This is a genomic window from Amycolatopsis sp. NPDC059027 (assembly GCF_042739735.1).
Classification (GTDB): Bacteria; Actinomycetota; Actinomycetes; order Mycobacteriales; family Pseudonocardiaceae; genus Amycolatopsis.
The window spans coordinates 22,798-72,166 of sequence record NZ_JBHYIK010000046.1 but is presented as its reverse complement, the minus strand read 5'-3'; the positions used below and the strand labels follow the sequence as shown (position 1 = coordinate 72,166).

49 protein-coding genes, 1 tRNA gene and 1 pseudogene are annotated in these 49,369 nt (G+C 62.5%); 20 read left to right on the top strand and 31 right to left on the bottom strand.

Going from position 1 to position 49,369, the window contains the following annotated elements; translation table 11 throughout:
• Window positions 1–117: 117 nt before the first annotated feature.
• Genes ACFWY9_RS28840 through ACFWY9_RS28820 form a run of 5 tightly spaced genes read right to left on the bottom strand, consistent with a single transcriptional unit; the run spans window position 118 to window position 3,737 of the window.
• Entirely contained in the window at window positions 118–624 is a 507-nt protein-coding gene (locus ACFWY9_RS28840; RefSeq protein WP_378322704.1) for a GNAT family N-acetyltransferase, read from the bottom strand.
• Window positions 625–670: 46 nt separating this feature from the next.
• Window positions 671–1,402, bottom strand: a complete 732-nt coding sequence (locus ACFWY9_RS28835) for an ESX secretion-associated protein EspG (RefSeq protein WP_378322750.1) — start codon at window positions 1,400–1,402, stop codon at window positions 671–673.
• Between the two features lie 25 nt (window positions 1,403–1,427).
• On the bottom strand, window positions 1,428–2,708 hold the full coding sequence (locus tag ACFWY9_RS28830; RefSeq protein WP_378340380.1) for a hypothetical protein: 1,281 nt from the start codon (window positions 2,706–2,708) through the stop codon (window positions 1,428–1,430).
• A gap of 1 nt (window position 2,709) precedes the next feature.
• Window positions 2,710–3,336 carry a DUF3558 domain-containing protein gene (locus tag ACFWY9_RS28825; RefSeq protein WP_378322701.1) on the bottom strand — a complete coding sequence of 209 codons (627 nt, stop codon included), beginning with the start codon at window positions 3,334–3,336 and terminating at the stop codon, window positions 2,710–2,712.
• Window positions 3,333–3,737 carry a hypothetical protein gene (locus ACFWY9_RS28820; RefSeq protein WP_378322700.1) on the bottom strand — a complete coding sequence of 135 codons (405 nt, stop codon included), beginning with the start codon at window positions 3,735–3,737 and terminating at the stop codon, window positions 3,333–3,335. Before ACFWY9_RS28820 ends, ACFWY9_RS28825 begins: the two co-directional genes overlap by 4 nt.
• Before the next feature lie 218 nt (window positions 3,738–3,955).
• On the opposite strand from ACFWY9_RS28820, the gene ACFWY9_RS28815 reads away from it, so the two are divergent.
• From ACFWY9_RS28815 to ACFWY9_RS28790, 6 genes and pseudogenes are all read left to right on the top strand, one after another.
• Window positions 3,956–4,552, top strand: coding sequence for a TetR/AcrR family transcriptional regulator (locus ACFWY9_RS28815; RefSeq protein WP_378322699.1), 597 nt, complete (start codon window positions 3,956–3,958; stop codon window positions 4,550–4,552).
• A gap of 48 nt (window positions 4,553–4,600) precedes the next feature.
• Window positions 4,601–5,167: a TIGR03086 family metal-binding protein gene (locus tag ACFWY9_RS28810; protein ID WP_378322697.1), complete on the top strand. Its 567-nt coding sequence runs from the start codon at window positions 4,601–4,603 to the stop codon at window positions 5,165–5,167.
• Between the two features lie 207 nt (window positions 5,168–5,374).
• Entirely contained in the window at window positions 5,375–6,727 is a 1,353-nt protein-coding gene (locus ACFWY9_RS28805) for a hemolysin family protein (RefSeq protein ID WP_378322696.1), read from the top strand.
• A gap of 76 nt (window positions 6,728–6,803) precedes the next feature.
• On the top strand, window positions 6,804–7,847 hold the full coding sequence (locus ACFWY9_RS28800) for a hemolysin family protein (RefSeq protein ID WP_378322694.1): 1,044 nt from the start codon (window positions 6,804–6,806) through the stop codon (window positions 7,845–7,847).
• Window positions 7,844–8,464 (top strand): annotated as a pseudogene (locus ACFWY9_RS28795) (3-methyladenine DNA glycosylase); the annotation flags it as partial. The gene ACFWY9_RS28800 and the pseudogene ACFWY9_RS28795, both read left to right, overlap by 4 nt.
• A 38-nt stretch (window positions 8,465–8,502) precedes the next feature.
• Entirely contained in the window at window positions 8,503–9,927 is a 1,425-nt protein-coding gene (locus ACFWY9_RS28790) for a recombinase family protein (protein ID WP_378340379.1), read from the top strand.
• Window positions 9,928–10,134: 207 nt separating this feature from the next.
• Here the strand turns inward: ACFWY9_RS28790 and ACFWY9_RS28785 are convergent, their stop codons facing one another.
• From ACFWY9_RS28785 to ACFWY9_RS28660, 26 genes are all read right to left on the bottom strand, one after another.
• Complete coding sequence (locus ACFWY9_RS28785) at window positions 10,135–11,289, bottom strand: helix-turn-helix domain-containing protein (RefSeq protein WP_378340378.1); 1,155 nt, start codon at window positions 11,287–11,289, stop codon at window positions 10,135–10,137.
• A 1,317-nt stretch (window positions 11,290–12,606) separates the two neighbouring features.
• Entirely contained in the window at window positions 12,607–12,951 is a 345-nt protein-coding gene (locus tag ACFWY9_RS28780) for a nucleoside triphosphate pyrophosphohydrolase family protein (RefSeq protein ID WP_378340377.1), read from the bottom strand.
• 384 nt (window positions 12,952–13,335) lie between these two features.
• The gene (locus tag ACFWY9_RS28775) at window positions 13,336–13,743 is read right to left on the bottom strand and encodes a hypothetical protein (protein WP_378340376.1); all 408 of its coding nucleotides are present in this window, start codon (window positions 13,741–13,743) and stop codon (window positions 13,336–13,338) included.
• Window positions 13,744–13,836: 93 nt separating this feature from the next.
• Window positions 13,837–14,088 carry a hypothetical protein gene (locus ACFWY9_RS28770; protein WP_378340375.1) on the bottom strand — a complete coding sequence of 84 codons (252 nt, stop codon included), beginning with the start codon at window positions 14,086–14,088 and terminating at the stop codon, window positions 13,837–13,839.
• A complete protein-coding gene (locus ACFWY9_RS28765; protein ID WP_378340374.1) occupies window positions 14,085–14,213 on the bottom strand; it encodes a hypothetical protein in 129 nt (42 codons plus the stop codon). Before ACFWY9_RS28765 ends, ACFWY9_RS28770 begins: the two co-directional genes overlap by 4 nt.
• Window positions 14,210–14,509: a DUF4406 domain-containing protein gene (locus tag ACFWY9_RS28760; RefSeq protein ID WP_378340381.1), complete on the bottom strand. Its 300-nt coding sequence runs from the start codon at window positions 14,507–14,509 to the stop codon at window positions 14,210–14,212. Before ACFWY9_RS28760 ends, ACFWY9_RS28765 begins: the two co-directional genes overlap by 4 nt.
• Complete coding sequence (locus tag ACFWY9_RS28755; RefSeq protein ID WP_378340373.1) at window positions 14,506–15,348, bottom strand: dATP/dGTP diphosphohydrolase domain-containing protein; 843 nt, start codon at window positions 15,346–15,348, stop codon at window positions 14,506–14,508. Before ACFWY9_RS28755 ends, ACFWY9_RS28760 begins: the two co-directional genes overlap by 4 nt.
• Window positions 15,348–15,524, bottom strand: coding sequence for a hypothetical protein (locus ACFWY9_RS28750; RefSeq protein WP_378340372.1), 177 nt, complete (start codon window positions 15,522–15,524; stop codon window positions 15,348–15,350). The genes ACFWY9_RS28755 and ACFWY9_RS28750 overlap by 1 nt, the downstream gene beginning before the upstream one ends.
• On the bottom strand, window positions 15,524–15,772 hold the full coding sequence (locus tag ACFWY9_RS28745; protein ID WP_378340371.1) for a hypothetical protein: 249 nt from the start codon (window positions 15,770–15,772) through the stop codon (window positions 15,524–15,526). The genes ACFWY9_RS28750 and ACFWY9_RS28745 overlap by 1 nt, the downstream gene beginning before the upstream one ends.
• Window positions 15,773–15,784: 12 nt before the next feature.
• On the bottom strand, window positions 15,785–17,809 hold the full coding sequence (locus tag ACFWY9_RS28740; protein ID WP_378340370.1) for a DNA polymerase: 2,025 nt from the start codon (window positions 17,807–17,809) through the stop codon (window positions 15,785–15,787).
• Between the two features lie 472 nt (window positions 17,810–18,281).
• The gene (locus ACFWY9_RS28735; protein ID WP_378340369.1) at window positions 18,282–18,761 is read right to left on the bottom strand and encodes a DNA cytosine methyltransferase; all 480 of its coding nucleotides are present in this window, start codon (window positions 18,759–18,761) and stop codon (window positions 18,282–18,284) included.
• A 56-nt stretch (window positions 18,762–18,817) separates the two neighbouring features.
• Window positions 18,818–19,144, bottom strand: coding sequence for a hypothetical protein (locus ACFWY9_RS28730; protein ID WP_378340368.1), 327 nt, complete (start codon window positions 19,142–19,144; stop codon window positions 18,818–18,820).
• A gap of 229 nt (window positions 19,145–19,373) precedes the next feature.
• Window positions 19,374–19,658, bottom strand: coding sequence for a hypothetical protein (locus tag ACFWY9_RS28725; protein WP_378340367.1), 285 nt, complete (start codon window positions 19,656–19,658; stop codon window positions 19,374–19,376).
• Window positions 19,658–20,227 carry a hypothetical protein gene (locus ACFWY9_RS28720; protein WP_378340366.1) on the bottom strand — a complete coding sequence of 190 codons (570 nt, stop codon included), beginning with the start codon at window positions 20,225–20,227 and terminating at the stop codon, window positions 19,658–19,660. The genes ACFWY9_RS28725 and ACFWY9_RS28720 overlap by 1 nt, the downstream gene beginning before the upstream one ends.
• Window positions 20,224–20,862 carry a ribonuclease H-like domain-containing protein gene (locus ACFWY9_RS28715; protein ID WP_378340365.1) on the bottom strand — a complete coding sequence of 213 codons (639 nt, stop codon included), beginning with the start codon at window positions 20,860–20,862 and terminating at the stop codon, window positions 20,224–20,226. The genes ACFWY9_RS28720 and ACFWY9_RS28715 overlap by 4 nt, the downstream gene beginning before the upstream one ends.
• Before the next feature lie 100 nt (window positions 20,863–20,962).
• Window positions 20,963–22,666, bottom strand: coding sequence for an AAA family ATPase (locus ACFWY9_RS28710; protein WP_378340364.1), 1,704 nt, complete (start codon window positions 22,664–22,666; stop codon window positions 20,963–20,965).
• 42 nt (window positions 22,667–22,708) lie between these two features.
• Window positions 22,709–23,071, bottom strand: coding sequence for a hypothetical protein (locus tag ACFWY9_RS28705; RefSeq protein WP_378340363.1), 363 nt, complete (start codon window positions 23,069–23,071; stop codon window positions 22,709–22,711).
• Window positions 23,068–23,511: a hypothetical protein gene (locus ACFWY9_RS28700; RefSeq protein WP_378340362.1), complete on the bottom strand. Its 444-nt coding sequence runs from the start codon at window positions 23,509–23,511 to the stop codon at window positions 23,068–23,070. Before ACFWY9_RS28700 ends, ACFWY9_RS28705 begins: the two co-directional genes overlap by 4 nt.
• 295 nt (window positions 23,512–23,806) lie before the next feature.
• Entirely contained in the window at window positions 23,807–24,229 is a 423-nt protein-coding gene (locus tag ACFWY9_RS28695; RefSeq protein ID WP_378340361.1) for an endonuclease VII domain-containing protein, read from the bottom strand.
• Window positions 24,226–24,618, bottom strand: a complete 393-nt coding sequence (locus ACFWY9_RS28690; protein WP_378340360.1) for a hypothetical protein — start codon at window positions 24,616–24,618, stop codon at window positions 24,226–24,228. The genes ACFWY9_RS28695 and ACFWY9_RS28690 overlap by 4 nt, the downstream gene beginning before the upstream one ends.
• Window positions 24,619–24,747: 129 nt before the next feature.
• Window positions 24,748–24,948 carry a hypothetical protein gene (locus tag ACFWY9_RS28685; RefSeq protein ID WP_378340359.1) on the bottom strand — a complete coding sequence of 67 codons (201 nt, stop codon included), beginning with the start codon at window positions 24,946–24,948 and terminating at the stop codon, window positions 24,748–24,750.
• A 439-nt stretch (window positions 24,949–25,387) separates the two neighbouring features.
• Window positions 25,388–25,720 (bottom strand): hypothetical protein, encoded by a 333-nt coding sequence (locus tag ACFWY9_RS28680; RefSeq protein ID WP_378340358.1) that lies wholly within the window; start codon window positions 25,718–25,720, stop codon window positions 25,388–25,390.
• A 31-nt stretch (window positions 25,721–25,751) separates the two neighbouring features.
• On the bottom strand, window positions 25,752–25,973 hold the full coding sequence (locus tag ACFWY9_RS28675) for a hypothetical protein (RefSeq protein ID WP_378340357.1): 222 nt from the start codon (window positions 25,971–25,973) through the stop codon (window positions 25,752–25,754).
• Window positions 25,974–26,008: 35 nt separating this feature from the next.
• Complete coding sequence (locus ACFWY9_RS28670) at window positions 26,009–26,911, bottom strand: RecB family exonuclease (RefSeq protein WP_378340356.1); 903 nt, start codon at window positions 26,909–26,911, stop codon at window positions 26,009–26,011.
• A 330-nt stretch (window positions 26,912–27,241) separates the two neighbouring features.
• Window positions 27,242–27,745, bottom strand: a complete 504-nt coding sequence (locus tag ACFWY9_RS28665) for a helix-turn-helix domain-containing protein (protein WP_378340355.1) — start codon at window positions 27,743–27,745, stop codon at window positions 27,242–27,244.
• A gap of 1,001 nt (window positions 27,746–28,746) precedes the next feature.
• Window positions 28,747–28,980 carry a hypothetical protein gene (locus tag ACFWY9_RS28660; protein ID WP_378340354.1) on the bottom strand — a complete coding sequence of 78 codons (234 nt, stop codon included), beginning with the start codon at window positions 28,978–28,980 and terminating at the stop codon, window positions 28,747–28,749.
• Between the two features lie 1,389 nt (window positions 28,981–30,369).
• On the opposite strand from ACFWY9_RS28660, the gene ACFWY9_RS28655 reads away from it, so the two are divergent.
• From ACFWY9_RS28655 to ACFWY9_RS28590, 14 genes are all read left to right on the top strand, one after another.
• Window positions 30,370–30,437: transfer RNA gene (locus tag ACFWY9_RS28655), tRNA-OTHER, on the top strand.
• Between the two features lie 340 nt (window positions 30,438–30,777).
• Complete coding sequence (locus ACFWY9_RS28650) at window positions 30,778–31,341, top strand: hypothetical protein (RefSeq protein WP_378340353.1); 564 nt, start codon at window positions 30,778–30,780, stop codon at window positions 31,339–31,341.
• Between the two features lie 114 nt (window positions 31,342–31,455).
• Window positions 31,456–31,746: an HNH endonuclease gene (locus tag ACFWY9_RS28645; RefSeq protein WP_378340352.1), complete on the top strand. Its 291-nt coding sequence runs from the start codon at window positions 31,456–31,458 to the stop codon at window positions 31,744–31,746.
• A 1,475-nt stretch (window positions 31,747–33,221) separates the two neighbouring features.
• Window positions 33,222–34,931, top strand: a complete 1,710-nt coding sequence (locus ACFWY9_RS28640; protein WP_378340351.1) for a hypothetical protein — start codon at window positions 33,222–33,224, stop codon at window positions 34,929–34,931.
• Window positions 34,932–34,964: 33 nt separating this feature from the next.
• Window positions 34,965–36,341, top strand: coding sequence for a phage portal protein (locus tag ACFWY9_RS28635; RefSeq protein WP_378340350.1), 1,377 nt, complete (start codon window positions 34,965–34,967; stop codon window positions 36,339–36,341).
• Window positions 36,331–37,074, top strand: a complete 744-nt coding sequence (locus tag ACFWY9_RS28630; RefSeq protein ID WP_378340349.1) for a hypothetical protein — start codon at window positions 36,331–36,333, stop codon at window positions 37,072–37,074. Before ACFWY9_RS28635 ends, ACFWY9_RS28630 begins: the two co-directional genes overlap by 11 nt.
• 1,307 nt (window positions 37,075–38,381) lie before the next feature.
• The gene (locus ACFWY9_RS28625) at window positions 38,382–39,125 is read left to right on the top strand and encodes a LamG-like jellyroll fold domain-containing protein (protein WP_378340348.1); all 744 of its coding nucleotides are present in this window, start codon (window positions 38,382–38,384) and stop codon (window positions 39,123–39,125) included.
• Window positions 39,126–39,176: 51 nt separating this feature from the next.
• Entirely contained in the window at window positions 39,177–39,674 is a 498-nt protein-coding gene (locus ACFWY9_RS28620) for a hypothetical protein (protein ID WP_378340347.1), read from the top strand.
• 47 nt (window positions 39,675–39,721) lie between these two features.
• Window positions 39,722–40,666 carry a P22 phage major capsid protein family protein gene (locus ACFWY9_RS28615; RefSeq protein ID WP_378340346.1) on the top strand — a complete coding sequence of 315 codons (945 nt, stop codon included), beginning with the start codon at window positions 39,722–39,724 and terminating at the stop codon, window positions 40,664–40,666.
• Window positions 40,667–42,164: 1,498 nt separating this feature from the next.
• Entirely contained in the window at window positions 42,165–42,815 is a 651-nt protein-coding gene (locus ACFWY9_RS28610) for a hypothetical protein (RefSeq protein ID WP_378340345.1), read from the top strand.
• A gap of 70 nt (window positions 42,816–42,885) precedes the next feature.
• Window positions 42,886–43,074 carry a hypothetical protein gene (locus ACFWY9_RS28605; RefSeq protein WP_378340344.1) on the top strand — a complete coding sequence of 63 codons (189 nt, stop codon included), beginning with the start codon at window positions 42,886–42,888 and terminating at the stop codon, window positions 43,072–43,074.
• A 24-nt stretch (window positions 43,075–43,098) separates the two neighbouring features.
• Window positions 43,099–43,383 (top strand): hypothetical protein, encoded by a 285-nt coding sequence (locus tag ACFWY9_RS28600; protein WP_378340343.1) that lies wholly within the window; start codon window positions 43,099–43,101, stop codon window positions 43,381–43,383.
• Window positions 43,384–43,582: 199 nt separating this feature from the next.
• Window positions 43,583–43,852 carry a hypothetical protein gene (locus tag ACFWY9_RS28595; protein WP_378340342.1) on the top strand — a complete coding sequence of 90 codons (270 nt, stop codon included), beginning with the start codon at window positions 43,583–43,585 and terminating at the stop codon, window positions 43,850–43,852.
• 327 nt (window positions 43,853–44,179) lie between these two features.
• The gene (locus ACFWY9_RS28590; protein ID WP_378340341.1) at window positions 44,180–49,312 is read left to right on the top strand and encodes a transglycosylase SLT domain-containing protein; all 5,133 of its coding nucleotides are present in this window, start codon (window positions 44,180–44,182) and stop codon (window positions 49,310–49,312) included.
• Window positions 49,313–49,369: the final 57 nt, after the last annotated feature.

Genomic DNA, 49,369 nt, shown 5'->3' with positions numbered 1-49,369 from the left:
GCATACGCTGGGGGGGTGCCGGGGGGGCCCCCCCCGGGCCTGGTGGCCCCACGCGCGGGCCCCCCCGCCCCGTCCCCCCCGGGGGCGCGGGCGGTACCCCCCGCCCCCCGCAGCTCGTCACCCGAGGTCCTTGACCAGGAACCGGGCGGGATCGGCGACGTCGTGCGAGGAGCCGTCGGCGTCCACGTACGAGTACCGATCGAGGTAGCGGCAGCCGGTTTCGCGGTAGCCGAGCCGGAGGTAGAGCGCCGCCGCGCGCGGGTTGTCGTCGTCGACGCCGAGTCCTATGTGGTGATAGCCGCGATTCCGAGCACAGGTCTCGGCAGTGGCCAGCAACGCGGTCCCGATCCCCCGCGAACGCCGGTCCTCCGCGACGTCGAGACCGTTGATCTCCGGGCAGCCGGGAAAACTCGCCCGGACCTCGGGCGCGGCGCAGCCGTTCCAGCGGATCTCGCCGACCGCGACCGGCCGGTCGCCGTCCCAGGCGACGAGGAAGGTGCTCGTGTTTTCCGCCTGCCGCCGGTACCGGGCCTCGTGATAGCGGTTCGCGCCGGGCGACGGCAGATGGGTTTCGAGCAGGGGCACGTCGTCGGCGCGGCATTCCCGGATGTCCACGTCGGTCATCCTGGCAAGCGGGTGCTCACCGCGCCGCCGATTTTCCGAGCCGTGGTCAGCCCGGCAGCGTCCCGGCGAGTTCACGGAGTGTTTCGGCGAGTTCACGGGTGCCGGCGGGTCCGATGTGGATCACGGCGTCGTCGCCGTCGCCCGTGGTGTAACTGAGGTAGCGGCCCCAGTCGGTGTCGGCGTAGTGCAGGGGCTGGTCGAGGCAGGTGTACCGCCCGACCTCGTCCCGCAGCCCGGCGTACAGCTCACCGCTGCCCGCGACGGGCCGCTGCACCAGCTTCACGACGTCGGCGATCGCGGGCTCGAGCGGATACGCGTCCTCCCCGCGCCGGGCGGCCTCGTGCAGGTCGAAAACCCTTACGGAGCGCGGATTCCCACCGCCAGGGCCGAGTGGCGGGAGCTGCTCGACAAGGGACTCGGCCAACCTGCGCCGGTCGATCTCCTGGACGCCGACCCATTCGCCGTCGGACACCGCGAGCACGGCCTGCAGTCCCCGCGTCGCCGCCAGCACGCCATAGGTCCGCTCGCCGGTGCCGATCCAGCCGTAGAACTCCCGGGCTGGCTTCACCAGCAGCGGCAGCCAGTCGAGGAAGTCGACGAGCGTGCGGCCGTGCGTGTCGACCAGCCCCGCCTCGGCAAGCGCGGCATCGACGCGCTTGCCGGCCTCCGCCCGCGCCTCGTCGGAGAGCCAGATCGGTTCCGGCCGCAACGTCAGGTGCAGCCGGCCGATCTGCTCCCGTTCGGCCAGCGCTGCCAGCGCTTCGACCGGCACGTCCACCCGGCCCGTCGCCACGACTCGCCTCCTACTCGCCGATGACCGGCGGACTCGTCTTCTCGTCGGTCCCGAACAGCGAGTCCGGATCCGGCTCGATCAGGAAGTCGGGACGCTGGTGCTCCTCGTCCTCCTCGCGCTCGCCACGCCCGTGCGGCCCCATCGGCCCCATCGGGCCGCTGCCCCGGCCACCGGCCGCCCTGGCCGCGGCGGCCTCCGAAGCCGCCGCGTTGCCGAGACCGCCGACACCCGAACCACGTCCCCCGCCAAGCCCTCGCGCGTTCTCGCCGACACCGCCACGGCCGTCACCGCCGAGCAGACGGCTCCCCGCGTTGTTGCTGCCGCGACCGCCTCCCGTACCCGGCTCCTCGACACCGTTCCCGAATCCGGTGGTGTTCGGGCCTTGCGTGTTGAGGAGCCCGGTCAGCGTCGACTCGGGCCGTTCCGTGTCACCCACGGGTTTCCGCCCGGCAACGCCCGTCGGTGGCAGGACCCCCGTCCGGCCCGGCCTGGATCCTGTCGGCGTCGTCGTCTCGTCCGTGCCACCGGGACGCCCGGTACCGCCGGTTCCCCCGGTGCCGCCCGTGCCGCCGGTGTCCCCCGGCCGGTCCGTGCCGGACAGCGTGGTCGGCTTGCCCCCGGTCTGGTCCCCCGAAGTCTGCCCTGGCACGTGACTGCTCAACGTCGTCTGTTCGTTCCCGCCGCGCTTCGTGGTCCGTGTCGTCTTGCCGGGCAACGGCTCGACGTGTCCGGGCGGCGTCGGCTCCTTCACCGAGATCGAGGCGCCGTCGGACTGCAGGAGGCCGTAGTCCGTCGGGAGCGCCGACTTCGTGCTCGACGTGACGTTGCTGTACTGGTCCATCACGCGGACGTTGTTCTCGTTGGCAGCGTTGTACTTCTGCATGCTCTTCTGGTACGAGGTGACGTCGTTCATCGCCATCGACGGCCCCGCGATCGGGATCGCCGCCTTGAGGCCGGTGGTCCAGGGATTCGGCTTGTCCGGCTTCGGCGGGACCTCCACCACCGCGTGCCCGGACGCGTCGAAACTGCTCGCCTGCGCGTCCACCGATGCCGTCGTCGTGTCCAGAGGACCGGCGGTGTCGAAGAACGCCTGCTCGAGCGGTCCCGCCCCCGCGTTCGCGGCGTCCGCGGCGTCACCCGTCCACGCCTTCCGCATCCGGCCCTGCAACGCCTTGATGCTCTCCGCCCGGTCCTTGTACGCCGCCTGAAGCTCGGCGACGCCCCGCGCGGCGGTTCTCAGCCCGTCGGTGTTGCCCTTCGTGAAGTTCTCGTAGATCGCCTTGCCGTCCACGTCAGGCCCCCTTGAGTGTCTTGATGACCGCGGCGGCGACGGTCTGGGCGACCTGGCAGGAATCCTGCTGGCCCTTGTACCCCTGCGGCGCCACGGAAAAAACCAGGTCGTCGGCGATGCCGACGTCGAGATTGCAGTTGCCGCCGGCACGCCGGTCCCGCTTGTCCGCGTAAACCGCCGGATATCCTTCGACGGAGGGCGCGGGCTCGAGGAAGCCCAGCTGCCCGGACCGCTTGCCGGTGTAGAGCCCGGCGAGTCCGCCGAGGCCACGATCACGGTTACCCGTCTCCACGAAGACCTGCAAGCTCAGGCCCTCCGCGCCGATCATCCAGCCGCAATACGGTCCTGCCTGCGTATCGGCCTGATGGGGGTCGGTGTGGGCTGTTCCCGGCTCCGTGTACCGGAGCGGGGTCAGTACCGACTGCGGTACGAGCTTGCACGGGTCCGCCACATAAGCCGACGCATCCAGTGGCCGGGAAACCTTCGGCACATTCGGGTCGGCGGCGGAGGACGCGGTCCCCGCCGCGGTCGGTGACGGCTGCGCGGTGCCGCCCGTGGTGCTCGAACAGGCGGCGAGGCAGAGGACAGCACTCGAGGCGGCCATGATCCGCAGGAGCTTCACGGTCACGTCGCCTGGGTGAGGGGGCCGGCGAGAGCATGGTCGGTCTTCACCGTCTTGCTCTGCGCCTCACGAAGCCTCTCCAGATACCCCTGGACGTACGCCTTCATCGAGTCGTTCTGCGCCTGCAGGGCGGCGATCGAATCGCCTCCCGTGGACACGTAGCTCCCGCTCGCGTCGTCGTGGCCCGGCGGCCGCAGCGCGTCGGCGATACCCCGGATCTTCTGGCCGTCTTCGGTGATCTTCTTGAGCTGGTCCTCCCAGAGGCCGATGACGGCCTTGAGCTCGGCGGGGTCCATCTCGAACTTGCCGCCCCCGCCGGAACCACCACCGCCGTACACCTTGCCGTTCTGGCCCGGCTCGATGCCCCAGACGGCTTGGGCGGCCCGCCCGGCCTCACCGATGATCAACGCCCCCACCTTCCTCACAGGTCACGCACCGTGGTGTCCGGCCACGATGGGCAAAGACTAGCCAAACGGCCGACATCGTGTCAGCAGGACACCGGACGAACACTCCGACGTGGGTGAGGGCGGGCGGGTTCCCCCGAACGCGCAAAGACGCCAGGACCGGCATCACAAGACGTACGTACGGATTGCGATCTCCCCATCCCCAGTGTCAAGATTTCAGAATGCCACGGGTAAGCCAGGATCACCTCGACGCGAGACGGCGCCAGATCCTCGACGGTTCCCGTGTGTGCTTCGCACGGTACGGGTACGAAGGTGCCACGGTCCGGCGCCTGGAGGAAGCCACCGGGCTCTCCCGCGGCGCCATCTTCCACCATTTCCGCGACAAGGAATCGCTTTTCCTCGCGCTGGCCGAGGACGACGCCGTGCGCATGGCCGACGTGGTCGCCGAGCAGGGGCTCGTCCAGGTCATGCGCGATCTGCTGGCCGGGGACACCGAACATCCGGCCGACTGGCTCGGCACCCGGCTGGAGGTCTCGCGGCGGCTGCGGACCGACCCGGAGTTCCGGGCCCGCTGGGCCGAGCGCTCCGAGCAGCTGACCACCGCGACCCGGCAGCGGCTCCAGCGGCAGCGCGACGCCGGCAATCTGCGCGACGACGTGGACGTCCAGGTGCTGACCGCCTTCCTCGAACTGGTGCTGGAGGGTCTGGTCTCCCACCTGGCGATGGGCCTGCCGGGTGACGACCTCGGCCCCGTGCTCGACCTCGTCGAGGAGACCGTGCGGCGGCACCGGACCGGGATCGCGGACCACTCCTCCTGACCTCACCCGCCCGGGATTCCGCTCCGCTGTCGTGGTCAAATGGGGGCCGTGGATCTCCTCGACGCGCACGAGCAGGCCCGGCGGGTGTTCGACGACGCCGTCCACGCCGTCGGCGACCAGGACTGGGACGAGCCGACCCCGTGCACCGAGTGGTCGGTACGCGATCTGGTCAACCATCTGGTGAACGAGCAGCTCTGGGCACCGCCCCTGCTCGACGGCGCGACGCTGGACGAAGTCGGCGACCGGTTCGACGGCGACGTGCTCGGGGACGACCCGGTCGGCGCGTGGGAGTCCTCCTCGGCCGCCGCTCGCGAGGCGTGGACGCGGCCGGGGACACTGCGCCGGACGGTGCATGTCTCCAGCGGGCTGATCCCGGCCGAGGAGTACGGCTGGCAGATGACCATCGACCTGGCAGTGCACGGCTGGGACCTGGCCACCGCGCTCGGCCTGCCGAACCCGGTCCCGGCACCGCTCGCCGAGCGGCTGCTCGACATCCTGCGCCCGATGGTCGACACCTGGCAGGGCATCGGGATCTTCGATCCGCCGGTCCCGGTCGGCCGCGCCGCGGGCGCGCCGACCCGGCTCATCGCCCTGCTCGGCCGCGATCCGCGCTGACCGGAGACCACCGCCACGCGGCACAAGCACCCGATCGGCGCCAAGGACACGTTAAGATGGGGGTCATCGCCGCAGTACAACCCTGATTCATGGCTAGGAGTGACCACTCAAGGTGCGCGACGCACAGTCACCCGGTGACAGTACCGAGCCGGGTGACCGGCCCGGCTGTTCCATAGCGCTTTCCCCCGCCGTTCCGGCTGGTGCGGAATGATCCAGATCCTGCTCGCCGTTCTCGGCGTCCTCCTCTTCGTCCTGCTGACCATCGGCACCGGCCTCGCCGTGGCCGCGGAGTTCTCGCTGACCGCGCTCGAACGCAGCACGGTCGAGGCGAACGTCCGCCAGGTCGGCGACAAGCGCTCGCACATCGTGCAGAAGGCGCACCGCTCGCTGTCCTTCCAGCTTTCCGGTGCCCAGGTCGCGATCACCCTGACCACCCTGGTCACCGGGTATCTCGCCGAACCGCTCATCGGCCAGCTGCTGGAGCCGCTGTTCCGCGCCTTCGGCCTGTCCTCCGGCGTGGCGGGCGGCGTCTCGCTCGCCGTCTCGCTGGTCCTCGCGACCTCGCTGTCGATGATTCTCGGCGAAATGGTGCCGAAGAACCTCGCGATCGCGCGGCCACTGCAGACCGCCCGCGCGGTCGCCGGGTACCACTCGCGGTTCTCGTCGCTGTTCCGCTGGCTCATCACGCTCCTCAACAACAGCGCCAACTTCGTCGTGCGCAAGTTCGGCGTCGAGCCGCAGGAAGAGCTGCGGTCCGCGCGCTCGCCGCAGGAACTCGGCTCGATCGTGCGCTCCAGCGCCGAAAGCGGCACGCTCGACACGGCGACCGCGGAGCTGCTCGGCAAGTCGCTCCGCTTCGGCGAGCGGACCGCCGAGGAGCTGATGACCCCGCGCGTGCAGGCCGAATCGCTGACCGTCGACGACACGATCAGCGATCTCATCGACATCTCGCGGCGCACCGGATTCTCGCGTTTCCCGGTCTACACCGAGGATCTCGACGACGTGCAGGGCGCGGTCCACGTCAAGCAGGCGTTCACCGTGCCCGCCGACGGACGCGGCAACGTGCGGATCGGCGACGTGATGCAGGACGTGCCGACGGTGCCGGAATCCTTGTCCGGCGACGCGCTCCTGACGAAACTGCGCGACTCCCGTTTCCAGCTCGCGATCGTCGTCGACGAGTACGGCGGCACCGCCGGACTGGTCACGCTGGAGGACGTCGTCGAGGAGATCATCGGCGACGTCCGCGACGAACACGACGAGCGGGAGGCACCCGCCGCGCAGCAGCTGGGCACCGACAGCTGGATGGTGTCCGGGCAGCTGCGCGCGGACGAGGTCACCGACGTCACCGGGTTCCACATGCCCGACGGCGACTACGAGACGATCGCCGGCCTGATCCTCGAACGGCTCGGCCGGATCCCGGCGCCCGGCGACACCGTCGAGGTCGACGGCTGGCGGCTCACCGTCACGACCATGGACCGCCACCGCATCGCCGAGGTCGAGGTGCGGCCCGCCGAAATGACCGCTCCCGCCGAAGCGGAGCGCGAGGTGATGGCGCGATGAGCGAAGCTTGCGAGCGAATCATGGATGTCATGCGCCATAAGGAGTTAGACGCTGTCTCGCGAAGCGAGTCGATCGCATGAACGACTGGCTCAACATCGCTCTTGTCGTAGTTTTGCTGCTGGCCAACGCTTTCTTCGTCGGCGCCGAGTTCACGCTGATCTCCTCGCGCCGCGACCGGCTGGAAGCCCTGCTCGAACAGGGCAAGACGCGGGCGCGGACCGTGATCAACGCCAGCCGCAACGTCTCGCAGATGCTCGCGGGCGCGCAGCTCGGGATCACGATCTGCTCGCTGCTGCTCGGGCGGCTCGGCGAACCCGCCGTCGCGCACCGGCTGTCCGGGTTCTTCGACCTCATCGGGCTGCCGATGGCGCTGCTGCACCCGATCTCGTTCGCGATCGCGCTCGCGTTCATCACCGTGCTGCACGTGATGATCGGCGAGATGGTGCCGAAGAACCTCGCCATCGCCGAGCCCGAACGGCTGGCCCTGTGGCTGGTGCCGGTGCACGTCGCGTGGGTCAAGATCGCGAACCCGTTCATCTGGCTGCTGAACCACGTCTCCAACGCCCTCCTGCGGCTGGTGCGGGTCGAGCCGAAGGATGAACTCGAGACGGCGTACACCTCCGACGAGCTGGCCGAGCTGCTGAGCGAATCGCGGCGCGAGGGCCTGCTGGAGCAGTCCGAGCACCAGCGGCTTTCGCAGACGTTGTCCTCGGTGCAGAAGACCGTCGCCGACGTCCTGGTGCCGACCGCGCAGCTCACCACGCTGCCCTGTGCGCCTACCCTCGGGGACGTGGAACGCGCGGTGTCCTCGACCGGGTTCTCCCGGTTCCCCGTCTGCGCCGACGACGGCTCGCTCACGCGGTACCTCCACGTCAAGGACGTGCTGGACCTGCTCGGAGACGACCCGTCGAGCGAGGTGCCCTCGGCCAAGACGCGGCCGCTCACCGAACTGCGTGCCGACGCGCGGCTCGACGTCGCGCTCTCGGCGATGCGCGCGGAAGGCAGCCATCTCGCCCGTGCGCTCGACGCGAACGGCGTCGCGGTCGGCGTCGTCGCGCTTGAAGACCTCGTCGAGGAATATGTGGGGACCGTCCGCGACGGCACCCACGTGGGCGTATGACGCTCGTGCTCCCCGAGGCCGACTGGCTGGCGCGGGAGCGTGACCACGTCGAGCGCATGCGGGCCTGGACTGTCCCGCACCAGGAGCGCCGGGCCCGCGGCGAAAAGCACCCGGTGCTGGACTTCCTGTTCAGCTACTACTCCCATCGCCCGACCCACCTCGAACGCTGGCAGCCGGGGCCCGGTGTCGTACTTGCCGGAGACGCGGCACGGCGGTTCCTCGACCGCAAGGGCTACGTCGAGACCGCCGACGGCGTGCGTCTCGATCCGTGCGGTTTCACCGAGTCCAAGGCGCGGACGGCGGAGTTCGTCCGGCGGCTGCTCACCGCCACCGCGTCCCGCGCGCCGCGGCTCAGCTGTTTCGGGCTGCACGAATGGGCGATGGTCTACCGCGAGCCCGCCGAGCAGGTCCGGCATGCCCAGCTGCCGTTGCGGCTCGGCTCGCCGGGGACCGACGCGGTCGTCGAGTCCCTCGACATCCGGTGCGGGCACTTCGACGCGTTCCGCTTCTTCACCGGGCCCGCGCGCCCCCGCAACCAGCTCACGCCGACCCGCGAGACCCAGGTCGAGCTCGAACAGCCCGGGTGTCTGCACGCCAACATGGATCTGTCCAGCTGGGGTTAACATACATACCACGCAGGTGTAGCCTACGGCCCATGAACGCCCCCAGGCTGCGGATACTAGCGGCTATCCGCCTCTCGCGGCTCACCGACAGTTCGACGTCCCCGGAGCGTCAACGGGAGGTCGTCCAGAGGTGGGCCCAGGTGCACGAGGGGGACATCGTAGATGAAGCCGTGGACCTCGGAGTCAGTGGCTCCGTGGATCCGTTCGAGCGCGAGGGGCTGGGTCCGTGGCTGACGGACCGTCCCCCAGAAGAGTGGGATGTCCTCGTGGCCTGGCGGCTTGATCGGATCAGCAGGTCGGCCAAAGACACCGTGCTCCTGCTGGAGTGGCTCCAACAGCGCGGTAAGCGCCTGGTAACCATTGACGACGGACTAGACAGCAAGTCTAGCATGGGCCGCGCCTTCGTCCAGCTAGCCGGTGTGTTTGCCGAGCTTGAGCGGAACACAATCCAGGAACGCGTGATGGACGGACGGGCCGCCCTGAAGGCGGCCGGACGTTGGGGCGGACAATCGGTTCCCTACGGCTACAGGCCGGTTGAATTAGAGGACGGGGGTTGGAAACTTGAAGTTGATCCCGAAACCTCCAAAAGAGTTCAGGACATGTACAACTGGGTGGTTGAGGGTCAAACCGTTGCGGAGATCTGTCGAGGGTTAAACGACTCGGGGATCGACACCCCGAGGGATCACCTTCGGAAATTGCGTAAGAAACGACCTCGTGCCGGTAAATGGAACGACCAATCGATCCAACAAATTCTCACCTCTCGAACCTATATCGGCCTGGGTGGATCGGATGTCAAAGGAATCATAGACTTTGTCACCTTCAACCGAGTCCAGGCAGAGCTACGCCGGAGACGTAGGTCTAAAACACGGAATCCGCGCAGCAATTCCGCCCCCTTATCGGGAGTGGTTTTGTGCGGGGAATGTCTTAACCCTTTGTGGTACCGGGCTCAGCATGTTCGAGCTGGACAGGGAAGGCAAAAAACGGAGACCACGTACCGATACTACTACTGCAAAACCAAGGGACACACGAAGCAGATCCGGGCCGAACTTTTAGAGGAATCCGCACTGGCCACGTTCCAATTAGAGCACGGCAGTGAACCAGTGGTGGATGAGATCGAAATTCCCGATGAGAGTGCTTTCCAGCTAGCCGCGGTTCGTGCCGAGCTGGATGGGGTTACCGAAGCCTTGAAAGATGCAGACGTTAAGGATCGAGGCGCGCTGAGAGCGCGCCGGACTGAGCTGGAGAATCAACAAGATGGGATCGAAAACCGTCCTCGGAAGGGTCCTCAGGTAAAACGGATCGACACCGGACGAACATGGGGGGATTGGATTTTCGATCTGGATCCCGACGGACGGCGTCGGGCGTGGCTTGACCACAGTTTCCGATTCTGCGTACGGGCACGGACAGGGTCCTCCGATATAGATCTTTGGTCTATCGATTTCAAGAAGACTGGCTAGTCGGGGTATCCTCTTCGACATGAGCCAGAACATCGTAGAGGGAACACAAGCTGAGCTGTTGGTTAAGCTCAGCCGGATCTGGGACGACTGCCAGGGACCGGGAGACGAGAAGCGAGCCCACGAAGTGGGCCGGGCGGTTCTGGATTTACAGACCGGGAGCACTTCGGTCCGGGTCGGGGAGACGAGATACGTCGTAAAGCCCTCTTCCTAGGCCCTCTGAGCCAGGCCCGAACGTAGCTCGGATACGAAGGTCCGGAGCCGGCGGGACTGCACCTCCGCGGACCGGGCTTCTGCTTGGCTGGTCAAGTCGTGAGCCGCTCCGAGGTCACCAAGGTCCATCTCCAACCGCGCAAGCTTGACGAGAAGCAAAGCCTTGGCCCGGCCCCGGTCCGGGCCGAACGTGTTGAACGCGGATGTGAGTCGTGCGACTGCCTCTCCGAACACGGGCTTGGCTTGTCGGGGATCCATCTCCTGACCGATCCGCATCAGCACGCCTCCGGTGACGGAGTCCCAGTGTCCGGGAGTACGGATGAACCCCACCGACGCTGGCGCGTCGGTGGCCGGGTCCTTGCTCAGGATCTTTTCTCCTGCCCGGAAGCAATCCAGAGCCTCGTGAGGCCGCTTGTCGTTCGCGAGCATCCGCGCCGCGGCGAAGTGGACGTTTGCCCGCTCTTGAGAGTAGATCTTCTTATCGTTGAACGAAGGTCGAAGAATACTGACCCCCTCCCGGGGCGAGGACCTGGCGGTGAAGGATGCGATATCGATCAGGACATGAGTGCGTAGCGTCGGATCATCACCTTCACTTGACGCACGGACCGCTAGCGTGGCGATCTTCAGGGCCTGGCTCCGCTGCTCCGAATCATGAAGCGAATATGCGACACGATCCGCCAGGGCCCCCACCGCCGAGGATAGGGCCCTTCGGGTGTCTGGAGTCATGGACCCGTCCAAGAGCTTCACGGACCACGTCAGGGACCCGGAACCGATCCTCACGGCATGCTCCCCGCCGAACTGGAAATCCATGGCCGCGGCGAAGCCAGTAGCCTGGCGAACAGCCTCGACCTCAGACATGCCGACCCTTGCAGTCGACTGAGCAGGTACAACCAGCTCGTCAACGAGGCGTAGCAGAGGCTCAGTAGCCGCCAAACCGGCGGCTGCCTTCAGCAGCTCTCGCCTGTTCATGTCCTCGTCCCGAAGCGTCGTGCCTAGAGCCTTTTCGTACGCCTGTACTACCTCGGTAGTGATTCTACGCTCGCCCGTCTCGTAGTGACCGAGCGTAGACTTGTGGAAGCTCGTAAGCTCAGCCATTCGGGCCAGACTCACCCCCGCGCGCTTACGTACGTCACGGAGCGTGGTGCCGTCCATTTGTAGACCCTCTGTAGACCCCTAAACCCTTCCGAACCGCACCATCATTGTTGAACGATGGTCCCTGGGCAAGATCAGGAGCTGTCTTTCATACACCCCCTGATCAAGCTCGGTGGTAGGAACCCTGGCGCAGCGACACAAGGGTGGCCGTGCTGGGTCTCGCCATCGGCGGCACTGGGATCCATGAGAAAGGTGGTGAAGCCCCCCGCAACACGCCTTTCCCCAGTGCCGCCACTCCCAAGCAGCCGGACGGGCGGGCCCCGACGATCAACCCATCCCCGCCCGTCCGGTGTACCAGCAAGGCCCGGTGAGAGTGAACGAAGACAACGAAGCCCCGGAAGAGGCGACGGCACATGACGACGATGACCGGTTGGTTCCAGGCGGAGCAACCCCAGACCGCTACCCCTCCCTTGCCGAGAGCTACGCCCGAACGTTACTCGACTTCAGCCCCGAGTCCTGGTGACATGCATCCCGGACAACTCGTCTGGCGTATCGACGTACGGCAGGACTGTCGGTTCCACCTTTTCCGGAAGATGGAGCTGGCGGACCCGGATCGGGAAAGCGTTTCCCCCGAGTGCTGCCCTGGGTTGACCTTCCGTCGGACCGATCTTCTGTACACCCTGTCCACAGATCCGTCCTTGGTACACGTCCGATGCGTCAAGGCTCTCCGGCTGGATCTCGAACAGCGGACCGGGTGCGCGAACCCCGAAGAGCCACGTTGGCCTACGGACTGACGCCCCGCCAAAAGCGGGGCGGGCCATGGTAATCTACATACCCCCATACACCCGGGAGTAATGATGTACCGACTATTTACAGCAGTCCTTTCGTTCTTGGGCTTCGATCACGAATGCACGTGCGTCCTGAAGAACGGGCGGCGCACCGTTTGCCGAACGTGCGGGTCTGCGTGTCACTGTGACTAGTAAGCGACGCAAGGAAGAGGACAAGCAAGGCGGGTGGGGTCTCGCTATTGGCCTACTCGTGTTCTTTCTATTGCTCTTCGGACTGGCAATTGCGGTGGCTTTCATCCACAACCCCTCGGAGGGCTGGGATCGACTGCTGAATGCTGGTCTGTCCGTAGGAACCTTCGTACTCACTGTCGGCCCCGTCCTTGTCTATTACATGAAGAATAAGCCGTACGATTGATACAGAGAGAGGGGTCGTGTCGGACAACTACTACGGGGGCGCCGCCTGGGGAGAAGAGGTCGGGCGCACCGACAAGGAAATCGAGGACGAGAAACAGAAGGACAAGAACGAAGGCAAGTGAAACGCCAAAAGACCCCCTCCCAGCCCGAAGGCCAAGAGGGGGTCTTGGTGTGTTCATCGATCATCACCCGAGCCGCCGAGCACGCCGCGGGTCTTCCGGTCCCGGAGCTTACGTTCGTTCAGGCCCACCACGGCCCCGAGGCTCAAATTCAGTTCATCCGCGACCCGAGCTAGGTACCACTGGACGTCCCCAAGTTCCTTGGAGAGAGCGGCTCGGTCCAAGGCATCGACCACACCGCCCTTGTCCCGATAGATCTTCTTGACCTTATCCGCGACCTCCCCGGTTTCGCCAGCGAGACCTAGGGCCGTATACATCAGCGCAGACATGTCCCCGGTCCCCGCATCCGGGTACACGGCCGTGAACCTGGTCCCACGCTGGTATTCGTCGAAGTCGCTCACTCGACCTCCTTCACGAGGATGTCCCGGGCACGACCGGCGGCCCGTGCCTTTAGGACGATCTCCTCCATCGCGGCTCGATCCGGGGCGTACCGGATAGCCTTGATCCCAGCCGAATAGACCAGGGTGACCAAGTAGCCCCCTCGGGGTTTCTGGGGGTCGATAGGATGAGTGTTCACTTTCCCTCCCTCAGCTCTTGGAGCACATCACGCGTGATGTTGGTTCCGGTGTACCCGACTCCGTCCCGGCATCGATACACGGTCACATACGGCTCCAGTCCCTTTCGACCTCGAAGCCACGTGAGCAACTCGCGTTTGACCGTGAAGGCCGCTTCCGGCGGTCCGGGTTCGTCCTCGATCATGACCACGTACACATAAGACGATCGGCTCACTTCGACCTCCCCGGATACTTCGGAGTTCGGCCCGTCCGCTGCCAGCGGTCCAAGAGGCCAACCACGGCCCCGAGATCGGTGATAATGTCCCGTTCTTCCGTCGTGTACTGATCCCTCCGAGGAAGTCCGTTCTCGTCCAGCTCCACATACCTGAGGGCGTCTAGAGCCCGGGACCTGACGGTCCGGGCTGTCTCCAACCATCCGCCCTTGCGCTGACCTACGGAGAGTCCGGAGAACCAATCCGCCTCAACACGCTTCTCCTCGGCTCTCCGGAGGGCACATTCCGCAGACGCGGCCCCGTCTCTGTCCCGGTTGAAGCCAAAGTAATCCACCTCACGACCGAGGGCGTCCCGGACCTCGTAGGCATCGGGCCAACCGTGAGGGTTCTTCTCCATGTCGTTCACGATCCGATGGACCGTATGTGGCGCTGTCAAACTAAACCTCCGATGTAGGTTCGCGTTCCTCGGTCCCCGCCAAACTCAATCGAACCTTCACTGTCATACGTTCTCCCATTCAACGGACGCAACCTGAGCCTTGAAAACCTGCTCCGCAAGTCCGTAACCCATATCCCGGTACTTCTCCGCTTCTGCCCGCCAGTGTCGGGCTTCGTTCTGCCAATCGGCCGTCTCTCGATGGGCGACGCTCAGACGTCGCCTCAGGTCATCGACATCGTCCGCGGTCTTAGCACCCCAGGTGCGCCGATACAGGATCAGTGCACCCAAGAGCACCCACGGAATCGCGGTCTTCACTTCCGCTTCTCGTCTCGACGTTTGGCCGCCTGTTCCTGAGCCTTCTTGTCCAGCTCGCCGGAATTGAACGGCTCCTTGTCGATGTCCTTCTTCCACGCCTCGAAGGCGTCTCCGAGCTTGCTCACGGCAGAAGCTCCCTCCACGGCCGGACCGGCATTCCCAGAGCCTTCGCGGTCCGGACCTCCAACCGGGCCCCCCGGCTTCGGGTCCATCCCGGGAGCGTGGCCACCTGGGTACAGTCGAGAAGAACCTTCAGATCCAACCTGAGATAGTCCTCCCAGGTCCATCCCTCGATCACGCCCTTTTCGGACGGGTCTTCGACCGTGTATCCGGCCGCGCGCAGCTCCGCTGCGACGGCCCGGAACGCGGGGAAGTTGTGACCCGGGAGTCCGGTCATTGGACCGCTGACGTAGACCTTCATCGTGCCCACTCCGGAACCTCGGAGACCGGGATCTCGTTAGCCTGCGACCGGAAATCCCCGTTGTCCGGACTGCCGTAGACCGACGTACTGCGGCTGTAACCCTCGCCCTCTACAAAGGTCAAGGTTGTACCGTCCCATCGGTAATACCAACCCTCGTCCTCGAAGTACTGCATCTTCGGTGCGTCGGAAACCTTGGTCGAGTGTCCCTCCACAAACGAGACTTCGTCCCCAACCTCCATGTCGTCAGTGAGGTTCCAGCCCTTGGAATAGATCTCAGTGACAACGCCCGTCCAACACCGGTTGTACCCGCTGACCAGCCGACCCCGGAACCTCGACCCGTAATCGTTGTACTCAACGATGTCTCCGGGCCGCCATTCGCTATCAGCGGTTTCCTCGGTGACGGACTCGTAAACTGCCCCTCCTTGCTCCGGGTCTTTCGGCCCCTCCAACATGTGGAGTTTTTCGGCCGTCAACAGTTCATCCACCGGAGTCTGAACATCTCCGATGACGCCTGCCTTCCACCGAATCAGTTTGATAGCGTCCACGTTGAACTTGATCGCAGATCCGTGGTCCTCGTCCGTCAGCCCAGCGGCGAACTTGTATACGTGCCGGAAAAGGCTTCCCAGAGCGTGCTCCAGGGCCTCGGAGCCCTCGAACTGCTCCCAGTTCCGGGCTGCGTACTTCTCGGCTCCACGGGCCATCCAGCGGGCAAATTCGACCATGGGCTGATCGTCGTAGGGCTGAACCTCGTTCCACAACAGCTCGAACCGCTCAGCCTTGACAGCGCCATCCCGGATACCGCCACCCGCGAATTCTTTGCGCTCTCCCGAGTCGTCCATCAGTTCTCCTCTCCGAAGTCCTCTAGCGTGATCCGGCTTTTCGTTCCGTCCTCGTTGACCACAACGAGAGAGACAACTCCGTTGTTGATCTCTTCTTCTTCGATCCTGGCGGTTATTGCCCCTATGGTTTTGTTGCCCCGAACATAGGTCAGGGTAAGAGTGGTAACAGGCTTCATCAGTTCACCAACCCCTGTCGAATGAGCGCGATCGACGCTTCCAGATCCCGGAGCGGGACCTCACCGAGAACCTGAAGACTGTCCGCAGCCTTCTTGATCTTCTCGTCTAAGCGGTCTAGTTCCTTCTCCGCGCTCTTCAGGTCGTCGGCGAATGCCTCAAGAACAGCCTCCGTGTCCTTGGCATCTTCCTTAAGATACTCAACTTCCTCTTCAAGATCGCGAATTTTGTCCTCGGCATACAGCGCCATCTTTACTTCCTCTCAATCATGTTTGGCTTCAAGCCAGTTCTCTCCAGGCGGCCCTGCGGACGCCGGGAATTCGATCCTCTGCCCCTTACCGTGACCCGGTTCATGGGACGTGGCCATGAGTCCGAGGACATAGTCCCGGCATTCCTGCCAGTTCTCCCGGGGGACAGACATCAGGAGCGCATCGTGGATCTGAGCCTTGACCCGACGCAGGACGTGCACGGGCATCTTGAGCAAAGCGTCACAAATGATTTCCCGGGTCGTGGACTGCCCGATCAGAGCCGGGGCCTGAGTGAACTCCCGGCCCTTGTCCACGACCATGATCCGACCCCAGTCATTGAGGACGTGACCGTTGGTCCGGGCGTACCGAGTCATGGCTTCCTGCCAGGACACGACCCGGGAGAACGCCTTGTTCATGTTCTCCAGGAACGCTTTCGCGTCCTCCTCGGACTTGCCCCAGGTCCGGGCTAGCTTCTTGGCCCCGATTCGGTATCCCCAACCGTGGCCTCCAGGCTTGGCCAGTTGCCGGTACTCAGCCGTGACCGGGTCGTGCTTATCAGTCCCAACCACGTCCTTGCCCCAAGCGGCCCAGGCGTTGATCAGGTGTCCATCCGCCCCGGGCTCGAACCTCTCTGCGTATCGTTCATCCCCGGATTCAGCCGCGACCGCTCTCGCGTCCGCGTTCGAGTAGTCGAACTCCAGGAGCACATCCTCATCCGAATCCGGGAGGAAGTAGTCCTTATGGCTGTTGTCCCAGATCGTGAGTCCGGGCTCCGTGGTCGACCACCGGCCCGATCTCTGGAGCATCGTGATTTCCGGATGCACGAACCCATCCGGGTGCACGGAGTCCAGAGCGAGTTGGGCCAAGGATCTCTGGCCCTTGAGTTCGGCCAGAGCGGATCCGAGGTCTTCAGCCGGCGTTCCCGAGGTCAGCTCGATCAGGGTCTCGCCGCTGAGCGAGAGCCCGAAGGCCGGGCCCAAGGGATCGGCTTGGAGACCCTGAATCTTCTCTTGGTTCTTGACGATCCACCGTTCCCGTGCCCGAAGGGACACGGGCCGGAGCTTGGCCTCCCGGAGTTCGGCCTTCCACTCGGAAACCTCGCTCCGAAGCTTCCGGATCTTGGCTTTGGCCTCGGCCAGCTTCTCGTCCCGGTTGTCCCACCCCGGGGTCTTCGGCCAGTCCACAGTGTCCGGCCGAATCCCGTGATCGGCCAGAGCCGCGAGAATCGCGGCCTTACCGGGGTCGGTGGCCCAAGGTGAGGCTCCCTTGTCGGGAAGCCCGTATCGAGACACCAAGTCCCGCATGATGACCTCGCGGCGGGCCGCGAGCTTGTCCACCCGGGCCTGGGCCCTGTCCCGGTCCAGCTTGAGACCGTTCGAGCTGATGACCGCTTTCCGGGCCTCTATCTCCTGCTCTCGCATCGCGTACTTGTTCAGGGGCCCTAGCTTCAGGAGGGCCTTGGCCACACGCTCAGAGGCCAACACGTCGCCCTTGAGGTAGGACACGTACCGCGGATCATCCACCGGGATCCGCCCGAACCCACCTGCGATCCGATCTTTCAGCGAAAGGTCCGGGCCCCCGAACTCCTTGGCCAGGGCCTTGAGGTCCGCAGTTTTGCCGGCGACCCCGAGCTGATGGGCTTGTTCGTCCAAGCTGAACCATTTGGTCATGGCCTCGGGGCTGTCCGCAAGGGCGGGTTTCCCGAACCGATCCGTGTACTGGAATGGCGCCGGGTTCACCAGGACCGCGTGAGTCCAGGTGTCGTAGACCCGGCCCTCAATCGCTAGCTGAACCGGGATGTCCGATCGGATACCGAAGACGGCTCGGAGGTCGAAGTCGTGGACATTGTGCCCGATGATCCATCGGGCTGACAGGATCGCGGACCTCAGTTCTTCAAGGTCCGTCGTGATCTGGACTTCGGAATCGTCCGCCCACTTGTACCCGATCAGCCGGACGTATTCCTCAGGCTCCATCTGGTACAGGAGATGCCGGCTGTGGGTCTCCACATCGAAGATCAGGGTTCCGGATGGGGTGCCCACAGTTCTCTCCTATAGACGTGAATAGAGTTCCCGGATTGCATACTCGGCCTGCTGGGGTACGACGCCGTTGCCACCCAGCTTCAATTGTTCGTTCACGGTGAGACCCGGAACATTGGTGATACGGCCCGGCACGCCCATCATCCATTCAACGAGATACGGGCTCAACTTCCGGCTGCCTCGTGCGCCCGGAATAGTCGGTGCTGGCGCGGGGACACCTAGGATGCTCTCCCATCGGCGGATGGCTTCGGTGTACTGGACCCAATCCTGGGCAGGAGCGTTACCGCCACCATCGGGAGCATCGGATCGCCAGAGCTGCCCCGCTGATTCGGCCCCCCCTTGTACCCGTCCGAGGCTCGCGGCGTTGGCAATAGCCACTCCACCTCGTCTGCCAATGTCGGGCCATGCCCACCAGCCTTCCGCTTGTCCGGATGCTGACTGCCGCCATTCGAACCGAGGTTCGACGTTGGCGTTTTCAGCAACAACGTAGAGCCGTTTCCGGAGATGAGGGGCGCCGACTTCGGCAGCGGATACAACCCCCCCATGCGACGCGATACCTCAAGCCGGCAAGGTCCGCGCTGACAATGTCGAATCCTCGCCGGAGGTGGGCGGCGACGTTTTCCAGGATGACGAGGCTGGGTCGTAGTACGCCAACGGCGTCCGCGATCCAGGGCCAAAGGTGTCTGGGGTCTTCGGTGCCAAGTCTTTTACCCGCATTCGAGAAGGGCTGACACGGATAGCCAGCCGTGAGGATGTCGACCCCACGCACCGAGGACCAGTCGATGACTTTCAGGTCCCCGAGGTTTGGAATCTCAGGATGGTGATGCTCAATAACCCGGATCGGTCCGGGATCAACGTCCGACCACCAAGCGGGTCCACCGCCGAAAACGGACTGAACCGCCAAATCGAGACCGCCGTATCCCGTGCACAACGACCCGATGACAGGTCCGTTCACTAGTCCTCCCAAAGGCGGGACCGAAGTCCCGCCGTCCAGATGTAAAGTATCGAACCTCAGAAAGGCGGGAGGTCATCCGAGGAGGACTCCGCCGGCTTCGCCGCGGTCTTGGGCTTGACCTTCTCCAGTCCCCCATCACTCAAGACCTCGACCCCGCCCGTGACCTGCTTCCCCTTCTTGGGTCCACGCCAAATCCTGATCTTGGTGCCCGGCTCCGGACGCTCACGCAGAAGCGCATTCCGGATCCACGTCAACGTAGCGTCGTAGTGGAACTCCTCACCCTCGTCCGAGGTCATGAACACCCGGGGAACAATATCTTCGAAGGGCTGGGTCTGGCCGATCTTCCGGATCGTCCCAATGATCTCATCCCCGTCCTTCTCCAAGGAGCGAAATCCAGGACCGCTACTCGGACCACCAAATTGATCCCAGTCACTCATTGTGTACCTTTCCTGTGGTATTCGTAGTCACACTTTTTACCCCGGCACGCCCACGCGTGCCAGACTTTCCCTGACCGATCCACACCGGACGCATACACCCGCATCCCGTGGTTACATTCTGAAGCCTCAGGCATCCATCCAGGGGCCTCTACGGACCCTACAGGCTGACCTGGCTTCAGCCCTCGGCTTTTCCCGAACGGGCCTGCTTACCCTTGGCTGCGTAGTCGCCCTGGGCCCAGTGATGACCCGCGTTCCAGGTCCCCACGATCGCCGCAAACGGCGAGCGAACGAAAACCTCGGACTTCGGATCGAGCTTCAGGAACTCGGCCACTTCCTCAACCGTGCCCGAGATGTTGATAATCCCGGCCTCCGATGAGTTCGCAGTCTTACCCGAGAGCGAAATCCGGAGTCCTGCCTTCGCCTCGTCTGCCTTCTTCGCCTTGTCGAACGGATCCGCCATCAGTACTCCCTCTCGGTCTGCGCCCTGGCTTGGGCATTGGTTAGGACGAGCCGGGTCCCCGGACCCTCGATATGAGCCGCGTCCCGGTTGATATGCGCCCGGTTCATGCACTCGGTCAGAGCATCCACAGCCCGGGTCAGGGTCATCCGGTTTTCGATCCGGATCCCGAACATGTACCGCCGCTCAATCAGGTCCGAGTAGCCCGCATTCCGGCTACGGAGAAGCTTCATACCCCGGTCAATATCCACGCGCTCGGTGCTGGTCTGTTCCCGGGTTCCGGTTAGCGCCCCGGCTCCGAGGATCGACCGGACATCCTGAGTCGAGTAGAAAAAATTCCCGGTGAAATGGTCGAAGTCCGTCCGGGATTGGGATGCGATCTGCGTCCCGATCTTCCGGAGCGTGGACCACCGATCCCCGGGCTCCATGTCCAGGATCCGTTCGGCGTGGTCCCGATCCAGGATGTGGGAGACCATGTCCTGGTACAGATCATCCGACTCCGTGACCGCGGACCAGTCTTTAGCGACCCTCTCCGCGGCTCGCGAGATCTCAGGGAGCAGATCCGTAATCATCGCAGCTCCACGAGGTTGAGCGACTTACCGGACCTCGACCAGTGACCGCAGCTCTGGCAGTGGTACCGCTGATACAGACCAACCAGGGTTGGTGTGGTCCCGCGCTTCTGGATCTTGCCCGATCCACACTGAGGGCAACCCTTGCCGTCGAACAGGTTGGCGTTCGGGACCTTGAGCCACGGGAGAAGGCGATTGTACAGATCGATCAGAAGATGCACGTCCTGCTTGTTGTACCGCTCCATCCGGGCCCAAGCCTTCTCATCGCCCTCAAGGCACTTGACCCACAGGCCAAATCCCTCGTGGGACTGCTTGCCCTTCCCGAGAAGGGTTTGGGCGACGAACTCCAGTTTGTTCGAGGCGAACCGGAACTCACGCTGAACGTCCTTCAGCATGTCGATTTCCTTGACCGGAGAGAACGGAGTCCATCCGCGCTTAGTGAACTCGGTCTTCATGTGCTTCGTGTCGAAGCCCTTTCCGTTCCAGGACAGCAAAGAGTCAGCTTCGTCCAGAAGCGAATACGCGGTCTCGAACATGTCTTCATCCCGGATGTCCCGGTATACGATGTTCTTCTTGGGCTCGCCGACCCATCGGGCGGCGAAGCTGATAACCCCACCAACCTCGATCACCTGGTTCACGGCCACGGGACTCTTGGACCAGAGCCCCCATCGGTATACCGAATGGGGTGAGGTCTCGATATCCCAGGCTAAAATGCGATTGCTCGTCATGTACTGCCTTTCATTCGTTCCACGGCGACGACCGCCGTTCCATGCTCGGCACGAACACGGCTGAGCTGAGCTGAGTTCCGGGGATCTGAACCCCACGGAGTTCGAACGTCTTGCGCCAAGACCCGTTCTCCTTGCTCTTGATAGAGGCCAACGTGCGGATCCCGTCTTCGTCCTGCAACTTCAAGATCGTGTCCACGTTGCCTTCGATCGGGTATGAACCCGCGGGCTTGTCGGGGTTGGACTTCGCCGGGTGGTGCAAGACCACAAGCGCAGCCCCGGGGTTCGCCTCTCGGACCCGGTCGAGCTGAGCGATGATCCGGGACGCCTCAGCCGGATTCTCCAGGCTCAGACCTTCTGAAGCCCGGAGCATCGTGTCCACGATGATGAGGTCCGGCCGGAGCCGGCGGACCAGCTCCTGGTGCTCGGCCACGGATTCGTCCGAGGACAAGATCAACCGCATCTTCCGGTACTGAACCTGCCCCGGGTCCGGCTGGACCCCGTGGAACGCCTCCCAGGCTTTCCAACGCACGGCCAGGCGCCGTGTGCCTTCGCCCGCGAGATACAGAACCCGGCCCTGCTCGATCTCCTCACCCCAAGCCTGGGTCCCGGTCGCGGCACCCATGGCCAGGTCGATAGCCGAGAAGGACTTGCCCGCCGTTGGGACCCCGAACAGGATCACGGTCTCCGCACGGGGAAGGACCCCGCTGATCAACCAGTCCCCGTCCCCGAGTTCGGGATCAAACTCCAGCACGTCGTCATCGGACACCCGGGCCACCCGAACCGGATTCATCCGAGCCTTGGCCTCTTCCGCGACCCGGGCCTTCCGGATCTGAGCCGCAACCTCAGCCTCAAAGGCTTCGTCCGTATCCTCCTCAGGGACCTCGTACTGCGCGTGTTCTGAGGCCCACTCGATGAAAGACTCAAGTTCCCGCTCCGCAACCCCCCCCGAGTCGTAATACGCGGCACGGGCAAGCTCAGCCACGACCTCGGGGTTTTCCCCGAGGGTCATCCCGAGACCGAAGAGCCGGATCATCATCCGGCGCATAGACGCATTTCGAGTCCCATCCTCCATCCGGGACAGGCCCGTGAGAATCTGATCGAACTTGGATTGCATCCGTTTGCGCTGATCCGTAGTCAGCGCTGGCCGTTCCTCGACCACCCGGACCTTGGTCGGAGCCGACCTCAGGGTCTCGGCAATCGAATCCGGGAACTCCGGAAGCTCGGACACCGAAACCATGCCCGCGAGATCTAGGAACTCGTACTGGCCGTACCCGGGAACCTCGGTCGGGGGCCCCACCACGATTCCGCCCCGGGCCCGGATGTCCACCCCGGCCGCGATCTTGGATTGAGAGCATTCAACCGGGACCGAACCCTCTCGATAGAACCAGTGCTCACCCCCGGACGGGGTCCGGGCCTTGACCGGGGTGTCCGGGAGTTCGACCCCGGCCGCCTTCAGGGCGGCGAAGCCGTCTTGTCCGTGCTTCGTGTCGATGTCCAGGACCACGAGTCCGGATAGGCCTGTGTTGATCACTAAGCCCGTGTATCCGGAAAACAAATCCCGGATCTCGTCTGGATCCTCGGGGTACTCCCCCGAGCCCCACGGACCGGGGAATCTCAGGTCTTTATCTCCGTCTTCGTCCACACCTACCGTGACCGGAAAGCAGGAGTAGCCTCGGGCCGTCAGGGCTAGGGCGTAGGAAATGACCTCGCCCATGGATCACCTCCGTCCAGATGTAAAGTATCGGGCCCGAAGAGATCACCCGAAGAGGTCTGCGTATTCGACCTCACGCGTACTCGGTTCATTGTTGAGAAATTCGAAGGTCAGGGACGCCGAGGGCAGCCACTTGCCTCCGAAGTAGCCTTCAGCGCGGGCATCGGGCCCGGCACCCGAAAGAACTCGATACTTCGAATCGCGATTCGTTACGAAGTACCGATACTTAGTCATGGGCTCCGGAAGGGTTGCGGGCTCCGGTTCCGTGTCCTCGACCCCACCCATAAGGAACGCGTAGAACGCCTCTGCGGTCCTCAAGACCACATCCTCGGGCGTGTTGAAGTCCACGTGCCTAAGGGCCTGATCCAAAGCCTCCTTGCGGACCTTGTAGTCGATCTGATCAATCATTCCGTAACCTCTTCCCCGGTCTCGACATCCACGAGTCGGTAGAACTTGTTCGGCAGGGTCCAACCCTTGAACGAACTCGAAGAGTTCACGAACTCTTCAGCCTCAGCGCGGGATTGCGCCCAGGAGAACCGGCCCGGGGAAACCTCATAAGCTCGCTCGTACGAGCGGCGATGAGATCCCTCCTTGTCCACCGAAACCAGCGTCCGAGGCTTCGGGGTTTCAGCCTTCGGAGCGGGCTTGATCGCAGCCCGGACCTTCTTTTTGGAGATTGGCTGGAGTCTGTCCAGGAAGTCGATCGAAAATTCAGATCCGCTCCAGGCCGAACTGGCCCATCCCAGTTTGGAAGTCCGATACTGAACACGCGGGATGTTCGTTTCCCGCTCCACCCGATAAAAGAACGCGTCATCGTGTTTGACCACGAAGTACTTCCACTTACCCATTTTAATCCTCCACCTCTCTAACCGGGACCCAAGTCCGGGTCTCTCGATCCCATCTGTCTTGGGGTTCACCATTGACCAGCCGATAGATAACCGGCCTGTTGTTGGAGTCCCGGACCACGCGACAACGCCATCCGGTCATTAGCTGAGTGCGCTTCTCGCAGCAAGCACCCCGAGCGTGCTCACACCGAGCAAGCCCCAGAACCCGAGGGACAGACCAAGGATCGCAGTGATGCCCCACAACGCCAGACTCACAAACACGATACGGAAGAACAAAGTTGCCTTTCAAAACTTCCTATCAATTCAACACCCGCCGAGCGGGCGGGTTTGTCAGATACTCAATCCCACGCTCGAAGAACTCGACCTCATCCCGGGCGTGTCCGAGCACGCCCTTGTTGCACGAGGTACAGAGCAGACCCCGGACGCATTCCCCGCACGAGACCGGACCCGGACAGCACTTGTGATCGTGGTCCACGGCCAAGCGCTTCCGACCCGTTCCCTTGGCCCGCCGACAGAGGGCACAGACCCCGCCCTGAGCTTCATACAGGGCTTGGTACTGGGCCTCGGTGATGGAGTAGGTCCGCTCCACGTACTGAGCCCGTGAGCGGGCTCTAAGGGCCAATTTCCGGGCCCTGAGGTGGGTCGAGCACCGCGGGCCCGGATGCGGAGCCGGGCGTCGGGTCTTCACGCCCTCGGAGATGCAGTCTTTGCAGACAGTCATGCCCCGAAGTGCTTGTTCAGGAGATCCCGGACCAGTTCAGCAAGGGCTCGATCCTGCGCCCCAGTTGTTGCGAATCCGGAAATTTTACCCATGTAGTTGTCGCTCGCATCGTAGATGAAGGCACCGGCACTACGGAATGGAGTTGTAACAGTCGGTTCCTCGACCCGTTCCGGCTTCGGACCGATAAACGACAACTGGGGCTTGATCACCTCGATCGGCTCGGCCGGGTCCAAATACCACGAATCGCCGTCCGAGCCATGGACCCTGGGCCAATCCCCATGCCAATCGTCATACTCGCCACGAAACTCACCCTCGTAGACCTCGTCGTTCGGAAGACCGGAAAGCGACGCGGTCCCCCGAAGCCAGTCACCCTTCTTGTATTTGGTCATCTTGTTCCTCTCCTTCGTTACTCGTTTTCGCGTCCTCGTTCATAAGCTTCGACCACACGATCCCGCGATAAAGCTGGGACCGTCCGCCGTATGTATTCCGGCACGGGGGGTCACAATCGCATGGTCGGCTCACGATTCATACTCGATCCCATACGCGAGTTCTCGAAGATCCTGAGCGATATAGACCAGGGTCTCCGTACCGCCCCGGCCGAAGCTATCGGCCACCTGGCGAAGCACCGTTGCCGTGGCTGCCTTGGCCTGGTACTCAACTCGCTTACCGATGGTAAACGGCTCGTTCGTATGGGCCAAAGTAAACTCCGCGTACGCCATGATCAAGGCGTCCTTGACGGACCGGACGAGCAATTCTTTGATTCATGCCGCTATTCCTCCCCGAAAACTCGGGCGTTGAGCGCCTCGGCAACGTACTTACTGAACTGTTCTCGTATCTCTCGTCCGAACGTGGCCGTAATCCAGTCGGCCGTGTGCAGGACCACGGAGCCATCCCTGGCCAGAATCCGGTCACTTCGGTACCTGAACGGGCCTTGGAAGTACGGTCCCTCCACAGGCTCCGGAGCCGGGCCCACAAGGGGCCGTTCTGGGGTTACAATCTCGATCGGCTTACCGGAGTCCAAGAACCAAGGCCCTCGATCTCCGTAGACTAGGGGCCATCCGTTGGTATCGGTCTTGCCCCGAAACTCGCCCTCATACGCCTCACCGTTCGGAAGTCCGGAGTCCGTAGCTGTCCCCCGGAGCCAGTCCCCTACCTTAGTCACGCGATCTCCGCCTCTCGTCTCTGAATGAATTCCAGCCACTCGAAATCGGCCCTTCGATTCGGCCGATCCTCAACACTGCCCTCAATCACGTAGTAGTTGTCCAGATACTTCTCCATGAGAGAAAGATCGGGATGGAGGTTGAAGACCTTGACCACGTCCCGCTCAGTCGGGATCGGATAGACTCGCCGCATCACCGAAGGTGTGCCCGCGAGCTTCGCTCTGAAGAACGCGTTCACGGGTCCGCGGTGGATCTCGTACCACTTCGGGTCTTCGAGGCTGTACCGGACCAAGACCCGGTATCTCGGCTCGGGATCACGATCGCGGGCCATTAACCGGCCCTCTTAGCCGACTTGTCGATGATCATGATTTGTTCCCTTCGAGTTGCTTCTTGAGGTGCCGAAGCGCCCTCAGCGCTTCGTCCGCGTCCGACATCTCGGGCAGAGTCGGAAGGTGGACCCCGATTGAGGTCATTTCTTGAATGACATAGTCCAGGCGTCGAATCAACGACGCCTTCAACCTCGGCTTCGGTTCGGGAATCGGGTCTTCGGCGTAGACCTCGTACGGGTCCAATCGATCAGTCATCGTCTTTACCTTTCGAACTGTCCAGATGTAAAGTATTAGACCTGAGAAAAGTCACAAGAGTCCGCCACGGAGCACCGCCGACACTGAGGTCCGGGGGTCGGATCGAACCTTTCGGCCCGAACCTCTTGGTCCAGCCACTGGAATTCGGCCCCAACCGCCTCTGGAGTCCAATCCGTGAGGTCGTAAGGCCTGGTTGGCCCCGCCTTCCGGCTCTGGGTCCCGGCCATCCAGTAGTCCCCCGTGTCGGCCCGGAGCCCGTACAGGACGTCCAGAGCCGCGGAGTACGTCCCGAGCTGGAACGCGTCCCCGGGCGTCGACCCGGACTTTAAGTCCCGGGGGATCGGCTTGTAAGCGGTCTCCGCCAAAGCCTTCTCGTAGGCGGCTACGGCCGCCTTGGATTTCGACTTCGGCTTGGGGATCGCGGGCTGGACCTCGGGGACCTGGTCTATGTACCCGACCACCCGGATCCCGCCGAACTCGACATCGAAGGCGAGTTCGATAGCAGGCGTTCCATCGGGCGTGATCCAGATGACCTCCCGAGGTGCTACCTCGGAGTAGTACTCCAGATACCCGGTCACCTGTTCAAGGCCGATCTCGAATCGACGTTCCACGTCGGCCGCGCCCTTGTAGTGCCCGGACGAGAACCAATACGCCATGTTCGGAGTCTCAGACGTGGCCTCGTTGATCCCGGCCACGTACGCGTCCCTGAAGGCATCTTGAGCCTGATCCAGGGTCAAGGTCCGCCCAGAGCGTTCGAACTCCTCAGCGGCCGTGTGAAAGGCCGTTCCATGGGCGAACCACGCCGCCGGCCGCTGCCACACCTTCTCGACCCGTTCGAGCCAGTACCGATAGGGACAGTCCTTCATAGTCTTGTATTTCGAGACCGAGTAATACGGCTTGTGGCCCTCGCCTGTGGGGAAGTCTTGGCTCCGGCTCACGCTGCCTCCTGTTCAACGCGTCTTTCCGTTTCAGCTCCGATCGGAGCCCGACATGTATGCGGGGCCCTCACCCCGGGACAAGTCGAATGAACGTCCCTGACCTCGGTCACGGCTCTACCCATCATCATGTCCGGATCTTCGTCCTCTTCGTATGAGACCAAGGTCGTGCAAACCTCGGCTAGGATTGCGGCCACCGGAGCGAAGACCCGGCCGTCCAGAGGGACGGCCACGGACCGGACCACGACCATGATTCCTTCGGTCACAGTCACGTATAGCAAGGTTGGCTCGGATACGAGTTCCCCGTTCCACATTTCCCACCGCCTCGTTTATTCACGCTACCTCCGGACGTCTCTCCGGGATGCGCCAAAGATCGTAAGCCGCGTCCGTCATCTCGACGTGCGCATTGACCCTCAGGAGCAATGAGCCGTCCCGATCCTCGCGGGGTACGTACTTCCACCCTCCGAACCGCGCCTTGGGTTTCGGGGGCTCGGACGGGTCGTATTCAACGACCACGTCCAGGTCTTCCAGATTCCGATACCAAGCCTCAAGTAACTCAAGCTTCCGCTCGGACATTCCGCGTCCGCCCGTGGCCAGGAATTCGGCATGGTTCACAATCCGTGCCCATACGCTCGACTTCTTATGCTCCGGGTCTACGTTCTTCCACGGGATGCTCTCCTGAGCCACCTGAAGCGGGGTTTTCACATCCATCGTCCGACGATGATGATTGATAGCCTGCCGGGACACTCCTAGCTCTTTTGCTATCTGGGCCGGCTTCTTACCCTGCCTCAGCATGGCCAGGACCTGCGCGCGGGAGATGCGCGGTTTCGGTGGCATTTCTACACTCCCCGGGAGTAGACAGTAACCGAAACTTTACTTCTGGACTGTTGGTCATGGCAACCTCCCTCCGGTGCTTGCGTTCAATGTCACCCAGTCATCGGGACGCTAGCCATGAAAGTTACTCACAGCTAGGGGCGGAATCCCTGGTCCCGGGTGCGCAGAGCGGGGGCTGTTACTCGTAGTTACTTCTGGGTAAGGTGTTCTTTACCTGCGGATGAACCGGGTTACAAGATCGTGCCGGACGTCACACCCGGTTGTTGAAACTTCAAACGTGTTCACCCGAACGGCGGTACGCTTCACAGCGTCCGCATGGGTTGCGGAGACCTGAACGTGATTCAGACTTGGGACTAAAGTCCCTGGTCACGGCCGCGGTCCTGACTCAAAAGCTCGCGGATCTCATCGTCGATGTTGGCCATTGCAGTCTGGATCTCGCGTTCCTGGTCAATCAAGCCCCGTCTGCGGGCGCGTTCCACGCGATCCCGAACAGAGACCACGGAGGAGTACACGAGGAAGACCCCGAGCCCCCAGGCTAGAGCCCCGAGGATTATCCAGATCAACATCTGGACCTCCGGTCCTGTTCCTGATCCAAGCGCACGCCACGTGGAGGCCGTGAGCACTTGGATGAGTTCCGAGCCGCCAGGCGGCGCCTGGCGGGTGAACCTCCGCCTGCGAGCGTCCCGATACACTTCGGGAACTCGGACGTCTCAGAGAGGCCCAGAGCCCGTCTGTAGGCAAGGTCCGCTTCCGTGAGCCCATGGGCGGTCATGACGGACGATCCACACCGAGCGCGGCGTAGAAATCGTCCTCGATCTTGTTGTACTGCTCTTCGAGCCATTCTCGATCCGCAGAGCCTGCGAGGTAAAGCCTCACAGCCTCGGTCAGTCGCCCGTACTGAAACGCGATTTTGATACTAACATCCGACAACAGTCTGTTCCTTTCAAAGTTTGGAGGGCTCGACCAGCCGTCGTTAATGCGACGACTGGGAGCCCAAGCCCTTCTCAGGCTTTCCGCATGATCGGAAAGCCCGCACCGCTCTCGGCGCCGAACTCGCCGAGGGTAACGGCGTGGAGAAAGTCGAGCGTGTCGGCGAGTTCGTTCGCGCGCATCCGGTCCTCCTCGAAGGAGCAGTAGGCGTAGAGCTTCGCCTTGGTGTCCCGCTGCTCGATCAGCATCGCGCTGAAGCGCGCCAACCCCTCGCGCAGTCTGGCCTCCGCCAGACGCGACTTCTTCATGATCGGCTCCTTTCGATGTTTGGAGGGCTCGACCAGCCGCCGCTCACGGCGGCTAGGAGCCCGGATCAGGGGTGTTCGCCGCGGAGGGCAGCGGACGAGCCACGGTAGATCAAAAGTCGCAAGTGCCACCCGGGGGAATCGAACCCCGTTGGAGACTAAGGCGCCTGTGCCGGGCGGACTGGTAAATCGGAAATCCGACGTCTAACCGTCCTTCGCAACCCGCCAGGGTCTTCTCTTTGACCTTGTCCCCGGCTGCCTAGCCGGGTGGCGATTGCGGGCTTATTCGTGGCGAGCCCGCGGCACTTAGCTCGGTCCCGGGGCACTCTCTGTGCGCCCTCCACCGGAGTTGAGCCTGTGTAGTTACGAGGTCCCGGCCGTTGTCCTCTCGGGTCCCTGTCCTACCCCTCGGGGCCTGACACGAACTACTTTACGACTGGACTGTCCAGATGTAAAGCGTGGATCCTCGGACATCACCCGGATGGACTAGCGCAGAGACGTTTGCCCAGGTCGAAGCCCCGAGACCCCAGACCCTAGATGTGAAGTGCGTCACACAGGAGGACGGTTTTGAACTTCGTAACGGGTACTTAAGGATGAAGACTAAAACTGAGATTCCGGCTCCTACAGGAGCCAACCGAAAGGGTTGGCTAATCCGGATGGAGTTGGGGATTCAACCCTAGATCTTAAGATCCCACATGGATCATGAAGACTTTGATACCGAGTAACCTACTTACGGTAGGTTCCCGGGTCTAAGGACTTCAGACTCCAGTCCGGATCCTAACGCGCGCGAGGCGCGCCTGCGGACCAGACAGGGTCTGCCTCAAGTTCCGGCCTGAGCGGGGTTCTGAGCCCCCCTTGACGCGTCCCTCTCCGCGTCGGGGTTGACTCCCCTGCCCAGGCCGGCCTCCACGGTTGAGACGGAGTCACGTCCTTTGCCGTAAGCCGGGGTCACGTCCCGGTGTCCGACCGTGGAGCTTAGTCGTTAATTTGGATTTTGATTACCGAGGGGTGCTCATACTCAACCTCCCCGACACTTAGTATTCCTAAGTGCTCAGTGGAGACGACTACGTCAAGATCCCCGCAGGCTCGAATGAGTTCTTGCATCCGCTCAATCACTTCACTTGCCTTCATCTTGGCATAGTATCACTTAACTTCCAGCCCTAAAGGCTCCGTCCCGGTGTTTTAGTTCCCGGTCGGTCGGCTGGACTCAGTTCCCCTGCGTGCACGCAAGGTGGCGGGACGGTCAATCCCGTTGTGGTGAGAGTCCATCTCGCAGGGGCTTCTATTGGCGTAGCTCAGTGGTAGAGCAGTGGTCTCCAAAACCACGTGTCGCAGGTTCGAGTCCTGCCGCCTGTGCGCGGACAGTCTTCCTAGGACGTGACTGTCTAGCTCCGATCGGTAGCTCAACGGAGAGAGCGCCCTTAGCTGGGGAGATCCGGGTTCGAATCCCGGTCGGTCAATCTGGAGAGTCAGTCCAATGGTGGACACCCGGCCTCGAAATCCGGGGGCGGGCGCAAGCCCGTGGGGTTCGATTCCTCGGCTCTCCGCTTAGGTTTGGTTGATATGTTCCGTCCATTGGCTCATTAGATCCATAAAACAAACGGACGAACACAATGTTTGCGCTTCGACGCCTAGATCCCGCCACAAGATGGTCAATTCGGCATAAGGCTCCCTGGGTATCAGTGCAGAGCACATCGAACACCACAGGCTCGAATCTAGCGGCTGCTTCTCCGAAGTCATTCCGCGCAGTGTACTCCAGTTAGTACATCGTGTCCCTGTTGGTTGAAAGAGAGGGAATCCATGACCGTTATCGTTGCGGCCAAGAACAAGTCCGGGGTGATCCTCGCCGCGGACCGGCAGACCACGGCTGGCTCAAGCCAGCTTGAGAACCAGGAGCCGAAGCTCTGGGTCGCGGATCGATACGTGGTCGGATGCGCGGGCGATGTCCGGACCGCTCAGGTTCTGAGGTACGGGATGGACTGGCCCACGTACCGGCCCAAGGAGGACGTGGACTGGATGCGGTTCGTGGTTACTCGGATCGTGCCGGAGATGAGGTCCACGCTGGAAGGTCGGATTCTGAACCTCGATGAGACCTACCTGGGTGGGATTCATGTCCTCGTGGCCACGAGAGGCCGCTTCGCGGCCGTCTACGACAACGGGGCCGTAGTTTCGGACCGGTCCGGGCGTACGGCCATCGGATCCGGGAATCTTGAGGCTCTGGGCTATCTCGGGAACGAAGGTCCATGGGACGCGTCCGACGTCGTGACCGCGGTCCGGAGAGCTGCAATCACGGACACGGGCGTGAGTGGCCCTATCTCGGTCGCCGACACCCGGTCCCTTGAAGTTGTGACCGAGGATGGCTGAGACAACGGACGAACTTCAGGCCAGGATTGATCACCTTCTCGAATGGCTAGAAGGCGCTGAGGGTGTGGAACTGACCTCGGTAACCATCCGAGCCCTCCGATCGATTCTGAGCCCTTGAGCTGGACCAAGCGTTCGGACTTCGTCCCGTACTCGGCTGAGTACTTCGCCAATCGGGCTCGTGCCCGAAAGCGGTCTCAAGGCCGATGCGAGGTCCCGGGCTGTGAGTCCCCGGCCTCAGCCGTGGACCACATCATCCCGAGGGCTGAGGGCGGCTCTGACGGCCTGGGCAACCTTCAGGCCATCTGCACCCAGCACCACAGACAGAAGACGGCTCAGGAGGCCGCTCGCGGCCGGATGAGGCGGTCAGGACGTAGACCCACACTCAAACATCCGGGTCGCATTTAGAGAGGCTGAGATGCACGAACACTTCACGGACAGTGCGTTATCGCTCGTGATCCAAGACCTGTTGGTCGAGAGGATGAGATCCGATGCGGTCCTGACGCTGGTCTCCAATGCGGACGGGGTTGGATTCACGGCCAAGGTATTCACCGGGGATGGTGGGCTTGAGGTAGCTAGGGCTGGGCATCAGGACGCAGCCTCTGCCTTGGACCTGGTCTGTGCTCGGGCCAATGAACGTGTAACGAGTGCCCTCGCACAGATTGAGGATGGAGAGTATGACCATGGCTGAGGTTCGGTTCCTGATAGACGTGGCCAACGTCAATGCTGGGGACGTGGTCGAGAGACCCCAGGCTACGGCTGAGTGGCTCGCTGAGCGCGGGATCGTGGAGATCCTGGCTCAGGACCCCGAGACCGCGGATGAGCCGCCTAAGCGGCGTCCTGGCCGGCCCAGGAAGGCAGACGATCAGACCTCTGATCCGGTTAGTTGATCACCTCCCGAGAGCCTGAAAAAGATCTTGAATTCGGGGGTTGACATTCGTCGTGGATCTTGGTATGGGGTGGGGGGTGCCCCGGATTTTCATGATCACCACATCGGTCCGCATAGCGTCTGCCAGTGTGCTTGGCGAATAAACTTTTCACCCTCAGTTTAAGTTTCAGCCCCGTTCCGTTAAAACCGCAGGTAGGAGCCTTAATGTCGTCTCATCGTACCTTCCTCAAGCGGCGGGTCAGCCTCCATCACTACCGGGCAGTAGGCACAGGACCGATCGGATTCAGGATTTCGCTCGGGAACGGCCTTCTGGGAATTAGTGGTGGGATTCGCCCCCACGCCTTCGCCATTGTCTTCGGGAGGCCGATATTCCAGGAGTAGCCGGCCGCTCGGGCGGCCGAAACGTCAAACGCCCTGAAACCAAGCTCGGCCGGCCGAACACGGCCGCCGATGCGACCCCAGGCTTTACCCGTATCGATGCCTCGGACGAACCCACGGCCCGGATTCCCGACCCGGATCCCGACTGGTCTGAGGCGGCCCGGTTGGTCTGGGACTCGATGTTGGAGACCCCGACCCGTGTATTCGCTGAGTCCGGGGACTACGCCTTCCTCTACGTCACGTGTGCGGCTGTGCACGAAATGTCCACGTCCGGATACCGGGCCGGGCAGCTCGCTGCTATTCACGCCATGATGCGGGATCTCGGGATGACGGAGCTTCAGCGACGTCAGGCCAAGGTTCTGATCGATCGGACCCCTCCCCCGCCCAAGCTCGCACCCGTGTCCCAGATCGACGAGGCCCGGAAGGTGTTTGAGGAATGAAGGACGTAGTTTGGGTCGGGCCTCGCGATTTGCTTTTCGACGTTGCGCCGGACGGATACGAGATTCACGAACTGAACTCGGGTCTTCTCGACTTTCTCCGTAGCCCCGTGCCAGGCGGCAACGCCCGCACTCTCGAAATTAGCAACGCACCCGCGGAATAGCAGATCGGAGCCCGCATGGAGGACGCAGTCCCGGCGGGCTATTATCGAAATCCAGACACGGGCGGACTCGAAACTATCCCGTGGCCCGCGGACCTCTCGGAGCTTCCTCCGACTCTCGGCTTTCAGATCATCGATTGGGCTGAATCCAAGCTTATTCATCACCTGGATGGGACCCCGTGGCGGTACACGACTCTTCAGAAAAAGGAAATCGTCTTAGCCTTCGCGGTTACCGAGACCGGGGATTGGCTGTATCGTCGTGTCATCACCCGACTTGCCAAAGGGGCTGGAAAAGACCCGTTCTATGCCTCCTTGATTCTCGCGTGCGCCTTCGGCCCCGCAAGGTTCTCGGGATGGGATTCTGAAACCGGCCGCCCCGTGGGCGAGCCGCACCGGAAGGCCCTAATCGGGATCGGGGCGAACTCCGAATCCCAGGCCAAGGAACTCCTCTCCGTGGCGAATGCTCTGGTTTCTCCGGAGCTAGCCCGGGAGATCGGATTCACCCCCGGCCTAATCGCCTCAGCATCGGCCCAGGGGTCCCGTATTAAGGTCGTGACGGCCTCAGAGCGAAGCGCAGAGGGCGACCCGTTCACAGACGGGTTCCTGAACGAAACCCACCACATGACCGAGTCCAACGGCGGACTCAAGGTCGCTCGGGTCATGCGCCGAAACGCGGCCAAGTCCCCCGGAGGTCGGGCCCGGATCTGGGAGGCCACCAACGCCCATGAGCAGGGCGGGGGCTCGGTTGGGGAGAAGACCTACGACTCCTGGCAAGCCCAGGTCTCCGGCAAGAACAGGATGGCTGACATCCTGTACGTCAGCGTAGAGGCTGACCCCTCACTCTCATTCGGGGACCCGGAATCAGACGCCCTAATCGTAAAGCAAGCATACGCACACTCCCCGTGGATCAAGCAGGAGCGAATCCTAGCTGAAGTCTACGATGAGGAAACCACGCTTGCGGATGCGATCCGATTCTACGCCAACGGCGTAGCCGCGACTGAAACCGCGTTCATCATCCCCAATGCATTCGATGCTCAGGCCCGGACCGAGACAGTGGAACCCGGGACCGCGATTGCGCTGTTCCTCGATTGCTCGAAGTCCGATGATGCTACCGCCCTCGTGGGCGTTCGCATGTCCGACGGTCATATCATGCAACTCGGACTTTGGCAGGCGCCCAAGGGCGCCCACGATCCTCAGCGGAAGAAATTCTGGTCCGTTCCCCGTGGGAGCGTGGACGCCCGGGTTCGAGAGGTCTTCGAGACCTACCGAGTGGCTTGGTTCGGGGTGGACCCCTCCCCCGCCAAGGATGACAGCGACGAGGCCAGTTACTGGGGGTCTCTGATCGAACAATGGCATCTGGACTTCTCCGAGCAAATACCGGTCTGGGCAAGTCCTAAGAACGCTGTTCTCTGGGACTTCCGTCTCTCGGTTCCGGGCGGCAAGGAACGGATGCGCCTTTTCACCGAGATGTGCGCCGAAGTCCGAGAGGCTATCGATGAGGACGGATCCTTGACCCACGATGGGTCAGCCGCACTCCGCACTCATTTCCACAATGCGAGGACTAGATCCAACATCTTCGGTTGGGCTATCGGGAAGGAAACCCGAGACAGCCCGAAGAAGGTTGACCTTGCAGTCGCGGCCGTAGCCGCCCTCGTGGGGCGTCGGCTCTTCCTTCTCTCCGGAAAGTCCTTGGATTCAGGGCGTACCGGAGAGGTCTATTACTTCTGACGGGACGCGAGGTCCCCTAATCAAGGGGGCCTCGTGGCACTCACACCCGAAACTCTCCGCAAACTAATTGACGAACACACCGGAGATATCACCGAGGAACTCAGCCGGTTGAACCGGATCCAGTGTTACGTCAACGGCACTCATGATAAGCCGTACGTCCCGCGCGAAGCAACAGAGCAGTACAAGAAGCTTGTAGACCGCTCGGTCACGAATCTTATGCCGATGGTTCGGAACGCACCTCTGCAACAGCTTTTTGTGGACGGAGTTCGATCCGACCGGAACACGGGAAAGCCCGTCCCAGCTTGGGACATCTGGCAGGCCAATCATTTCGACCTCCGGCAAACTCAGATTATCTCTGCGGCCCTGACCGATGGCTACGCCTACGGCCTCACCCTTCCCGGAGAGACCAAGGACGGGAAAAATGTACCCGTTATGCGTGGCGTCGCGGCCCGGAGGATGTACGCGCTCTGGAAGGACCCCGTATCCGACCTGTGGCCGGAATACACCTTCACGCTGAGCACATCGGGTCAGATCGATGGGATCTACGACAACGAGGCTTTCTATCCGGTCACGGTGTTCCCGTCACAGACGAATTCGGGAACCGGGGAGAGTTACACGCCGCCCCCAGCTCTGGGGGCTCCGGAGTTCCACTACGCGGGTGTTTGTCCGGTCGTGAGATACGCCCCGGATATGGATCTGGACGGCAACTGTTACGGCGAGATTGAACCGAACATTCCGATTCAGAACCGTATTAATCAGGTCTCCTTTGACCTTCTCCGGGTTCAGCACTACGGCGCCTTCCAAGTACGCGGGTTTTCGGGCGTATCGGTGGCTAAGGACGCGAACGGTCGTCCTAAGCCTATCGTCATGGATCCGGCTATTACGAACGTTCTCACGGATCCGGATTCGAAGCCTTGGCAGTTGTCCGGAGATCCGCTTGACGGCTACATCCTCGCCTTCGAGACCGCGGTTCATCACCTCGCAGTTGCGTCCCAGACCCCGGCTCACTACCTTCTGGGCAAGCTCGCGAACTTGTCCGCCGACGCTATCGCGGCGGCTGAGACCACGCTTACTCGGAAGGTCACGGGGTATAAACAGACCCTGGGTGAAGCCTTCGAACAGCAACTGCGCCTGGCCTCGAAGCTCGCGGGTCTGGACTTCCCGGAGACGGCCGAAGTCCAGTGGGCAGACCGGGAATCCCGGTCCTTGGCTCAGGTCGCGGACGCGATTCAGAAACTCGCCTCGACCGGGGTTCCGAAGCAAGCCCTGTGGGCAATGCTCCCGAACGTTACTCAGACCCAGATCGAGGAATGGACCGAACTTGCTGCACAGCAGCAAGCCGACGTCATCGACGGGTTGGCTGAGACCCTGGTAAACGGACGCCCGGCGGCAGACCCCAATGCCCAGTAGCGCACAGATTGCCGAAGCGGGGAAGGCGGCTCAGAACGTTGTCCGAGCCGCGGCCCTGAAGCGGTCTCTGACTGCGTGGCGCTTTCTGGATCCCCGACGAATTCCGGAGACCACGGGATCGTGGAGCCTTATCCTACTTGAGATCATCCGGAGTTTCCGGACGCAATCCGCAGGTCAGGCGCTTGTCACGTACAACGACCTTCGTCCCGGGGATGCATGGTTCCAGCCCATCCCCGAGCTGAACACCGATCGGATCCTCCACTCCCTGTTGGTAACCGGACCGGGACGGATTCTGCAACTCCAGAATCAGGGCATGAAGCCAGATGAGGCCCATGCACAGGCGTTCAAGCTCCATGCCCGTGCCGTGTCTTCGGCCGTCGTAGACGCCGGCAGGGAACTCACCGAGTCCGCGATCCACGAGGATCAGACTGCGCTGGGCTTTGCCCGCATGCCCTCCCCTGGGGCTTGTGCGTTCTGCCTCATGTTGGCCTCCCGGGGCGCGGTCTACTCCAAGACTACGGTTCTAACTACCACGTCGCGCTCTAAGAAGCGCGGAAGTGGAAAGTCCTTCCACGAGGGATGCAACTGCTCTATGTTCCCCGTCTTCTCTAAGGACCAGGAACTACCGGATCGCATCGCGGATGCGGAACGGCTGTATGAAAAAGCTTCCGCTGAGGGCGGGGGCACTAAGGCCATTCTCGCGGAAATGCGAAAACTGGGAGGTGTCAAGTGACGGTTACAGTCATCGGGAACCTGGTCGACGTCACGAACACCCCGATTTCATCCGGAACTGTGACTTTTACCCCGTCCCGGGTTTTGAACGTTGCTGACGATAAAACGGTTCTCCCACTTCCGATTACGGTTCCGATCGAAGCGGGGGTCTTCACGGTCACGCTTCCCGCCACGGACGATACGGCTTTCACTTCAGGAGCCTGGTTCTATCGGGTCGAGGTCCGAGCCGGGGATTTCCGGAAATACATGCCAGTTGTTCTGTTCCCCTCGTCTGCGGATCCCGTGGACCTCTTCGAGGTCCCCGAGGCCGAGGTTGCGCCTGAATACCGCGCCTACGTCCGGTCCGTGGACGGGGTCCTTCCCGACGCTACGGGCAACGTCACGGTTGCTGGTACCGGGGGCACGGGCATTCCTGGTCCTCAGGGACCTGCTGGACCTCAGGGTCCGCCCGGCCCCACAGGCGCAACTGGACCTCAGGGCCTGAAGGGAGACACGGGTTTAACTGGACTCGCCGGGCCCCAAGGTGCGACGGGTCCACAGGGACCTAAGGGCGACACAGGACTTACCGGGGTCACCGGACCACAGGGGTTAACCGGAGCTACAGGGCCTCAGGGTTCTAAAGGAGACATCGGCGACGTTGGTCCCCAGGGGTCGACGGGAGCGACGGGTCCGGCTGGGCCCAAGGGCGATACCGGGGACACAGGTCCGCAGGGAGCAACTGGATCCACCGGTCCACAAGGTACAACCGGAGCCACAGGCGCTACGGGTCCCGCGGGACCCAAGGGCGACACCGGGGATACCGGACCTCAAGGTCTAGCTGGCCCCACTGGGCCACAGGGCAGCACTGGAGCCACAGGACCGACAGGTGCAACCGGTCCGAAGGGCGATACCGGAGATCCGGGTCCTACTGGTCCCGCGGGCCCCACAGGGCCGACCGGTCCAGCTGGGACCACGACGTGGGCCGGGATCACGGACAAACCCACTTTCGCCACGGTTGCGACCACGGGCGCGTATTCGGACTTGACTGGAAAACCTGCTCTGGCAACCGTAGCCACCTCCGGTGCATATGCGGACCTTACGGGAAAACCCAGTCTGGCCACAGTCGCGACGTCAGGGTCATACACGGATTTGACCTCGAAGCCGACCATCCCCACAACCACGACCTTTGCTCAATTCGCGGTCTGGTCCGGGACGGCATGGCCGTCCCGTCCTTCGATCTCCCAACCCGTTATTTGGATTGGTGGGACCACATCCCCATCCGGAGCCTCGGCTAACGACGTCTGGATTCCATCTGCCTAGGAGGCTCCAATGACCCTGAAGTTCTCCGCAGGGTTTGGAGCTGGATCGGGGTCCACGATCGCGGACGACTCTGGGGGCGGTCATCCACTTACGGTCGCGTCAGGCAGCTACACAGCCGGTGGCCATACCGGTTCTGGATTCCAGAACACTGGGGGTACGGCTTCAACCGGGGCCTCCGGGACCGTGGGGGCAATTACGGGTACGACCTGTACGGTAATGGCTTGGGTTAAACCGTCAGCGCTTCCGACGAATGGCGTGCACCTCATTTGCGGTGCAATGCAATCGAACGGGAGTACGGACTTCGCGCTGTACACACAGCGCGGGGATTTCAGCACCCACAACGTGCTTCAGGGGAACGCCCGTCTCGGTGGCGGACTTGTGGCCGCCAACGGGTCCGCCCTTACGGTCGGGACCTGGGCCCACGTTGCCCTCACATTCGACGGCTCCAATCTCAAGCTCTGGCTCAATGGGAGCACGGTTGCCACCGTCGCCAACGCGGGCACGCTGAACAACAACGCTACTTTCTATGTAGCGGGCATGGCATCCGCCGGTACAGGCGCGGTCACTGTGGACGATGTTCGCTACTACGACTCGAACGAGTCCGCGAACATAACCACGCTCATGAACACCCCGGTCGGCGTTCAATCCTCTGGATGCAAAATCTTCAACGGCACTTCATGGATCGACTCCGGAATGCCCCAAATCTACTCAGGGTCTGCCTGGGTTACCGCGGCCAAGGGCCGCGTTCTCTAAACCCTGCCTCCACGTTGTTGGCGGGATCTGCCCTCGAAGGGAATCAGAATCATGGCCGATGAGCCCACCCCTGCCCCGAAATCCGACGAAGATGAGCCTCTCCGCGAAGAGGGCATCCGTGCCCTACGGGCTGAGCGTGAGGCAAACAAGCAGCTCAAGGAACAGCTCCGGGAACTCTCTGAGTGGAAAGAAGCTCAGGAGAACGCGGGCAAGTCCGAAGCCGAGCGCCTCACGGCGGAAAACGCCCGCCTTAAGGCGGAGTCCACCCAGGCCGCCAAGGATGCGGTCCGGCTCCGTGTGGCTCTGGCCAAGGGCCTGACTGCGAAGCAGGCAGCTCGACTCGTTGGTGAGGACGAAGAGGCCCTACTGGCGGACGCGGACGATCTCCTGTCCTCGTTCAAGCCCGCCGGCGAACCTGAGGAGCCCGAGGGTCCGGAACTGGATGGTGGCCCACGTCCCCGACTCAAGGGGGGTGCCCGCCCCACGGATGAACCCCTGGTTCTCGATCCCGCCAAACTCGCCGCAGACATCGCGGCGATTTCTCAGTAACTTCCGCTGCCCTGAGCCGCGGTTGATCCATCGAAAGGTAATCCCTAATGGCTTACACCACGAGCGTGAATCCGCTCAAGGCAGAACAGATTGCCGCCGCGGCTCTCGGCCTGCTCCAGCGTGACATTATCCTCCCTGGCCTGGTTTGGAGGAATGCTGCGGGCGACTTCCGCGGCGCCAAGAACGACACCATTTCGTTCCGCGTTCCGGCCCTCCCGGGCGCGGCCCGTACCGCGAATCTGCGTCCGGACCCGAACGACGCCGCGGGGCGTCTTCGGACCCTGGACTCCCTGGCGGAGACCAAGGTTGACGTCACGCTCACCAAGGACATCTACAAGGGCACCACGATCGATGACGAGGTTCTGACCCTCGACATTACCGATTTCGGGGCTCAGGTTCTGAACCCGCTGGTTCAGTCCGTGGCCTACGGCGTTGAGGATCTGGTTGCCACCACGATGTCCGCCGCGACGTACGCGACGGGGCACAACCTGACCTACACCCTGACCGATGACCCGTATGACGTTCTCCTTGACGCCCGTACGGTCCTGAACAAGCGGCACGTCCCCCAGGACGGCCGGGTTGTGGTCTGCGGTGCGGCGGCCGAGAACTGGATTCTCAAGTCCGACCACCTGAACCAGTTCGAACAGAGCGGTTCGGACAACGCCCTCCGGAACGCCCAGATTGGTCGTCTCGCGGGCAACACCGTGGTCACGTCCCTGGCCCTGCCGGACAACGACATCTATGTCTTCCACCGTACGGCCTTCATCCTCTCGACCATGGCCCCGGCCGTTCCGTCCGGCGCCTCGTTCGGCACCTCGACTTCGTACGCGGGCTTGGCTCTGCGGTTCATCCGCGACTACGACGCAATGCACGTTCAGGACCGCGCCATTGTGGACACCTACGCCGGCTCGAACGTTGTAGTCGATGACCTGGGACTGGGTAACGGGACCAAGGGCCTGGTTCGCGCAGTCAAGATCACCCTGGCCCCCTGATAGGAGTTTGCCCCAATGTTGCTAGCCACGGTTCAGGATCTAGCTAACCGTCTGGGGCAGGCCCTTACCGAGGACACTCCGGATTACAGGCGGGCCCTGGCCAACCTTGAGGACGCCTCGGCCCTTGTGACCGCGGCGACCCGTCCTTGGGCCCCGGGGGACGACATCCCCGATGTCGTCCGCCTGGTGACTCTTCAGGCGGCCGGACGCACCTTCCGAAACCCCTCCGGGATGACGCAACGGGCTATGGGTCCGTTCACAGAAGGTTTTAGCGCCGCGGCCGCATCCGGGGTCTACCTCACGGACCAGGAACTCGAACTCCTGGCACGCGTCTCGGAGGAACCCGCAGACGGGATCATCTCAGTCCCGATCCGGAGACTTCACGAGCGTGACCGTTGGTGCTGGGAATATGCCCATGACCAGAACTACCCGAACTCGGAACCGTTTCCGTACTTCCCGGAGTGGCCATGTTGAGTGTCAAGATCACGCAGCAAACCCGGGACCGCCACGGGGATCCAGTTTCGAATCAGTTACGGACGGTTCAGGCGTTTGGATTCGCCCCTCTCTCGTCTTCGAGGCTCTCAACAGGGGGTGTTTCGGACGACGGTAAGCATGAGCAGGTCGAACGGATGGGGTCGTTGTACTTCCCCGCGGGAGCCCTTGACGGGCTCCCCGCCGGGGTTTTGTTCGAGTTCTCCGAGACTCCGGGTCAACCAGAGTCCCGATGGGGTGCGGATGGTGCGGGAGCCGACTGGGTTTACCCCTGGTCTGAATGGCGCCCCGGTGTCGAGGTTCGAGTAAAGCGGGTGACGGGCTGATGAAGTATCGGCGCGGAGACATGAGCGCGTTTCTCAAGGGCCCGGACGCACGTCGGGTCTGCACCCTAGCCGCCGGCCGGGTTCTGGCTAAGGCCCGTGTTCTGGTCGGCAAGAAGAGCCGAGTCACCATGGAGTCCGGGCGTCTAACTCACGGGCTCGGGGTCAAGGGCGATCGGGTTCGGGTAACGATCGAGTTCTCCGGAGCGGCCACAGAGGAACAGTTCGGAACCAAGAACCGTAGAGCCTCAAGGTTCCTGACCAGGGCGTTGATCGAAGAATGACGTTCCCCAATGTCGAGGACGCCTTGTGCGAACTGCTCGAAGACATAGCCCCGACTTTCACGTTCACGACCGAGGAACTGACTGCGCCCTGCATCGTTATTACCCGAACCGGGGGCGGTGCGGACAGGTTGGGTCTCTTCGACACGACTCGGGTTGAGGTTGAGACCTTCGATGCGAGTCGAGCGGCTGCGGTTTCCATGACTGCCGCTGTGCGGCAAAGGTTGAGTGGCGCGCGAGGCGTCCAGACGAGTGCGGGTTTCCTCGATTCCATCGATGAGGACGTCTCGCCCACTCCGGTCCCGTACGGCCTGGAGTACGAAAACATTAGACGACAGGTGAGTTCCTGGGTCGTATCGACCCGGACTACCTGATTTCAGGAAAGGCTTTTAAATGCCTGCTGTGTCCTTCGAGACTGCGGCGGATCGGGACAGCGGCAACATCAGGAAGGCGCTCAAGGGCCTTGTTGCTGTTGCCCCGTACGAAACTTCGTCCGTGGTTACTACCCTGGTTGGCACCGGGGGCCAGATTACGCTTCCCACCGGATTCAAGTCCGTGGGTTGGATCTCGTCCGACGGTGCTACCGAGTCCGGCGACATCACAACTTCAGAGATTACGGGTTGGGGCTCTGCGACCCCGCTGCGAATCGACGTCACGGAGGCTTCGGCCACGCTTCAGGTTTCGCTTCTGGAGAATTCGCGTCTTACTCGCGAGCTGTACGACTCGGTTGATCTTTCGGCCAAGACTGTTTCCACCGCGGGCGAGGTTAGCTACGACATTCAGGCACAGCCGGATGTCAAGTACTGGCGAGCCATCGTGATTTCGGTTGACGGTACGGGTCCGACCCGTCGCTACTGGGCGACGGCGTATCACAAGGTGAACGTCACCGATCGGGATGACTTCGTCAACGCAAACGGGGATGACCCCGCGGCCCGGGGCGTCACCCTGTCCGCGAGCCCGGACGACGTCGTTGGGACCCTCGGCACGCGGTTCGAGTTCGGTCCGGGCTTCCTGGCCCGTGCGACCGACGAGGGCTGGACGCTCGCTCCCTGATGACCCGGGGATCTCGGGCACTCCTACCCCCGAGATCCCCGTACCCAGGTAGGAGACAGGAGAGATACACATGCCCGTCAAAGACGTAACGCTGTTCCGTGGCGAAGAGGGCCCGGTTGTGACCGGAGACCCGATCGAAGTCGCGAAGCTTAAGGCCCGGGGCTGGACCGAGATCCGGCCTGTTCCCTCGGCCCCTGAGCCCAAGTCGAACACGAAGCCGCCGGCGGCTGACGCCGCCAAGGCTGCGGAATCCAAGTAATTCAAACAGGTAGGAGACCTGATCATGGCAGTTTTCAAGAGCGATCGATACCGTAAGAGCACGACCACCGAGCCCTTCCAGCTCGATCTGGCCCCCGAGGGAGAGCCGGAAAAGTTGGTGACCTTCAAGGACCCGAACCGTCTTCCGCTGGAAGACTCCTTTGCGATCTTCGATGACGACAACCCGCGTCGTACTCTTGAGACGCTTCTGGGTGAGGACTTTCCGATCTTCTGGGAGGAGTGGCGCCACCATCCGGTGGATGAGCTGGGTGCCCTCCTTGAAGATGTGAAGACCCACTTTCGCCGTTGATCAGGAGACCCTGACCAACCTCTATGAAATCTTGGGTCGTTGGGGCGACGCGGTCGAGTTGGACTTGCTCAGCTCGACCTCGCTCACGTTCCTCGATTTCGGGCCTGGGGGTAAACACCCCTGGGCCACGCTCCACAACCTTGTGACCTCGTTCCAGCAACGATCCACGTCCCATCTCGCCGCCGCTATGGCTGCGGATGTGGATCTGTACGAGTCGATGCTGGACGAGGACGGGAATCCACCCGCCTCTAAGGTCCAGCCGCCGAGGTTGACCGAGGTCGGGCTTCTTGAGTCTCTCGTGATGACGATGGTGGAACAGCTCCAAGCCATCGCTCACTACACAGCTCAGGCCAAAGGCAAGCCGAAGATCACGACTATCCCGCGTCCCAGAACGGCTGCGGAGGAATATCGCCGACTTCAAGAGCGAGCTGCGGAGCAGGATCTCTTGCGCGTAGTCGGCGGGGCTTAGCGTACGTGCCCGGTCCAACCGTAACCGTCCCACCATGCTTGACGGTTGCCCTCGATCGGGTACCAGCCCGGAGCCCACTGTATCGGCACGGAGTTGGTCACCGTGATCTGCGGTTGCGTGGCGGTGCTGTTCACGATCGCCATGATGATCCACACCGGAGCCCAGAGACCACACGTGAAGATCGTTAACAACAGGTGCAGAACGTGACTGGTCTCTTTAGGAACCGTCGTGACACTTACGTTACGCACTTTCTCTCCTCGCCCCTCGGAACCGAGATTTTGACATAGGCGGGACCCACACCGCAACAGCTTACCCGGAGGAAAACTCTTGGCCACCTATTCCGCGGGTACGGCAACGGTTGATATTGTCCCGAGCCTCAAGGGTTTTCACAGGACGATCAAGCGCGAGCTGGCTACGGTCAACCCCACCGTAGACGTGACCGCGAACATCAGACAAGCCACGCGGCAGATTGCCCAGCTCTCTGCCTTGTCCCCGACGATCGACGTTAACGTTCGGGTCAAGAATGCCACGGCAGCCGCTGCCGCCGCGACCAGGGCCGTAGAGGCTGCCGAACGCAGCCTAACCGAGTCTCGGACCAAGTCCGAGGACGCGGCTGTGCATGTGGACATTGCGGAGAAGCAACTCTCCGAAACCCGAAGCAAGAGCAACGCGAAATCCAGTCAAATCGCACAGGCTGAACTTCGATTGGTTCAAGCTCGAAGGGCCGCCGCTTCGGCAGTCCGAGAGGTAGAGACCGCAGAATCGAAACTAGTTCAGTCCCGCAACGACAAGCGGACCAAAGACACGGACCTGTTCAACGTCCGCAACATGAGGACTGCGGTTAACGATGTAAATGCACTTGGCGACTCTGTTGCCTCCGTCACTGGGTTTTTCGGAGGGATGGGGTCTGAGGCAGCTTCAGGCTTCTCCAAGATTGCCGGATCCGCGTCCTCAGCCGCGGGCCCCATTGGTGGCGTGGTTGCCGCTGCACTCGGCATCGGAACCATCACCACCCTGGGCAGCACCGCGGCGGCAAGCCTGATCGGTCTGAGCCAGGCCGCCATCACGGCTGCCGGCGCCATCCTCTTGATTCCGGCAGGGGTCTCGGTCGGAGGTGCGGCCCTCGGAACGTTCCTCATCGGTACCACGGGCGTCACAGACGCCCTTGAGGCCATGTCCAAGGCTCAGACCTCAGCGGGCAAAGACGCCGTGGACTCCGCCAAGAAACAGCGCACGGCCGCTGAGTCCGTAGCTTCGGCGGAGATCAGCCTCAAGCGCGCGGTCGAAGACGCGAGCGAGTCCAGGTCTCAGGCCGCTGATCGCGTAGCCCAAGCGGTTCAGCAACGGGAACGGACCGTGGCCGAGGCCGCGAGATCCGAGGTCCAGGCTGAACGCGCGGTTCTTGACGCGGAACGCGAGCGGAACAAATCTCTCGACGAACTTACGAAATCGATCCAAGATGCCGAGAAGGCCCAGCGGGATCTAAACCTTCAAATCCGGGGCGGCGTTCTCGACGCTAAAGAGGCCGCTCTTGACCTCAAGGATGCTCAGGATGAACTCACCAATGCCCAGGCATCCGGAGCGGACGGAAAGGCGCTAGAGCGCCTTTCGCTCGCTTACGAACGGGCTAAGCTCCGTGTTGACCAAACCGCGGTCAGCAATCGGGACCTTGCCGAGCAACAAACTCTGTACGCCACGAAGGGCGTCCAGGCCAATACCGCGGTCGCAAGCGCGACCGAAGCCGTCCAGCGGGCCGAACAGCAACTTGCGGACGCGCGGGACGCACAGGCGTACCAGCAGATTCAGAGTCAACAGCAAATCGCGGACGCGACCCGGTCTGTTACCGAAGCTCAGCACGCAGCGGACCAAGCCGGACTTCAGGCCCAAAGATCCATCACGGATGCTCAGCGTGCTTTGGCCACGGCTCAGGCTAACGCCGCAGAGTCCCTGAACCACCTATCAGCCTCCCAAGAAGCTGTCAACGAGGCCCTCGGCGCCTTGTCTCCGAAGGCTCGCGCCTTCGTGGAACAGGTCATGGCCCTCAAGCCTGCTTGGGACGCTGTCAAGAATTCGGTTCAGGATGCGCTGTTCAACGGGTTGGATCAGAAGATCCGGGACCTGTCGGCCACGTACCTCCCTATTCTCAAGGGTCGGCTAACCGATATCGCGACCTCGGCGAACCAGGCCGCTAAAGAGATCGTGGATTTGTTGACCGATCCCGGGAATGCGGGCGCGGTTAACCACATCCTTCAGGTCACGGCCGACATAATCAAACAGCTCGGCAAGATCATGGGTCCGCTGATTCAGGCGTTCCTTGATCTGTCCTCGGTTGGCGTTGAGGTTCTCAGAGACGAAGTTGTCCCGGCTGCGGAACAAGGCGCGCAGGCATTTGCCGACTGGATCCGGCGGATGAAGGACAGCGGTCAGCTCAAGGACTGGATGTCAGGCGCCGTAGGCGTCCTGAAGGATATCATCACGTTTGCGGTTACCGCAGGTAAAACGCTTTTCAACGTGGTCGGTGCCCTCAACGAGGGCGTGTCCAAGTCTGGTTTTTATGACCAGATCGGGAAGATGTTCACCGACTTCGTGAACTTCGCGGCCTCACCTGAGGGCAAGCAGTTCTTCAAGGACCTGGGTCAGACGATCGGGGATGTTGCTACCTTCACGGCCAAGATCTTCGAGTTTCTTGGAACTGTAGCCCAGGTTTGGGACTTCATCGACCAAGGTATGCGGAAGATCACGGGCGGAGCTGAGGGGTTCTTTGGAGTCCTGGTCCGTATCTTTGTGGCTATGAGTACCTTTGGCCTCTCGGAGGCCATTCGTGCCCTGTTCAACATCGACTGGCCCGGGATCTGGGACTACTTCAGCTCCGGAACTGGAGAGTTGATTTTCCGGATCGTCACCGCGATCGGGACGGGCGGGGTTTCTGAACTCCTCCGGGCGATTTTCGCGATCGACTGGGGACCCATCTGGGACTGGTTCAGTTCCGGCACGGGTCAACTGGTTGTCCGGGTCATCACGGCCTTGTTGACTGGTGGGATCTCGGAGATTATTCGGGGCCTCTTCCAAATCAACTGGGGCGAGATCTGGGATTGGTTCACCTCCGGGACCGGGCAGGTTGTTCTCCGGATCGTCACCGCCATTACAACCGGAGGAATTTCCGAGCTTCTATACAGTCTTTTCAACCTCGACTGGGGCTTGATTATTCGAGCCTTCGAGGACGGATTAGGCAAGCTCGGTAAAGCCGTTAAAAGCGCCATTGAGAAGATCCCGGTTCTGGGGTCCCTGTTCAAGATGGTTGCCGGTGATGGGTTCTTGCCGCCTGGGGTGATTCCCTGGGCCGAAGGACACGCCGATGGTGGGTACATCTCCGGACCAGGAACAGGAACCTCAGACAGTATTCCTGCGTTGTTGAGCAACGGCGAATACGTCATGACCGCCAAGCAAACGGCGAAGTACCTGCCGATCCTTGAGGCCATGCGAGCCAACCGGTATGCGAACGGCGGTGTGGTCGGGTCTGTTTCCGCGGCTTCGACCGGACCTTTGGCCATCACAGGGACCGCGGACGTCACGGGCCTAGTTGCGATCCAGGAGACCGCGGACGCGGCCGTGGAGAGCCTCACAGGCTTGGCCACGTTCATCACAGCAGTGATGATCCCCACGTTCGCTGAGTTGCTAGCCTCGAACCAGGTCACGACGAACGGCCTGATCTACAACGCTAACGCGTTGGCCGCCCAGAACGCGCTTCTGGCTCAGCAGATCACGGCGAGCTGGAACCTGATTGCTCAGAACGTTGCTGCCTCGGCAGCGTCGCAGACAGGCACGTTCAACTACCTCACATCCGGAATGGCGAGCCTTCGAGCCGCTGTCCAGTACACGGCCGATTGGGCTGTGTCCCAGTGGGACCGGATGCGGGCAGCGGCTGCGGACCCGATCCGTTGGGTTCTGCAACAGCCGATGAACGCCGGTATCATCGCGGCGTGGAACCAGCTCAATGCGGACTTCGCCTTGGGCAAGGCCGTGAACCCGATCCCGATCGGATTCGCGACTGGCGGCTACGTCTCAGGCCCGGGAACCGGGACCTCGGACAGCATCCCCGCGATGCTCTCGAACGGCGAGTTTGTCATCCCGGAGAAGATCACCCGGAAAGCCAGGCCTTTTCTTGAAGCCTTGAGGGCCGGACAACCCGAGGCCCTTCAGGCCGCGGGTGTTCCGATCCCGAGGTTCGCAACGGGCGGTCTGGTTGACATCCACGGGCAACAGACCGGAGCCGCTATTGCGGCTGCCGTGAAGTTCGCCCGGGGCGAATCCGGAAAGCCGTACATCTGGGGTGGCGTCGGACCTGTGGGTTACGATTGCTCCGGGTACATGTCCGCGATCACGAATGTGCTCAGGGGCGAAAACCCGTATCGGCGCCTGGGTGTGGCGGAGTCTCAGCCGTGGCCCGGGTTCCAGTCCGGACTCGGATCCGCATTTTCCACCGGGTTCTCCTCAGTCCACACCGCCGGCACCCTTGCCGGGGTCAACGTGGAATCCGGAGGATCCCCGTCCCGGGTCAAGTACGGCGTTGGGGCCGTAGGTGCGGACTCCGCTCAGTTCGGCGGACACGCGTTTCTGCCCATCGTGGGTGGGCGGTTTGTCTCGGGCGGCGCAGTCGGGTCGTTCATCGATTCCGCAGCCCTGTCCTCTCAGGCGTTCGCTAACGCGTTGTCAGATGCGAAGTCCACGGCGTCCAGATTCCCGGGAAACCGGGCCGCGGACTTCGCCGGGGACATTGCAGCCCAGGCCGTGACTGCGGTTCAGAACAAGGCAACCGAGGCCTTGTCCGCGGCCCTGAACCCTCGGGGCAACGGAGCCGGGGTCGAACAGTGGCGCGGTGTTGTGCTCCAGGCACTTGCTCGGGTTGGGCAATCGGCCGGACTCGCGGACATCGTCCTTGCGAGGATGAACCAGGAGTCCACGGGTAACCCGCGGGCTATCAACGACTGGGATATCAATGCTCTGAACGGGACCCCATCAAAGGGTTTGATGCAGGTCATTGATCCAACATTCCGGCAGTACCGAGATGCCTCCCTACCAGACGACATCTGGAACCCGTTGTCCAACCTGGTCGCCTCGATGCGATACGCCTTGGCTCAATACGGAAGTCTGGCGTCGGCCTACACCCGCGCGGGCGGCTACGCCCGCGGAGGTGTGGTTCCGGGTTCGGGAACCGGGGACACGGTCCCCGCCTGGCTCACACCCGGGGAACGCGTTCTTCCAGTCAGCGTCACGAGATCTTTTGATCGATTTGTGGCCAACCTGACCACGGCTAACCACCTGGCCGAATCCGGAGTGAGCCCTGCGACCGCAGGCACCTCCGGGCATACGTTCATCGTCAACCCCGCTCCGGGGATGGATGAACGGGCCTTGGCCGCGGACACCAGCCGGCGAGTTGCCTTCTCCATGCGGAACCAGTAATCCAGTCGGGGGCGGGGGTTTAAACGCACCCCCCCCCCCCTCCACACTGGTCGCGCT

Bases quoted from the DNA above. Each gene is read 5' to 3' on its own strand.
- ACFWY9_RS28710 (WP_378340364.1), bottom strand. From the start codon at position 22,666: ATGGGCGAGGTCATTTCCTACGCCCTAGCCCTGACGGCCCGAGGCTAC.
- ACFWY9_RS28615 (WP_378340346.1), top strand. From the start codon at position 39,722: ATGGCTTACACCACGAGCGTGAATCCGCTCAAGGCAGAACAGATTGCC.
- ACFWY9_RS28630 (WP_378340349.1), top strand. From the start codon at position 36,331: ATGCCCAGTAGCGCACAGATTGCCGAAGCGGGGAAGGCGGCTCAGAAC.
- ACFWY9_RS28725 (WP_378340367.1), bottom strand. From the start codon at position 19,658: ATGGCGGATCCGTTCGACAAGGCGAAGAAGGCAGACGAGGCGAAGGCA.
- ACFWY9_RS28660 (WP_378340354.1), bottom strand. From the start codon at position 28,980: ATGAAGAAGTCGCGTCTGGCGGAGGCCAGACTGCGCGAGGGGTTGGCG.
- ACFWY9_RS28815 (WP_378322699.1), top strand. From the start codon at position 3,956: ATGCCACGGGTAAGCCAGGATCACCTCGACGCGAGACGGCGCCAGATC.
- ACFWY9_RS28680 (WP_378340358.1), bottom strand. From the start codon at position 25,720: ATGGCCCGCGATCGTGATCCCGAGCCGAGATACCGGGTCTTGGTCCGG.
- ACFWY9_RS28695 (WP_378340361.1), bottom strand. From the start codon at position 24,229: ATGACTGTCTGCAAAGACTGCATCTCCGAGGGCGTGAAGACCCGACGC.
- ACFWY9_RS28605 (WP_378340344.1), top strand. From the start codon at position 42,886: ATGCCCGTCAAAGACGTAACGCTGTTCCGTGGCGAAGAGGGCCCGGTT.
- ACFWY9_RS28640 (WP_378340351.1), top strand. From the start codon at position 33,222: ATGGAGGACGCAGTCCCGGCGGGCTATTATCGAAATCCAGACACGGGC.
- ACFWY9_RS28705 (WP_378340363.1), bottom strand. From the start codon at position 23,071: ATGATTGATCAGATCGACTACAAGGTCCGCAAGGAGGCTTTGGATCAG.
- ACFWY9_RS28750 (WP_378340372.1), bottom strand. From the start codon at position 15,524: ATGAAGCCTGTTACCACTCTTACCCTGACCTATGTTCGGGGCAACAAA.
- ACFWY9_RS28790 (WP_378340379.1), top strand. From the start codon at position 8,503: ATGAACGCCCCCAGGCTGCGGATACTAGCGGCTATCCGCCTCTCGCGG.
- ACFWY9_RS28625 (WP_378340348.1), top strand. From the start codon at position 38,382: ATGACCCTGAAGTTCTCCGCAGGGTTTGGAGCTGGATCGGGGTCCACG.
- ACFWY9_RS28675 (WP_378340357.1), bottom strand. From the start codon at position 25,973: ATGACTGATCGATTGGACCCGTACGAGGTCTACGCCGAAGACCCGATT.
- ACFWY9_RS28840 (WP_378322704.1), bottom strand. From the start codon at position 624: ATGACCGACGTGGACATCCGGGAATGCCGCGCCGACGACGTGCCCCTG.
- ACFWY9_RS28785 (WP_378340378.1), bottom strand. From the start codon at position 11,289: ATGGACGGCACCACGCTCCGTGACGTACGTAAGCGCGCGGGGGTGAGT.
- ACFWY9_RS28755 (WP_378340373.1), bottom strand. From the start codon at position 15,348: ATGGACGACTCGGGAGAGCGCAAAGAATTCGCGGGTGGCGGTATCCGG.
- ACFWY9_RS28700 (WP_378340362.1), bottom strand. From the start codon at position 23,511: ATGGGTAAGTGGAAGTACTTCGTGGTCAAACACGATGACGCGTTCTTT.
- ACFWY9_RS28800 (WP_378322694.1), top strand. From the start codon at position 6,804: ATGAACGACTGGCTCAACATCGCTCTTGTCGTAGTTTTGCTGCTGGCC.
- ACFWY9_RS28600 (WP_378340343.1), top strand. From the start codon at position 43,099: ATGGCAGTTTTCAAGAGCGATCGATACCGTAAGAGCACGACCACCGAG.
- ACFWY9_RS28805 (WP_378322696.1), top strand. From the start codon at position 5,375: ATGATCCAGATCCTGCTCGCCGTTCTCGGCGTCCTCCTCTTCGTCCTG.
- ACFWY9_RS28650 (WP_378340353.1), top strand. From the start codon at position 30,778: ATGACCGTTATCGTTGCGGCCAAGAACAAGTCCGGGGTGATCCTCGCC.
- ACFWY9_RS28665 (WP_378340355.1), bottom strand. From the start codon at position 27,745: ATGCCACCGAAACCGCGCATCTCCCGCGCGCAGGTCCTGGCCATGCTG.
- ACFWY9_RS28720 (WP_378340366.1), bottom strand. From the start codon at position 20,227: ATGATTACGGATCTGCTCCCTGAGATCTCGCGAGCCGCGGAGAGGGTC.
- ACFWY9_RS28620 (WP_378340347.1), top strand. From the start codon at position 39,177: ATGGCCGATGAGCCCACCCCTGCCCCGAAATCCGACGAAGATGAGCCT.
- ACFWY9_RS28690 (WP_378340360.1), bottom strand. From the start codon at position 24,618: ATGACCAAATACAAGAAGGGTGACTGGCTTCGGGGGACCGCGTCGCTT.
- ACFWY9_RS28760 (WP_378340381.1), bottom strand. From the start codon at position 14,509: ATGAAGGTCTACGTCAGCGGTCCAATGACCGGACTCCCGGGTCACAAC.
- ACFWY9_RS28745 (WP_378340371.1), bottom strand. From the start codon at position 15,772: ATGGCGCTGTATGCCGAGGACAAAATTCGCGATCTTGAAGAGGAAGTT.
- ACFWY9_RS28685 (WP_378340359.1), bottom strand. From the start codon at position 24,948: ATGGCGTACGCGGAGTTTACTTTGGCCCATACGAACGAGCCGTTTACC.